The 53929-nt window shown below is 59.0% G+C and carries 52 protein-coding genes and 1 pseudogene; 17 read left to right on the top strand and 36 right to left on the bottom strand.

Annotated elements, in window-relative coordinates; translation table 11 throughout:
* From HMPREF2932_RS13865 to HMPREF2932_RS13205, 5 genes are all read left to right on the top strand, one after another.
* On the top strand, positions 1-892 hold an 892-nt coding region (locus HMPREF2932_RS13865), incomplete at its 5' end, for an IS1634 family transposase (RefSeq protein ID WP_371326338.1).
* 674 nt (positions 893-1566) lie between these two features.
* Entirely contained in the window at positions 1567-2298 is a 732-nt protein-coding gene (locus tag HMPREF2932_RS13445) for a hypothetical protein (RefSeq protein WP_141756300.1), read from the top strand.
* A 478-nt stretch (positions 2299-2776) separates the two neighbouring features.
* The gene (locus HMPREF2932_RS14035) at positions 2777-3106 is read left to right on the top strand and encodes a nitroreductase family protein (RefSeq protein WP_371326311.1); all 330 of its coding nucleotides are present in this window, start codon (positions 2777-2779) and stop codon (positions 3104-3106) included.
* The gene (locus HMPREF2932_RS13210) at positions 3103-4041 is read left to right on the top strand and encodes a YcaO-like family protein (RefSeq protein WP_083318702.1); all 939 of its coding nucleotides are present in this window, start codon (positions 3103-3105) and stop codon (positions 4039-4041) included. The genes HMPREF2932_RS14035 and HMPREF2932_RS13210 overlap by 4 nt, the downstream gene beginning before the upstream one ends.
* Before the next feature lie 49 nt (positions 4042-4090).
* Positions 4091-5731 (top strand): ATP-binding cassette domain-containing protein, encoded by a 1641-nt coding sequence (locus HMPREF2932_RS13205; protein WP_083318701.1) that lies wholly within the window; start codon positions 4091-4093, stop codon positions 5729-5731.
* Between the two features lie 6 nt (positions 5732-5737).
* Here the strand turns inward: HMPREF2932_RS13205 and lepA are convergent, their stop codons facing one another.
* On the bottom strand, positions 5738-7585 hold the full coding sequence (gene lepA, locus HMPREF2932_RS09040; RefSeq protein ID WP_071410017.1) for a translation elongation factor 4: 1848 nt from the start codon (positions 7583-7585) through the stop codon (positions 5738-5740).
* A gap of 18 nt (positions 7586-7603) precedes the next feature.
* Here lepA and HMPREF2932_RS09035 point away from each other — a divergent pair, with 18 nt between their 5' ends.
* The 4 genes from HMPREF2932_RS09035 to HMPREF2932_RS09020 all read left to right on the top strand — a co-directional run bounded on the left by HMPREF2932_RS09035 (position 7604) and on the right by HMPREF2932_RS09020 (position 10488).
* A complete protein-coding gene (locus HMPREF2932_RS09035) occupies positions 7604-8125 on the top strand; it encodes a type II toxin-antitoxin system PemK/MazF family toxin (protein ID WP_049156445.1) in 522 nt (173 codons plus the stop codon).
* A gap of 118 nt (positions 8126-8243) precedes the next feature.
* Positions 8244-8507: a 30S ribosomal protein S20 gene (gene rpsT / locus HMPREF2932_RS09030; protein ID WP_010190855.1), complete on the top strand. Its 264-nt coding sequence runs from the start codon at positions 8244-8246 to the stop codon at positions 8505-8507.
* Positions 8508-9317 carry a DNA adenine methylase gene (locus tag HMPREF2932_RS09025; protein WP_046648998.1) on the top strand — a complete coding sequence of 270 codons (810 nt, stop codon included), beginning with the start codon at positions 8508-8510 and terminating at the stop codon, positions 9315-9317.
* Positions 9310-10488: a type II restriction enzyme gene (locus tag HMPREF2932_RS09020; protein ID WP_246818650.1), complete on the top strand. Its 1179-nt coding sequence runs from the start codon at positions 9310-9312 to the stop codon at positions 10486-10488. The genes HMPREF2932_RS09025 and HMPREF2932_RS09020 overlap by 8 nt, the downstream gene beginning before the upstream one ends.
* Here the strand turns inward: HMPREF2932_RS09020 and HMPREF2932_RS09015 are convergent.
* The 21 genes from HMPREF2932_RS09015 to HMPREF2932_RS08915 form a co-directional block, all read right to left on the bottom strand.
* Entirely contained in the window at positions 10485-11126 is a 642-nt protein-coding gene (locus HMPREF2932_RS09015) for a LysE family translocator (protein WP_046648996.1), read from the bottom strand. The two genes, HMPREF2932_RS09020 and HMPREF2932_RS09015, sit on opposite strands and share 4 nt — an antisense overlap.
* Positions 11123-11491, bottom strand: a complete 369-nt coding sequence (locus HMPREF2932_RS09010; protein WP_046648995.1) for an ankyrin repeat domain-containing protein — start codon at positions 11489-11491, stop codon at positions 11123-11125. Before HMPREF2932_RS09010 ends, HMPREF2932_RS09015 begins: the two co-directional genes overlap by 4 nt.
* An 11-nt stretch (positions 11492-11502) precedes the next feature.
* Complete coding sequence (gene holA, locus HMPREF2932_RS09005; protein ID WP_071410015.1) at positions 11503-12450, bottom strand: DNA polymerase III subunit delta; 948 nt, start codon at positions 12448-12450, stop codon at positions 11503-11505.
* Complete coding sequence (locus tag HMPREF2932_RS09000) at positions 12447-13697, bottom strand: ComEC/Rec2 family competence protein (RefSeq protein ID WP_071410014.1); 1251 nt, start codon at positions 13695-13697, stop codon at positions 12447-12449. Before HMPREF2932_RS09000 ends, holA begins: the two co-directional genes overlap by 4 nt.
* On the bottom strand, positions 13694-14296 hold the full coding sequence (locus HMPREF2932_RS08995) for a ComEA family DNA-binding protein (protein WP_071410013.1): 603 nt from the start codon (positions 14294-14296) through the stop codon (positions 13694-13696). The genes HMPREF2932_RS09000 and HMPREF2932_RS08995 overlap by 4 nt, the downstream gene beginning before the upstream one ends.
* A gap of 104 nt (positions 14297-14400) precedes the next feature.
* Complete coding sequence (locus HMPREF2932_RS08990; RefSeq protein ID WP_046648993.1) at positions 14401-15189, bottom strand: DegV family protein; 789 nt, start codon at positions 15187-15189, stop codon at positions 14401-14403.
* A complete protein-coding gene (locus tag HMPREF2932_RS08985; RefSeq protein ID WP_070517903.1) occupies positions 15189-15887 on the bottom strand; it encodes a histidine phosphatase family protein in 699 nt (232 codons plus the stop codon). Before HMPREF2932_RS08985 ends, HMPREF2932_RS08990 begins: the two co-directional genes overlap by 1 nt.
* Positions 15884-16351, bottom strand: a complete 468-nt coding sequence (gene rsfS, locus HMPREF2932_RS08980) for a ribosome silencing factor (protein WP_046648992.1) — start codon at positions 16349-16351, stop codon at positions 15884-15886. Before rsfS ends, HMPREF2932_RS08985 begins: the two co-directional genes overlap by 4 nt.
* 96 nt (positions 16352-16447) lie before the next feature.
* Positions 16448-17065: a nicotinate-nucleotide adenylyltransferase gene (gene nadD, locus HMPREF2932_RS08975; RefSeq protein ID WP_049156470.1), complete on the bottom strand. Its 618-nt coding sequence runs from the start codon at positions 17063-17065 to the stop codon at positions 16448-16450.
* On the bottom strand, positions 17058-17906 hold the full coding sequence (locus HMPREF2932_RS08970; protein ID WP_070754964.1) for a cutinase family protein: 849 nt from the start codon (positions 17904-17906) through the stop codon (positions 17058-17060). The genes nadD and HMPREF2932_RS08970 overlap by 8 nt, the downstream gene beginning before the upstream one ends.
* Positions 17907-17916: 10 nt before the next feature.
* Complete coding sequence (locus tag HMPREF2932_RS08965; RefSeq protein ID WP_070701349.1) at positions 17917-18822, bottom strand: cutinase family protein; 906 nt, start codon at positions 18820-18822, stop codon at positions 17917-17919.
* 193 nt (positions 18823-19015) lie between these two features.
* Positions 19016-20407: an RNA-binding domain-containing protein gene (locus HMPREF2932_RS08960; protein WP_070509975.1), complete on the bottom strand. Its 1392-nt coding sequence runs from the start codon at positions 20405-20407 to the stop codon at positions 19016-19018.
* A 102-nt stretch (positions 20408-20509) separates the two neighbouring features.
* Complete coding sequence (locus HMPREF2932_RS08955) at positions 20510-21778, bottom strand: glutamate-5-semialdehyde dehydrogenase (RefSeq protein ID WP_071410012.1); 1269 nt, start codon at positions 21776-21778, stop codon at positions 20510-20512.
* Between the two features lie 74 nt (positions 21779-21852).
* A complete protein-coding gene (locus HMPREF2932_RS08950; protein WP_071410011.1) occupies positions 21853-22359 on the bottom strand; it encodes a DUF1707 SHOCT-like domain-containing protein in 507 nt (168 codons plus the stop codon).
* Complete coding sequence (locus HMPREF2932_RS08945; protein ID WP_071410010.1) at positions 22359-23264, bottom strand: D-isomer specific 2-hydroxyacid dehydrogenase family protein; 906 nt, start codon at positions 23262-23264, stop codon at positions 22359-22361. Before HMPREF2932_RS08945 ends, HMPREF2932_RS08950 begins: the two co-directional genes overlap by 1 nt.
* 15 nt (positions 23265-23279) lie before the next feature.
* Complete coding sequence (locus tag HMPREF2932_RS08940) at positions 23280-24209, bottom strand: D-isomer specific 2-hydroxyacid dehydrogenase family protein (RefSeq protein ID WP_071410009.1); 930 nt, start codon at positions 24207-24209, stop codon at positions 23280-23282.
* Positions 24209-25369, bottom strand: coding sequence for a glutamate 5-kinase (gene proB, locus HMPREF2932_RS08935; RefSeq protein ID WP_232751595.1), 1161 nt, complete (start codon positions 25367-25369; stop codon positions 24209-24211). Before proB ends, HMPREF2932_RS08940 begins: the two co-directional genes overlap by 1 nt.
* 91 nt (positions 25370-25460) lie before the next feature.
* Positions 25461-26990 (bottom strand): GTPase ObgE, encoded by a 1530-nt coding sequence (gene obgE, locus HMPREF2932_RS08930; RefSeq protein ID WP_049157130.1) that lies wholly within the window; start codon positions 26988-26990, stop codon positions 25461-25463.
* A 160-nt stretch (positions 26991-27150) separates the two neighbouring features.
* A complete protein-coding gene (gene rpmA / locus HMPREF2932_RS08925; RefSeq protein ID WP_010190882.1) occupies positions 27151-27429 on the bottom strand; it encodes a 50S ribosomal protein L27 in 279 nt (92 codons plus the stop codon).
* A gap of 43 nt (positions 27430-27472) precedes the next feature.
* Entirely contained in the window at positions 27473-27778 is a 306-nt protein-coding gene (gene rplU, locus HMPREF2932_RS08920) for a 50S ribosomal protein L21 (RefSeq protein WP_010190885.1), read from the bottom strand.
* A gap of 201 nt (positions 27779-27979) precedes the next feature.
* The gene (locus HMPREF2932_RS08915) at positions 27980-31231 is read right to left on the bottom strand and encodes a translation initiation factor IF-2 N-terminal domain-containing protein (protein ID WP_046648983.1); all 3252 of its coding nucleotides are present in this window, start codon (positions 31229-31231) and stop codon (positions 27980-27982) included.
* Between the two features lie 157 nt (positions 31232-31388).
* Here HMPREF2932_RS08915 and HMPREF2932_RS08910 point away from each other — a divergent pair, with 157 nt between their 5' ends.
* The gene (locus HMPREF2932_RS08910; protein ID WP_049157132.1) at positions 31389-32192 is read left to right on the top strand and encodes a hypothetical protein; all 804 of its coding nucleotides are present in this window, start codon (positions 31389-31391) and stop codon (positions 32190-32192) included.
* On the opposite strand, the gene arsB is transcribed toward HMPREF2932_RS08910, so the two are convergent.
* Positions 32189-33253 (bottom strand): ACR3 family arsenite efflux transporter, encoded by a 1065-nt coding sequence (gene arsB / locus HMPREF2932_RS08905; RefSeq protein WP_049157134.1) that lies wholly within the window; start codon positions 33251-33253, stop codon positions 32189-32191. The genes HMPREF2932_RS08910 and arsB overlap by 4 nt on opposite strands.
* A gap of 112 nt (positions 33254-33365) precedes the next feature.
* Between arsB and HMPREF2932_RS08900 the strand changes: the two genes are divergently transcribed.
* A complete protein-coding gene (locus HMPREF2932_RS08900) occupies positions 33366-33716 on the top strand; it encodes an ArsR/SmtB family transcription factor (RefSeq protein ID WP_046648980.1) in 351 nt (116 codons plus the stop codon).
* A gap of 120 nt (positions 33717-33836) precedes the next feature.
* Here the strand turns inward: HMPREF2932_RS08900 and ndk are convergent, their stop codons facing one another.
* The 6 genes from ndk to HMPREF2932_RS08870 are packed head-to-tail and all read right to left on the bottom strand — an operon-like array spanning position 33837 to position 40228.
* On the bottom strand, positions 33837-34247 hold the full coding sequence (gene ndk / locus HMPREF2932_RS08895) for a nucleoside-diphosphate kinase (RefSeq protein ID WP_039676402.1): 411 nt from the start codon (positions 34245-34247) through the stop codon (positions 33837-33839).
* A gap of 59 nt (positions 34248-34306) precedes the next feature.
* A complete protein-coding gene (locus HMPREF2932_RS08890; protein ID WP_046648979.1) occupies positions 34307-34618 on the bottom strand; it encodes a hypothetical protein in 312 nt (103 codons plus the stop codon).
* Between the two features lie 5 nt (positions 34619-34623).
* Positions 34624-35508, bottom strand: a complete 885-nt coding sequence (locus tag HMPREF2932_RS08885) for an alpha/beta hydrolase (protein ID WP_070509952.1) — start codon at positions 35506-35508, stop codon at positions 34624-34626.
* 9 nt (positions 35509-35517) lie between these two features.
* A complete protein-coding gene (locus tag HMPREF2932_RS08880; protein ID WP_046648977.1) occupies positions 35518-35964 on the bottom strand; it encodes a DUF4233 domain-containing protein in 447 nt (148 codons plus the stop codon).
* On the bottom strand, positions 35961-37490 hold the full coding sequence (locus HMPREF2932_RS08875) for a bifunctional tetrahydrofolate synthase/dihydrofolate synthase (RefSeq protein WP_071410008.1): 1530 nt from the start codon (positions 37488-37490) through the stop codon (positions 35961-35963). Before HMPREF2932_RS08875 ends, HMPREF2932_RS08880 begins: the two co-directional genes overlap by 4 nt.
* Positions 37490-40228: a valine--tRNA ligase gene (locus HMPREF2932_RS08870; RefSeq protein WP_071410007.1), complete on the bottom strand. Its 2739-nt coding sequence runs from the start codon at positions 40226-40228 to the stop codon at positions 37490-37492. The genes HMPREF2932_RS08875 and HMPREF2932_RS08870 overlap by 1 nt, the downstream gene beginning before the upstream one ends.
* Before the next feature lie 57 nt (positions 40229-40285).
* Between HMPREF2932_RS08870 and panB the strand changes: the two genes are divergently transcribed.
* Positions 40286-41107: a 3-methyl-2-oxobutanoate hydroxymethyltransferase gene (panB, locus tag HMPREF2932_RS08865; RefSeq protein ID WP_071410006.1), complete on the top strand. Its 822-nt coding sequence runs from the start codon at positions 40286-40288 to the stop codon at positions 41105-41107.
* A gap of 11 nt (positions 41108-41118) precedes the next feature.
* Positions 41119-41940 (top strand): pantoate--beta-alanine ligase, encoded by an 822-nt coding sequence (gene panC, locus HMPREF2932_RS08860; protein ID WP_071410005.1) that lies wholly within the window; start codon positions 41119-41121, stop codon positions 41938-41940.
* On the opposite strand, the gene HMPREF2932_RS08855 is transcribed toward panC, so the two are convergent.
* On the bottom strand, positions 41937-42899 hold the full coding sequence (locus HMPREF2932_RS08855; RefSeq protein WP_071410004.1) for a malate dehydrogenase: 963 nt from the start codon (positions 42897-42899) through the stop codon (positions 41937-41939). The genes panC and HMPREF2932_RS08855 overlap by 4 nt on opposite strands.
* 175 nt (positions 42900-43074) lie before the next feature.
* Between HMPREF2932_RS08855 and HMPREF2932_RS08850 the strand changes: the two genes are divergently transcribed.
* The 3 genes from HMPREF2932_RS08850 (at position 43075) to HMPREF2932_RS13195 (ending at position 45939) form a co-directional block, all read left to right on the top strand.
* Positions 43075-43818 carry a TetR/AcrR family transcriptional regulator gene (locus HMPREF2932_RS08850; protein WP_071410003.1) on the top strand — a complete coding sequence of 248 codons (744 nt, stop codon included), beginning with the start codon at positions 43075-43077 and terminating at the stop codon, positions 43816-43818.
* 251 nt (positions 43819-44069) lie between these two features.
* Positions 44070-44564 (top strand): hypothetical protein, encoded by a 495-nt coding sequence (locus HMPREF2932_RS08845; RefSeq protein ID WP_246818649.1) that lies wholly within the window; start codon positions 44070-44072, stop codon positions 44562-44564.
* 883 nt (positions 44565-45447) lie between these two features.
* Positions 45448-45939, top strand: coding sequence for a Mu transposase domain-containing protein (locus HMPREF2932_RS13195; protein ID WP_246818648.1), 492 nt, complete (start codon positions 45448-45450; stop codon positions 45937-45939).
* On the opposite strand, the gene HMPREF2932_RS08840 is transcribed toward HMPREF2932_RS13195, so the two are convergent.
* From HMPREF2932_RS08840 to HMPREF2932_RS13595, 6 genes are all read right to left on the bottom strand, one after another.
* Positions 45936-47312 carry a hypothetical protein gene (locus HMPREF2932_RS08840; RefSeq protein ID WP_141756298.1) on the bottom strand — a complete coding sequence of 459 codons (1377 nt, stop codon included), beginning with the start codon at positions 47310-47312 and terminating at the stop codon, positions 45936-45938. The genes HMPREF2932_RS13195 and HMPREF2932_RS08840 overlap by 4 nt on opposite strands.
* On the bottom strand, positions 47305-47961 hold the full coding sequence (locus HMPREF2932_RS08835; protein ID WP_049157198.1) for an ABC transporter ATP-binding protein: 657 nt from the start codon (positions 47959-47961) through the stop codon (positions 47305-47307). Before HMPREF2932_RS08835 ends, HMPREF2932_RS08840 begins: the two co-directional genes overlap by 8 nt.
* Positions 47962-49227, bottom strand: coding sequence for a hypothetical protein (locus HMPREF2932_RS13430; protein WP_141745876.1), 1266 nt, complete (start codon positions 49225-49227; stop codon positions 47962-47964).
* Complete coding sequence (locus HMPREF2932_RS08830; protein ID WP_049157199.1) at positions 49211-51658, bottom strand: class III lanthionine synthetase LanKC N-terminal domain-containing protein; 2448 nt, start codon at positions 51656-51658, stop codon at positions 49211-49213. Before HMPREF2932_RS08830 ends, HMPREF2932_RS13430 begins: the two co-directional genes overlap by 17 nt.
* Positions 51651-53129: an ABC transporter ATP-binding protein gene (locus tag HMPREF2932_RS08825; RefSeq protein ID WP_071410002.1), complete on the bottom strand. Its 1479-nt coding sequence runs from the start codon at positions 53127-53129 to the stop codon at positions 51651-51653. Before HMPREF2932_RS08825 ends, HMPREF2932_RS08830 begins: the two co-directional genes overlap by 8 nt.
* Before the next feature lie 76 nt (positions 53130-53205).
* The gene (locus HMPREF2932_RS13595) at positions 53206-53349 is read right to left on the bottom strand and encodes a hypothetical protein (protein WP_158010520.1); all 144 of its coding nucleotides are present in this window, start codon (positions 53347-53349) and stop codon (positions 53206-53208) included.
* 421 nt (positions 53350-53770) lie between these two features.
* On the opposite strand from HMPREF2932_RS13595, the pseudogene HMPREF2932_RS13710 reads away from it, so the two are divergent.
* Positions 53771-53929: pseudogene (locus tag HMPREF2932_RS13710) on the top strand (IS30 family transposase); the annotation flags it as partial.

Genomic DNA, 53929 nt, shown 5'->3' with positions numbered 1-53929 from the left:
GCGTCTTTCCTCCTTCGCTACCGAATCGTTCGGGCAGATACTAACCCAAGCGTTGGCCCATCATGCAGGTATTGGACCAGGCGCATTCATCTTGTACGACGTGACCACCTTGTATTTTGAAACCGATACTGCTGATGAGCTTCGTAAACCCGGGTTTTCCAAAGAGCGCCGTGTAGAGCCGCAAATCCTTGTCGGGCTGCTTACTGATGCCACTGGGTTTCCACTGCATGTGGGCGCGTTTGCTGGTAACTCGGCAGAAACCCACACGATGCTGCCAATGATCACACAGTTCCAAGAGGCCTACCAACTCGACGAGGTCACCGTCGTCGCCGATGCAGGCATGTTCTCCGCGGCGAACAAACAAGCATTGATAGATGCAGGGCTGCACTACATCTTGTCGGTGAAGACCCCCACCGTGCCTGAGGTAATTGAAACCTGGCGGCGGGAAAACCCCGGTGAAGACTACACCCACGGCCAGATCTGGACACAAACCTCGGCAAGCGATGGGCGCAAACACACAACCCCGAATACGGTGACGCATTACCAGTACTCCCACGACCGGGCCAGACGCAGCCTGCGCGGAATCAAAGAACAAGTCGCAAAAGCCAAACGCGCTGTTGACGGCGATATCGCAATCAAGCGCAACCAGGCGCACAATCCACACGCTGTATCCGAAATGCTAAACGGCCCCGCGGAAGCGGCAACTTCACACGAGGCCTGCATCGATGACATGGCAGCTTTGCAAGGCATACCTCCCACCGATACCCCCCACACTAACGGCGCCGACGACAAATTCAACAAACCATTGGGGTATCCCAGACCAGCTCTGCGTAAGCAAAGACGGCGTTGTACGCGTGTGTGGTTTCGGTCTCTACATTGGTCTGAGGTTTAAAAACCGCAGACTCTACTCCACGATCACAGCCGAAAACGTTGCGGAGTTCTATACGGCCCATGACGGTGAATTCCTCTTCAGCGTGCCACTGCCGATCACGTTGAGCCACAGACCACCAGGTGGTCAGATCAACATCAACCTCGTTGAAGGAATGAAACACCGCCAACCACCACGGATGAACCCGAAACTATCCAAACCCCGGCCGAAACGCAGGCCACAACCATAAACCGCTAGAAGTGTCCAAGACCTCCATGGACTCCGTGCCCAAAAAAAGAGACCGGACTCCATACCCCAAGTCCTATGGACATAACAAAGAAACACTAGGGGGTAGACAATCAACAACTAATGAGTTATGGTCAACACACTTGCCCGATTGTCACCCAACTCACATTGGAAGGAACTTTTAATGCTCACCATAGACCTTGTCGAAGTGTGCTCAAAAGCTGACACCACTACTGAGTCCCCTGCGCTCTCCCAGTCTCCGGGAAATTGCGCCTCCTGCACAGGCTCCAATTCCCCAGGCCTGCCCTCAACCTCGTCAGCACCCACACCAACTGTTGACAAAGAGCTCGAAAGGCTCCTCGCCTAAATAGACATAAAATCTTCAGGCAGTCGGACTTACTTCCCCGTATTTCCGACCGCCTGTCCCGTTTTCGAACATCCAAAAGAGCGACATGCTTTTATCCACACCCTTTGAACTTCTCCAAGGCCCCACCCGGCAATATATTATCTCCCAATTCTCTATCAATAGAGTTGAAAAAGACCAAGCTTTACACTATGAACAAAGCCTCGAAGCGCTCAGGATCTCCCACAAAGACGTACTAAAAAGCACGGTAGAAGTGAATCTTGTATACATCGGGAATAAACTACCCGATGTTCCAAATATCTCGAACTTTATATCACTTTACTCCCCTAGCATGCAGTGGCCCCAAAGCAAAAACCGGCGAAAAGTCGTAGATTTTCTGATTTACGAGAAAGGTAATCCCCACCAGCTCACGGGCCGCGACAAAAATCGTCCTAATGTAACTTATTCCTTCGACCCACTCAAACGCTTTAGAAGTAGTATCAACTGGTTTCGGAGCGGGCGCCCATGTCCACTATGTTCCATTGCAATAGAAAGAAGTAGTGAACCAAAGGCAGAGGCTACCATTAAGAAAGCATTAAATTCAGCCAAGAATGATCCCCATAGGGGTAGCTCTAAAGAGCTAGAGGCAATCCAAACATTGAACATACTCAGTGCAATTACAGATGCAATAACACTTGGCCTGGCAATCAAGAATAATGATCCTCACGCAGCAGATACCCTTCGATACGCTGAGTTCCAAGATCTAACTAATGGGCTAGTACACACCGCTGTCCTCCCCACGGATCCAAAGTGTAATCATGAGGGATTCTATGGAAAATAAATACAGCAATGACGCAACAAGGTTACAGATTCGACGCTCTATACCGGCCATCGACCTCACTACCCTTAGGGCTGTACGAAGCCAACTATGTGCAGGAAATGCACTTACAATTGACAGTGGATTCGCAATTTCACCTCTAAGCGCGGCCTCCGCTAACCATTGGATCATGCGGCTTGGTGAGTTTGACTACGCACTGGACCTAGATAATTCCCAACCAATTGATCCCCCCGCAAAAGACATCCACTCTCGCCAACCAAGTCTCACTAACGCAGACCGACATATCAATATAGAAGCTCGCTCACTGGAGCAAAGTGACCTTCATGCTATTTTAAACAACTGTTTCCTAAAGCCCCTGACTTCCCCAGAGATGAGCCGTCCATATGCCAGTGCCGGCAGTTTATATCCAGTACAGGTATTCATACTCGCCAGGCAGGGACGACAATGGGAACGCTTCCACCTACTACCATTAGCTCGCCGCTTGGAGAACCTAGGCCCAGTCCCATTTACAGAAATATTTAACTACGTTGGATGTGATGGACCGGTAGCTCTAGAACAGGTCGACCTAGTACTGGGATTCGGAATAATTCCCGAAATCTCAATAGCAAAATATCGACTTCGCGGTTACAAGTTCTCACTCATTGAGATTGGAGAAATGATCCAAGAAGTAACCAGGAACGCTGGTTCTATGAACTTCTCTACCAGACCATATGGGTATTTTGACGAACTTTCTATAGCAAACCTATGGGGATTAAATCCTGATGATATCTGGATTGAGCAACTCCAACTCCTCGCTAAGGAAGACTCATGAAAAGCCTACAATTCCGGTATTCACCTCTCTCGGACGAATCCATCGCTATTGCAGACGTCACAAATCTAGCATCAGGAATCGGATTCGGGGAGCCACAGAGCGAGCTACGCGCTACGGCAGAAGCACTCGAACGATTCTGGCAGAAACGGGGGCCAAGCGATCACGCGAAAATCTACAGTCTTTCGAACGCTTTCAACGATGATAAATTGATGGTTTCAGAGCAAGCACAGAATGTAACAGATTCATCCGGAACAGCAATACATCGCAGCCTTGAAAAGGCCATTGAATCTGCATGTCTCGAATTTATCGAAAGACAATCGTTAATTGCCCACTGGAGATTCTCAACCCATGGAGTAGAACTATCCATGAACAATCCAGCTGAAAATGATCACCCTTCAGAAACCTGGCGGATTTACGAAATATCAATATTTGAAGGCGTATACGTTTGCCTAGCATTATTTAGCTCACCTGCGAAAAGCACTCAGTACTCTGCCGGCGCTGCTTCGGGATTCCATCTTCAAAGTACTGCAGAGAAGGCGCTGAGAGAATGCCGCCAAGCAATTCTATCTATGCAAGACAACTTGTTTAGACGATTGACGGGACGCCCATTAATGGACTGCATACAAGACGAGTATCTCAAGGCAAATAAACCAAATACATCCGAAGAATGGAGTAATTCAACCGCACTGCGGATTACAATTCCTTCACAGCTACGACGAACACCTAATAACGCTTTAGAGCTGCTAGCGAATACAACAAACCCGCCACTAATGCTAGTAGATAGTCTTTCCTATGACGGTTCGCCTTGGTACATAGCCCGGCTTCTAAGCAACGACTGGCCCTCGGGACTGCAGGACGATAGACCTGGTGCATTAAAAACTCTAAGCACCTACCTTGGAAACGAATTCAGACCCGGGCCGGTCCCCTTCGGATAAATTCATCTGACATCACGATAATCACGAGTCATTTAAAAATGGATCCCGAATGCAACTTATACGACAAGTCATTACACAATCTTGGAAACTATCGCCTTGGAACAACTTTTTAGTCCTCGTCTCCATTGTAATCTCGTCAATTTCTACAGTTATTGCCCCGTATGTTCTCGGTGGTGGAGTCAGCTCTCTCCTTAATAGTTCAAACAGGGAGGACTTCATTACAATTGGCCTACAGCTTTCTATACTCTATTCTCTGATTTGGTTTTTAGGAACATCCTCAAGATACATATTATTTCCAACGTATGGAACGATTGAGCAAAAGCTGCAGTCCGAGCGAATGGCCAGGTCTCTCACCGATAGCATCGATGCCAGCCCTAGCGCACGATCGCATGCTGATAATGGAGAGATCTCATTTGCCATTGATAGCGAGGCCTCCGCATATCGTGACACATTATCCAGCATCTACCTGTCTATATTGCCGGCAACCATTTCTTTAACCTCCGGCATTTTCCTAGTCGTTATTGCCAGCACTTGGTTAGAAGGAATAATCCTCACAGCAGCCATTGTGACCTATTGTGCGGTCAGCTACCGGCTAATCCAAAGCCACCAGAACGCCCAGACAAAGTTTTTCAAAGAGAGCATGCGCAGTTTCGGCGTCCTAGGGAATTCTTTGTCCCTCTGGAAAGAAGCGACAGTGTTTTCTACCCAAGCATTTTTGGAATCTCGCTATAGAAAGGATCGAAGTACTGTAGAACGCGCTGGAGTCTATTCCTATACCATGACGCGGCGGCTGTATGTTGCCCAAGGAATCGTTTTAGCAATAACGATTTGTGTTCTCATTATAGCCATTATCCTTCGAACAAGTAATGGAGATGCGCAGGCAATCGGATCAATTATCTCGTCTACAGGAATCGCCATTGCAGCCATTACGCCTCTTCAATCCGTCGGATTTGGAGTGTCCACACTCGCTGTTTCAGTTTCCCATGCGAGTGAAGCAAGCGAAAAGATTCGCCCAACGGGGATCGTCTCCGCAACAAGCCAAAACGTGGATTTGTGGAATGAACAAATACTGCGTTTGTCTGACATGGCAGCTTCGGCACACCAGCGACATGAGCAAAGACCAATCTGGGTTCTTGGCCCAAGCGGCTCAGGGAAAACGACGGTTTTGGAAGGGTTCCTAAATCTAAATGAATATTCATTACCCTTGCAACAAGAATCTCGTGAGATAAGGGAAAATTCAACGTATGCGTCTCAAAGCGCAAGCCTGTTAAACGCCAACGCCATAGACAACGTTGTTTTTGGCAGATCAATAGCCGTGTGCAAAGCTGACGAGTTACTCACAGCAATAGGACTACACGAGTTTTCTTCAACGGGCTGCAAGAAGAACTCCGATGTAGCGGGTGAAGACGGTGGGGCATCCGGTGGGGAAAAACAAAGAATCGCCTTGGCACGAGCATTGATCGCTAAGCCTGGGTCAATTGTGGTCCTCGATGAGCCAACCAGTAGCTTAGACAAGAATTCACGGGCATTGGTGTGGGGAATTATTGAAGATCTTGCACGCGAAAAAACGGTCATTGTTTCAACGCACGATGCCTCAGCACCTATTCGTCAAGACGATACGGTGCTTCAATTAACCAATGCCAATGAAGCACCTTTATCAAAGCCAAAAGAGCCTCCCAGTGAAGCTTAGTTTCTCTTACTCGCTATCCGTGGACAGTGCTGCCACGAAGGCCTCCTGCGGCACCGAAACGGAGCCGATGGACTTCATGCGCTTCTTACCGGCCTTCTGCTTCTCCAGCAGCTTGCGCTTACGGGAGATATCGCCGCCGTAGCACTTGGCCAGCACGTCCTTGCGCATCGCGCGGATGTTTTCACGCGCGATGATCTTCGAGCCAATCGCCGCCTGGACGGGAACCTCGAACTGCTGGCGTGGAATGAGCTCCTTGAGCTTCTTCGTCATCTTATTGCCGTACCACTGCGCGGAATCGCGGTGCACAATCGCGGAGAAGGCATCCACCGGATCACCGTTGAGCAGGATATCTACCTTCACCAAGTCCGCCAGCTGCTCGCCAGCCTCCTCATAGTTGAGGGAAGCATAGCCCTTGGTGCGGGACTTCAGCATGTCGAAGAAGTCGAAGATGATTTCGCCCAGCGGCATGGTGTAGCGCAGCTCCACGCGGTCCTCAGAGAGGTAGTCCATGCCGCCCATCTGGCCACGCTTGGACTGACACAGCTCCATCGTCGAACCGACGAACTCTTCCGGCACGATGATGGTCATCTTCACGATCGGCTCGTAGACCTCACGCAGCTTGCCACTGGGCCAGTCCGACGGATTGTGCACCATGGACTCCTCGCCATCCTCCGCCACCACGCGGTAGGTCACCGACGGTGCTGTGGAAATCAGGTCGAGGCCAAACTCGCGCTCCAGACGGTCGCGCGTGATTTCCATGTGCAGCAGGCCCAGGAAGCCACAGCGGAAGCCGAAACCGAGGGCGACGGAGGTCTCGGGCTCGAAGGTGAGGGAGGCGTCGTTAAGCTGCAACTTCTCCAGCGCATCGCGCAGGTCCGGGAAGTCCGCCTGGGAGATCGGGAACAAGCCGGAGTACACCATAGGGTTCGGGTCGGCGTAGCCCTTGAGAGGCTCAGTAGCGCCATTCGACGCCCACGTAATCGTGTCACCGACCTTGGTCTCACGCACGTTCTTCACGCCGGTAATCAGGTAGCCCACCTCACCCGGGCCCAAGCCCTTGCACTTCTGCATGGTGGGGCTGACAATGCCCACCTCCAGCAGCTCGTGGTTGGTACCCGTGGCCATCATGGTGACCTTCTGACGCGGGGTCAGCTTGCCGTCCATCATGCGGATGTAGGTCACCACGCCGCGGTAGGTGTCGTAGACGGAGTCGAAGACCATGGCGCGGGCCGGGGCATCCTCGCCGAACTCGGACGTCGGTGCCGGAATGAGCTCCGCCACCTTATCCAGCAGCTCCGGCACGCCCTCGCCGGTCTTACCGGACACGCGCAACACCTCCTCCGGCTCGCAGCCGATGATGTGGGCAATCTCCAGGGCGTACTTCTCCGGGTCGGCCGCGGGCAGGTCGATCTTGTTCAGGACCGGGATGATCTCCAGGTCATTTTCCATGGCCAGGTAAAGGTTGGCCAGGGTTTGGGCTTCGATGCCCTGGGCGGCGTCGACAAGCAGGATGGCGCCCTCGCAGGCCTCCAGCGCGCGGGAGACCTCGTAGGTAAAGTCCACGTGGCCAGGGGTATCAATCATCTGCATGACGATCTCCTGGCCCTCGAACTCACCGGAGCGAGGAATCCAGGGCAAGCGCACGTTCTGCGCCTTAATGGTGATGCCGCGCTCGCGCTCGATATCCATGTTGTCGAGGTATTGGTCGCGCATATCACGCTCCTCCACCACCTGCGACAACTGCAGGATGCGATCAGCCAGCGTCGACTTGCCGTGGTCGATGTGGGCGATAATGCAAAAGTTTCGGATCTTGGACGGATCCGTAAACGTAGTGGCCGCGAAGTTTGTAGACATGTGTTTAGAATAGACGACATGTCTAGGTTGGCACGCATTCTCGGTATCGGAGGCCCCGAGCCTGTCGACGTCGGTCTCGAGCGCATCACCGAAGGCTTGGGGTTGAACCAGAATGATTCCGTAACGGAACCGCGCAAGGCCGCCGACATTCGCGTCGAGTGTGCCGCCGCCCACCCGCGCAGCGTCTTCTTCACCCCCGACATGGACGGGCAGGCAGACTCCGGCGAGGTTGTCTGGGTGTGGGCGCCCTCGGATGGCAAGCAGTCCCCGCCGCGCGAGCGGGCCGTGCTCATTGTCTCGCGCACACGCACCACCGTGCTGGGTCTGCTCATCTCCCCCAACCCGGGCCACGCGAACAAAGAGGAATGGCTCGATATCGGCACCGGCGAATGGGACGAATCCGGCCGGCAGTGCTGGGTGCGGATGGACCGCGTGTTGGAAATCTCCGAGGAACAATGCCGCCGACAGGGCACGCTCTTCCCGGAACGCCGCTTCGAGCGCATTGCCAACCGGCTGCGCTCGCGTTATCACTGGGCCTGATTTGGGGATTCGGTCCGAGCCCTGCTAAATTTTTTGGGATGCCGGGGCACGCTGGCGGTCAGGACCTTGGGTCCGCCTTCCTCGGTTGCACATTCCTACGACTCTAAGAGGTATAACGATGGCAAACATCAAGTCCAAGCAGAAGCGCATCCTGACCAACGAGAAGTCTCGTCAGCGCAACAAGTCCGTACGCTCCGCCGTGCGTACCGAGATCCGCAAGTTCCGTGAGGCCGTCGCCGCTGGTGACAAGGCTGCAGCCGAGAAGCAGCTGCGCGTTGCCTCCCGCGCACTGGACAAGTCCGTGTCTAAGGGCGTCTTCCACCGCAACACTGCGGCTAACAAGAAGTCCGGCATGGCCACCGCCTTCAACAAGATGGCCTAAATGAAACCGCTCCTGAAGTGGGTCGGGGGAAAGCGCCAGCTGCTACCCGCTATCCACTCCGTGCTGCCCGAGAGCTTCGATACTTATGTCGAGCCTTTCTTGGGCGGCGGAGCGGTTCTTTTTTCTTTGGCGCCCGAACGCGCCCGGGTCAATGACCTGAACACCGAGCTCATCACCGTCTACGAGGTGGTCCGCGATAACGTGGACGAGCTCATCGCCCTGTTAAAGGGCTATCCGAATGATTCGGATTTCTTCTACGAGATGCGCGCCCGCGACCGCGAGCCGGGGTTTGCGCACTTGAGCCCCGTCGAGCGCGCTGCCCGCACGATTTACTTGAATAAGACCTGCTATAACGGGCTTTACCGGGTGAATAACGCCGGCCAGTTTAATGCCCCGTTTGGCCGCTATGCCAACCCGAAGATCTGTGATGAGCCCAATCTGCGTGCGGTTTCGGAGTACCTGTCCTCCCACGACGTGACGTTTTATAACGGCGACTACGCCGCGGTGGAGGCCAACGAGGGGGATTTCGTTTACTTCGACCCGCCCTACGATCCGGTCAACCCCACGAGCAATTTCACCGGCTACCAATCGGGTGGTTTTGGCCGCGCGGACCAGATTCGTCTGAAGGAAACCTGCGACGACCTCAACGCCCGCGGGGTGAAGTTCCTGCTGTCGAATTCCGCGACGGACTTCATCAAGGAGCTGTACGCGGACTACCACATCGACATCGTGGGGGCCACGCGCGCGGTGAATTCCGTGGCCTCGAAGCGCGGAAAGGTCGATGAGGTGCTCGTGCGCAATTATGCTTAACGACGCCGCCTGGGACCTCGTCTACCCCCACATCGCCGCCGACATCGCGGACCAGGGCTTTGTGGTATTGCCCGCCGCGAAGCTGAAGGAGCTATCGGGCCGCGAGCCGCGGTTAATGGCCAAGCATGACTTTTCGGCGGCGCGCCCCGAGGTGTTTCGAAAGCACGGTTTGTCCATGCTGCCGATTCGCCGCGATGCCTACCTGATTGGCCGCTTTGACCTGTACCAGCCTTTCCCGGAGCAGGCCGGGCCGCTGAAGTCGATGCCAGTTCCGAGCCACATCCAGTCCATTGACTTCGAGAACCTGACCTCGGAGGCAGCGGCACTGACCGCGGCGAGCTTAAGCGGCATGCTCGAAGATTTCCTGGGCGGTGAGCTGGTGCCGACGGTCAGCGGGCGCATGTCGACGCTCACGCTGCCCATGCGTATCGGCGGGCGCGACGTGGTGGTGGACCGCGCCCAGATGGAGATCGATGCCGGCTTCGAATCCGCCGAACACCTCGTGCTCGTGGAGGCGAAGAACCACCTCTCCCCCGACTTCAACATCCGCCAGCTTTATTTCCCTTTCCGCCGCTTCTCGCTGGCTCTGGATAAAGAGGTGGTGCCGGTGTACCTGGTCTACTCCAACGGCATTTTCCATTTCTACCGCTACGCGTTTAGACAGCCGGAGGACTTCCGCAGCATCGAGCTCGTAAGCGCGGCGCGCTATGTTCTGGGCGAGTCCGGCGTAACTGATGCGACGGTGCGCGCGGTCCTGGAGCGCACACAGGTCGAGGGCACGCGCGTTCCTTTTCCCCAGGCGGACTCCTTTGCGCGGGTCATCAGCTTGCTGGAGAACCCTGTGCCCAAGGCGGAGATGCCCGAGGAATTTGGTTTTACTCCACGCCAGGCGGATTATTACACCAACGCCGCCCGCTACTTGGGCCTGAGCAAGCTCAACGGCACCCGCGATGAACGCAACCTCACCCTCATCGAGGCACTGGCCTGCCGCCCGGTGTTCCGGGACATGGTGCGGCACGTCGTGGATACGGGCCGAGCGGTGGATAAAGAAGAGGCAATGGTCTTCATGCGCGCGGCGAACCTGGGCCTGGGTGATTCGACCCTGCGCCGCCGCTCCGCCACGGTGGCGGCATGGTCGCAGTGGCTCGCGGAGCTGCTGGAACAGGCCTAGGCAGCCTGGATGCCGGCCCACACCAGAGCGCAGCCGGCCACCACGAAGAAGGCGCCGGAGGCTATGTCGATCCACGGGCCGGCGGCCAGGAGGCGGCGGCGAATCGCGCGGGTGGAAATAACCGTCGAGAGAAAGACGAAGAGCAGATAGCTCGACAGCGATAGGCTCAGCACCAGTGCCACCGATACCCACACCGGCGGGTGCGGCGGCAGCAGCGGGGCGACCATAGCGGCGAGGAAGAGCACGATCTTCGGGTTGGACAAGTTGGTAGCCAAACCCGTGCGGAAGACCTTGCCCACCGACCCCAAGCGTGCGGCCGCCTCCTCCTCATCGACGGGCGGCTGCTTGCGCAGCTCCAGCCCGGAGCGAATGGAGAGCACGCCCATAAACACCAGGAAACAGCCACCGATCACCTGAATCAGCGAGAGGACGCCGGGGAAGGCGGTGAGCAGGGCGGCCGCACCGAACACGGTCAGCGTGCACCAGAACAGCACGCCTACCTGGATGCCCGTCGCCGCCGCAATGGCGTGGCGGCGCGAGCGCGTGGCATAGCGCGTCACTAGGACGATGTCCGGGCCGGGTGCTGCCGCACCGACGAGATTCATCAGGAGGATGGCCGCAAACGCGGACCAGCTCATGACAGGCGCTCGAGAAGGTCCTCGCGGCCGAACATGCGGGCCGAGTCGAGGGCATTAGGCTGGCCGGCGGAGGGGTCGGCGCCGGCGTCGAGGAGGGCGTCGATCACCGCGTCTTCTTTCTTAAAAATCGCTCCGGCCAATGGCGACTGGCCACGGTCGTTAAGGAGGTTGACGTCGGCCCCCGCCGCGGCGAGCTGGCGTACCAGCTCCGCATGGCCGTGGTAGGCGGCAAGCATAATGAAGGACTGCCCGTCCTGGTTCACCATGTCCACGTTGACGCCCTGCTTGATGTACTCGAGCAGCGTGGCATCGCCGTTGCGGGCAAAGTCAAAAAGCTTGGTGGCAAAGTTCTGGATGTCATCCATGGAGGGTTAGTCTAGCGCGCTAGCTCCGCCACCCGTTTAACGGCCGCCTCGATGGCGAAGTCCTCGTCCCCGCCCTGGCCCTTGACCGCGGCATCCAGCTCCGCCATGAGGATCACGGCTTTGGTGATGTTCTCCCCCGACCAGCGCCGCGCCACCGGTTGGGTGAGTTTTACCGCGTAGGGCGCCATGCCGGTCTGGGAAGCCAGCGAGTACTGATCCCCGCGCGCGGAGTAGAGCCGCGCGATATTGCCCACCTTGTTAGCCAGCGCCGAGGCGATGGCCACGGGGCTCGCCCCTAACTGCAGCGCCCGACGGCACGTGGAGACCGCCGCCTCCACGCGGCCAGCCACAGCAGCATCCGCAATATCCCAATTGGCCACCTCAGCCACGCCCACGTAATACGCGTGCACCGCCTCGCGGGTTACCTTGCCACCTGTGTCGAAGACCAATTGCGAGATGGCGGAGGCGAGTTCGCGGAGGTCGGAGCCGACGCCGTCGAGAAGCGCCTGCACCACATCCGGGGTCGGTCGCACCCCGTGCGAGGCGAACTCGCGGGTGGCCCACTGCGCGAGCTCGTTCGGGTAGAGGGAAAAGACCTCATGCACCTCGGCCGCCTTGCGCAGCGCCGCGATGAGCTCCGGCGGCTTCTTCTTTTTCTTCAGCGTCTTCGCCGTCACCGAGTAGATCAAAATGAGCGTGATGCCGGGCATCGGGTCGGCGCAGGCGTCGAGGAGGATCGTCGTGACCTCCTTGCCGGCCCGCTCCACATCACTGATGACGATGACGCGGTCCTCCCCAAACAGGGAGGGGCTGGTCGCTTCCAGGATTTCGCCTTCGCTGACCTCGGAGGCCTTGAGCTTGGTTACCTCGCCGTGTTGGATACTCAGGCGGGCGCGCTCGGCCAGGAATTCATCATCGCCGAGGATGAGGTGCACGGGGGCTGAAGACATGCCTGTCATCTTAGCAACGCCGCGATGATCCACCCGCCGAGCAACAGCACCGCGATAGGGCCGGCGGTCACGGTGGTCACGGGCATCGAGGAGGCGACAAAGTGGATCCAATCCGCCAAGGGCTCAATGAGGATCACAAGCGGCCTGCCCAGCCCCACCTGCGCCAGGGCGGCGGCGATAAGCCCCACGACGGTGATGACCGGCACGACCGGAGCCACCAGCACATTGGCGATGACAGAGACCACCGAGACCCGCCCGGACATGAGCGCGATGAGCGGCATGGTCACGATATCCGCGGCGATGGCCACGGCGAAGGCGCGGGCGACAATACCTGTGCCCAGCACGCGCAACAGCAGCGGGCTGAGTACTACGATGCCGGCGGTCGCCGCCACGGAGAGCGCGAAGCCGAAGCTGACCGCTAGGTCGCTGTCCGCCGCGAGCAGAAAGAGCACTCCAAGAGCCAGGGCATGGAGCGGCTCCATCTTCGAGGAGCTGAGCACCGCCGCCAGCCCCGCCAGCCCAGCGACGGTGGCGCGCTGGACGGAGGGCTCCCATCCCACCAGTGCCACGAACAACGCCAACGCGCTTGCCGACGCCCCCACTCTCATCCGTGGCCCCGGCACCACCAACGCGGCCGCGGTGCACACGATGGCGACGTTAGAGCCGGACACGGCACTCAAGTGCGACAGCCCGGTGTCGATGTAAAGCTGCTTGTCCTCGGGGCTTTGCAGGCTGGTATCGCCCAGCACCATGCCAGGGATAAGGCCGTTATCGCACACGGCGCGGAAGTTCTCCGCCACCGCGGCGGTCCAGCTATGGGCGTGCGCGGTGAGTTCACCGCTGAAGACGGTCTGCCCTACCCCTACCCGGTCAGACGGACCGGGGTGACCGTGCACCGTAACGAGGGAGCCGCTGAAGGCCTCCGGTTCCTCCTTGAGGAAGACCGGCAGCTGCGCCGGATAGCCGGGCACGCGCAAGCGCACCATCCATCCGGAGGCGGTCTGGGTGGGCTCGGCGGCAAGTTTTCCCGTCACCTCCGAACCAAAATGAAAGCCCGCCGCGCGCACCGAGCGCACATGCGCAAGGGTGGCGAAGATGGCCCCACTCGCCGCGCACAAGATGCCCTGGCCGCGCCACTGCCCGCCCAAGAACGCGAACGCCACGAGCCCACCCAGCAGCCAGGGGTAGCCGAAAAGTACTGCGAGCGTGGCCAACCATGCGACCACCGCGGCGGGTACGAGCCGCAGCTCTCTCACGGCCGAACCTTGTCCTTGAGCTTCGCGAACTTCGCCGGGCCGATGCCGGAGACGTCCATGAGTTGCTCCACGGTGGTAAAGCTCCCGACTTCCTCGCGGTGCGCGATGATTGCTGCTGCCGTGGCCGGCCCCACCCCGGGAAGCTCAGTGAGTTCCTCCGCGGTGGCGGAGTTGAGGGAGATAGTGTCTTCGCCCGCGGCACCTGGGGCAGCGGGAGGAGCGCCGACGGTGATCTGTTCGCCGTCGTTAAGCTTCTGCGCCAGGTTGAGGTTATCGGTGGGCACGCGCGGGCGCGCCACCTCAAGGGCGTCGTTGATGCGCGCGCCCGGTGCCAAGGTCACCAGGCCCGGCTGCTCGACGTCGCCCACGACGGAGACCACGATGTCGGCCGCCACCTCGCTGCTCGGCGCGGCCACCTCATAAGGGTTCTCCGCGCTGCGGCTCAGCCCCAGCCAGGCGAGGAGCGCAACGCCGGCTAGCCCCGCTACGACAAGCGCCAGCCAGGGTGGCACGCGCACGCGCGGAAAGTCGACGTTGAGCAGTTCTTCTTCCCCGGTGGGGCGGGTGAGGTCACGGAGGCGATCAGCAATGGCGTTCATGCCCGCGACGCTACGCAGCGCCCGCACCCCCGTCGAGGGCTTAAGCCGCAGCCTGTGGATAACTTGTTGAAGACATCAACAACGTCTTTAGCTCGGCTCCGCCGTCAGCTAAAGACCGCGGAGACGCCGATGGCTCCGGGGCCGACGTGGACCGCGAGGACGTCGGTAAGCGGCACCAGCATGAAGGATGAATCCGGCAACGCCAAGCGCAGCAGGTCCTCCAGCCGGCGGGCCGAGACCTTGTCTTCGTTGTACTGGACCACGATGAACGCCGGCTTGCCCTCCGCGCGGGAGGCCACCAGATCCACGAGCTTGGTAAAGGCCTTGGTTTGGGTGCGGGTCTTGCCCACCATCTCCAGCTTGCCGCCCTCAATCGCCATGATTGGCTTGGTGGCCAGCAGCGCGGTCGACAGCATCGCCGTGGCCGCGGACATGCGCCCAGAACGGCGCAGCTCCTCCGTCGAGCTGAGATAGACCAAGGTGTGCCCGCGCTCGAGGGTGTTGATGGCGGCGGCATAGCACTCGTCGAGTGAGGCGCCTTCCTGGGCAAGCTTCGCTGCGGCCATGGCAGCGGCACCCATGACCATGCCCGCGGTGCCGGAATCGATGACGCGCACGGTGTCGGGGAAAACGCCGGAGGCAGTCACCGCCGCCGACCACGTCGAGGACAGTTCCTTCGACAGGTGGATGGCTAGCACCCCGTCATCGCCGGAGCGCTCCATCTGACGGCCGTATAAAGCGGCCAATTCGAGGGCAGTCAGACCCGAGGTGGACAGCTCCGCGCCATCCTTGCCGTGGCTTTCCATGACGTGCAGGTCCACGACGCAGATGTCGAGCTCCTCGACGATATCCGCCGGCAACCCCGCGGCGGAATCGGTGACGACGCGAATCACTAGACGTCCGCCCCGGCGCCACCAACAACGGCGCCGCCCATGTTCCAGCCGTCGAAGTACCACTGGGCGCGGCTGACGTTCTCCGGGGTGAATTCCAGCGGGGAGAGCGGACGAGCGGCGTCGAACTCAGGCCGCGCGGTCAGCTGCGACCAATGGGTGTTTTTCAGACCGGAAAGAATCCCGTACTGGTGATGCTCAAGGCCCAAAAGGTGGCAGGTCAGCGCGGAAATGGCGCCGCCGTGCGCGACGACAAGCACCGCGCCTTCATCCCAGTCGGAGTGCTCCTGCATGAGCTCATCAATGACCGGGCGGGCTCGGTTGGCCACATCGACGCGGCTTTCGCCCTGCGGCGGCGCCCAGGTGGGGTCGTGGCGCCACAGCGCACGCGCCCCGGGGTACTGCTCATCCACCTCGGCGGAGGTCATCCCCTGCCACTCCCCCAGGTGGGTTTCACGCAGGCGCTTATCGACGGTTACTGCAAGCCCCAAGTGACGGGCGATGATCTCAGCGGTTTCGCGGGCACGGATGAGGTCCGAGGCGACAACCGCGGTGATGCCTTTATCCTCGAGCAGGTCAGCAGCAGCGCGCGCTTGGGAGTACCCTACGTCCGACAGCTCGGTGTCCAGGTGCCCCTGCATCCGTCCGGTGGCGTTGTAGGTAGTTTGCCCGTGGCGGATGAGGAGGAGACGGCGGGTCATAATTCGTCATCTTCCGGCTCTGGCTGGGCCAGGGGAATCTCATCGATCGAGTCCACGTCGCGCGGGTTGACTTCATCAGACCACTCGCCGGGGCGTTCCGGGGTGTCCAGACCGGGGATGTCGAGAAGCGGGCAGTCGTGGTAGAGGCGATCCAGGCCGTAAAACTCGCGCTGATCGTTGCGCTGGACGTGGACCACGATGGGGCCGTAATCGAGCAAGACCCACCGGTTCTCACGATTGCCTTCGCGGCGCTTGGGCTCAAAGCCCTGCTTGGTCAGCTCGTCCTCGACTTCCTCGACGATGGACGCCACTTGGCGCTCGGTATCGGCGGAGGCCAAGACGAAGACCTCGGTAATCGCCAGCACGTCGGAAACGTCAATAGCGGCAATGTTGGTGGCCAGCTTTTCATCCGCAGCCAAGGCGGCGGTTTCCGCCATCTGGCGTGCTTCATCAGTAATCGACATGACAATCCCTACACAAGTACTTTTCTCTTAAGAACTCTAGTCTTACACGACAAGGCGCATTTTCCTAGTCGAATTCCCCCCGCCTCTGCGCGGATACTACAGCGGTTTTTCCGGGTGCGGGCTGTAGAGGTGATTCTTGGCGATGTATTGCACCACCCCATCCGGCACCAGGTACCACACCGGCTGGCCCTGCTCGGCGCGGGCGCGGCAATCGGTGGAGGAAATGGCCATGGCGGGAATCTCGATCAGCTCGATGTCGTCTTGGGAGCCCTCCGGCAACATGTCCTTGCGTAGCTCGTAGCCGGGGCGGGTCACGCCAACGAAGTGCGCCATCTCCAGCATCTCTTCCCAGTTCCGCCAGCTCATGATGGAAGCGACAGAATCCGCACCGGTAATGAAGTAGAGCTCGGCATCGGGGAAAAGCTCGCGCAAGTCCCGCAGCGTATCGATGGTGTAGGTGGGGCCCTCGCGGTCAATGTCTACGCGGGAGACGGTAAAGCGCGGGTTTGAAGCGGTGGCCACCATGGTCATCAGGTAGCGATGCTCGGCGGCGGTGACCTGCTTATCTGCCTTCTGCCAGGGCTGGCCGGTGGGCACAAAGACCACCGTATCGAGGCGGAAACGGTGGGCTACCTCGCTAGCAGCGACGAGGTGGCCGTTGTGGATCGGATCGAAGGTGCCACCCATGATGCCGATGCGTTGTGGACTAGTCATGGCTGGTGAGTATACCGGCCACAGCATCAATGACCTGCACGTCCTGCTCGGTAGGCTCCCCCAGGAAGTAGGAGGCATGGCGCTTGGCCTTCGTGGCTAACGCTCGGTTGGCGGCTTCCGGGGAGAAGTCGCAGACGAAGTCACCGTCCAAGCAATAATCGACGGAGCGGTGCTCCGGTAGCCCGGCGCGGTTCTTGGTCCACGGTACTTGGTGGAGCGGATTGCCGAACGTCAGCACTGCATGCAGGCGCCCGGTATCAGCGAGGTAGCTTTGGGCGCTTGTCGCGACGAGCGCGCCCTGCGAGTAGCCGGCGGCCACCCAGCGCGGGCGGCAGCCGGTGGTGGCTTCATAGTCTTCGGCCACCTTTGGGGCGTTGCGGACACCGGTGCGCAGACTATCGACGGCCCCCAGCGTCACCGAATACGCCAAGTCCCCAATGGGGTGCTGCTGGAGGATCTCCAGGATTCGCCGCACGACGTCACGCGGGCTGAGGACCTCTCCCTCCTGCGCCAAGGGCGGCAGGTTCATGGCGGCGGGGTATGCCTCCGGGTCCAAAGCCAGAACATAAACGCCATCCATAGCGCCCGGGTGGCGCTGCTCGACCTGGTGAAACAGCGCAGCAAAGTTACGCCCCTCAAAGCCCGTGGATTCTGGCGCACGCGCGGAGTAGCACTGCGGGCCCACGTATTCGCCTTGCTCCTCGTTCTGATCCGAGCCGCGCGCGACAAGCACCGCGGTGTCGGGGCAGGTGTCGATACCGCCCGCCGAGGCCGCAGGAACGTTCAGGAGAAACGCTGCTGCGCCAAGCGCGGCACACATGCTAAGAGAAAGAGGCTTCACCCTTTCCTGTTTAGCGGAAACGAACGCTGTCTACCATGCGGCCGATGGAATCGTAGACCTGGTTATCCCACTCGTGGTAGGTGAAGAAGTACTGGCCGTGGGAGCCGCCAGTGGGCTTAGCGGCGTAGAGGGTATGGGCGGAGAGATCGCACACGGCATCGAGGGGCAGGCAGTAGTCCACGCGGTTGACGTTGGCGCGCATCTGCGGGAAGTGGCCCATCGGGCCGCCCGCACCCTGGGTCGCACCGACAACGGCCGGATCCCCGGCGCGGGTCAGCGGGTTGCCAAAGGTCACGACACCGGCGAGCTGGCCGCGGTGGGCTAGCTCCAGCTCGTGGTTGGACAGGACCATAGCACCTTGGGAGTAGCCGGACAGGATGTACTGCGGGTGGCAGCCGGTAGCGGCCTCGTAGTTGTTGATGGCGCTGGTCACGCCGCGCTTGCCGGTCTGTACGGAGTACATGAACTGGTTGATGGCGGAGACCGCGGTGTTGATGACCGGGTTGGCGTACTGTGCGGCTAGGCGCACCAAGTCGGCCGCGGTGGTGGGAAGCGACTCGTTCGGCACGGAATACTCCGGGTACGTCGCCGGATAGTATTGCGGCTCCAGCCCCAGCACGTAGACATCCTTCATCAGCGAGTTGCCACCGTGTGTTGCCTGATAGCGCGCTTCAGCGCCGTGCAACATAGCGCGAATGGATTCGCCTTCCCACCCATTGGAGGCTCGGCCACCCTGGTTGGAGTACTGCGTGGGATAGATCTGGCCGTTCTGGCCGGAGCCGCGCGCGGCGACGACGACCACGGCGGGGCACTGTTCGTCGGCATGCGCGGCGGGTGCAGATACGGTGTTCGGGACGATGAGGGCGGCCGCGGCCACGACGGCGGCGGCGACGGAGGAAGCAATGCGGGACAGCATGAGCGGAAGGCACCAATCAGTTCTTTGTTATTACCGCGCTTTAGAGTACCCAGTCCTGTCCCGCCGCGCAGCACGAACCCCACACAAGGCGAACAATCTACTCGAAAAGTTTTCGAGTAGGATGTTTTGCGCAGGTCAGGCTCGAAAAATTCCTTTCGAGTAGCTTTCGAGTAGCTTTCGAGCTCTACTCAGCTCACCCAAAAGGCCCCTCAACAAACCACACTGCCCGCGGATCGCGCGGACCATTACCCCTCCATTTCACAAGCCCCTTGTCACGCATGGCTTGCAATGCACGACGCACAGATGGAATTGACACGCCAAGAGCTTCGGCCACTTCTCCCGTAGACATTGGACGTGCGCTCGTTTCCAACGCTGCCAACGCCCCTTCAGCATGGCGGGGCAAATCCTGCAGCACTTGCTCGTTCAATCGTTGAATTGCCTTCAACGTCAGAACAACGCTGCCACTGGTCTGCACATAAGAGGGATCAGCAAAACCGACGCGGCGCATACCAGCGAACATACGCCGGATGCCCTCGCCCAGTTCTTGGCCTATGCGTAACTCAGCAGTAACGCGTGCAATGAGGGGGTTACGCGCGAAACGTGCTATCGATTCAGGCTTAGCGGGATCAACAAGACCCGGAAAACGTCCGGGGCTAGAAATCTCAATCCGACTGGGGTACACCTCAAATCGAATATGATCACCCGACATACTGTATGAACGGTGCACAACAGCGTTAACTAGGCCTTCCAGCCACACATCATGCGGAATGAGATTCTCGTCCTCAAATAACCCCGCCCCCGACAACCTACGAACCGTCGGCAGCATCCCACCGATTACCTCTTGTGCTGCACGGATCTGATCAGGCAACGGACCATCAAAGCGACGGTCTTCCATCAACTGCTGTTGCTGACCTGGCAGGCGCTCATCTTCTGCGAAGCGAAGTACTCGGATGTGAGCATTCGGGAAAAACTCTTGCGGATTCTTTCCAAACAGCAAGAGCGCGGCGGTCCGCGGACGCCCCTGGCGGTCAATCAGATTCCGCGCGTTGAGTGAATCTACGCCGGAAGACGAACCGATAATGTCAGCGTAATTTTCGACTAAGGACATATCGAGATCTTCTGAGCTAGCATGCGCCGGCACAGTAGCATCGTACTGCTGCTCGCCCTTGGTGTATCGAAGCTCGAGGATGTCATCGGCCTTGAGATGCCTAGACTCGTCTCCCACCCGCAGGTAGCACTCCCCCGACCTCAAATAGTGAACACGTTCGCTGGGCAGGATATGAAAGAGGAACACCTCTACGCCTTCGTCAATTTCGAGCGTTTCAATGCGAACTTTAACGGTCGGATCCGTATGGTCCAACGCGGTCTGCCGCAAATCGTTCCCCTGCCCCGCTGTGGGGCGGCCGTCAAACTCACGATCCGTAATCCCCACGGCAACAATGCCACCCTCAGCGTTAGCCATTCCGACGATTGTCTTTGCCAAATCCTTGGGCTTGATTCGGAACGATTTACGATCGAACCACTGATCTTCGGGCACGCTCAAGAGCAGCTGTGGCTCTTCGTGAAAGTTTCGAGTTACGCTCACAGAGCAACATCCTACTCGAAAAGTTTTCGAGTAGGATGTTTTGCGCAGGTCAGGCTCGAAAAATTCCTTTCGAGTAGCTTTCGAGTAGCTTTCGAGCCGCCTCTAGGGGCGCGTCTGGCCGGTGCCCTGCAGCACCCACTTGGTAGACGTCAGCTCCGGCAGAGCCATCGGGCCGCGCGCGTGCAACTTCTGAGTGGAAATGCCGATTTCTGCGCCCATGCCGTAGACCTCACCGTCAGTAAACGCGGTGGAGGCGTTGAGCATGACAGCCGCAGCATCCACCTCGTTGGCGAAGGTCAGCAGCACGTCAGCGTCCTGGGCGGCGATGGCTTCGGTGTGGCCGGTGGTGTACTCGGCGATGTGCGCGATGGCGCCATCAACACCGTCGACGACCTTGGCGCAGATATCCATGGAGAGGAATTCTTCGCGCCACTCTTCGTCGGTGGCCTCCACGGCGTCCTTAACGCCGAAGGCTTCGAGCTCCTTCACATCGCCGTGGATGGTGACGCCTGCCTCCTGGAGCGAGGTGATGATGCGGAGCTTGGAGGCGTCGTCAAGCGCGGCGTCGATCAGCACACCCTCCGTGGCATTGCACACCGAGGTGCGGCGGGTCTTGCCGTTGATCACCATATCGATGGCCTTGTCCAGGTCAGCGGAGGCATCGACGTAGAAGTGGCAATTGCCGGTACCGGTCTCGATGGCGGGGACGGTGGCGTTTTCCACCACAGCGTTGATGAGGCGCGCGCCGCCACGGGGGATGACCAGGTCCACCAAGCCGCGGGCGGTGATGAGGTCCTGCACAGAATCGTGGGTCTCACAGGGCAAAAGCTGCACGCCTTCGCGCGGCAAATCGAACTCCACGAGGGTGTCCTGGAGGAGCTCCACGAGCTTAGCGTTGGAGTTCTTCGCGGACTTGGAGCCGCGCAGCAGCGGCACGTTGCCGGACTTGAGGGCCAGGCCGAAGGCATCAACGGTGACGTTGGGGCGGGCCTCGTAGACCATGCCCATCACGCCGAGCGGCACACGGACCTGCTTCATCTGGATGCCGTTATCCATGGTGCGGCCCTGCAGAATCTCCCCTACCGGGTCCTGGAGGGAAGCTACCTGGCGCAGACCGCCGGCAATGCCCTCGATGCGGGCGGCGTCCAGCGACAGGCGGTCGACGAGGGACTCGGACATGCCATTAGCGCGGCCGGCCTCGATATCGAGCTGGTTAGCAGCGAGGATGTCCTCGGTGTGCGCGATGAGGTTCTCGGCGGCGCGGTTCAGGATTTCATTCTTGCGCGGGGTGGGCAGCTGCGCGAACTGTGGCGCCACCGCCTTGGCGGCGCGGGCTTTGGACAGAACTTCTTCACGTTCGGTGTTGCTCATGCTATACCAGCGTACGGAAGGTCTGCCCGCTTGTCAGGGATTTTGTGCAGCTATGGGCGCGGATCGGCCCTTAGTTAGGCCTCGAGCTCGCGGCGGCGCTCAGCGGCGGCACGCAGGCGCTCAGCGCGCTTTTTCTTTTCCCCTTCGGACAGCTCATCGAAGAGCTCTTCATCCGACTCGCTGAACTTCAGCACCCCGCGCGCAGCCCAGGAAGCGAAGAACGCGATGACTGGCGAGATCCAGAAATAGCTCCAGTCAAAGACGAAGAGGCCCAGGAAGAGCGCGATCATCGCCACTGACCAAATGACGGAATCCACTATCTGCACCTTGCGTCCGCGGGAGAGCATGTCCTCCAACTCCGCCTCGTGGCGGCGTGCGGGTGTTGTGGCGCTTGGGGTGGAAAGCTCCGGCAGGTCCGCAAAGAGCTTTTCGACGTCTCCGCGCGTGCGCGCCGCGGCAGCCTCGCCGGTGCGCTGCTCAAATTCATCGGGGCCCAACGCACCGTTGACGAAGTGCTGGCTCAACTGCTCCAGGGCCTCAGAGCGCTCCGCATCACCAACGCGGATATCGGGGTTCTCCATTAATAACCTGCCTTCGGGTCAACCAGAGTGGGCAGCTCCTCCCCCGCCGCGAAAGCCTTGGCCACCTTGATGGTGTGCGCGCCAATCTTCTCGCGCACGGAGCGCTGCGTATTGGCAATGTGCGGGGTGATAACCACGCGCTTATCCTGCCATAGCGGGTGATCCTCCGGCAACGGTTCGGGGTCGGTGACGTCGAGTGCGGCACCCGCGATCTCGCCCGACTCGAGTGCTGCGAGGAGGTCCTCGGTGTTGATGAGCGGGCCGCGGCCCACGTTGACCACGACCGCGTGATCCGGCATCTGCTTAAAAGCTTCCGCATCCACCATGTGGCGGGTCTCCGGGGTCAGCGGAGCGATAAGGACGAAGTAATCCGCCTTCGGCCAGACCTTGTCCACTTCAGAAATCGGGTAAGTCTCCTCCGCGCCCTCGACCGGGTTGCCGGAGCGGTTCACCGCGATGATGCGCGGCCCGAAACCAGACAGCATGCTGATCAGGCGCTTGCCAATGCCACCGGCACCAATAATGGCCACCGTCTTGTCGTCGTAGAGGTAGGACGTGTGCGCCTCCATCTCTGCATAAGAATCAAACGTGCCGTTGACGCGGCGGTGCGCATGCAGCTGCGCCAGGAGCAACGCGATGGTGGATTCAGCCACCGTGTTGTCATATACCCCGGCCGCGTTCGACCACGGCACGGTGGTCGCCTTCATGGCATCCAAGACGTGATCCACGCCCGCCGAAGGAATCTGCACGAAGCCAATGCTCTCCGGCAGCGGGTCCGGGAAGTCAGTGCCGTTGCCGGTGTAGATGAGGAAGGTGGCCTCATCAAGCGGGGCGCGCTCAAAGCCCGCGGCATCGAGCACCTCGATGGTTTCCTCCCAGGGGTGTGGTTCGATGGCGTACTTCATGCACATCCTCCTTAACTAATAACCGGCGTCTGGATCGACGCGCGTGGGCATATCCTCGCCGCGCTCCCATGCGGCGGCGTTGGCATTGAAGATAGCACCCAAGTGGTACTGGGCCACGTGATCCGATGCCGCCATGTGCGGGGTCAGCGTGGCGTTGGGAAGCTCATAGAGCGGGTGGCCATCCGGAAGCGGCTCCGGATCCATGACCTCGAGGCCCGCTCCGGCGATCTCGCCCGTGCGCAGTGCATCCACGAGATCATCAGTCACCACGGTGCTGCCGCGGCCGACGTTGATAAACACCGCCGAGGGCTTCATGGCGCGGAACACAGCGGCGTCAAAGAGAGCTTTCGTGGCGGCCGTCGCCGGCAGGATGCTCACCACGAAATCCGCCTCGCCCCATGCTTCATCGACGCGCTCGATGGGCAGGGTCACGTCCGCGCCGTCCACTGGGCGGCCCGAGCGGTTCACCGCGGTGATGTGCACGCCAAAGGGCCGGAGATAGGCCATGAGCTGCGTGCCGATTCCTCCCGCGCCCACGATGAGCACGCGCGTAGGCCCCTGTTGGTCATAGAGCCAAGCCTGGGATTCATCGAGTTCACGCGCCACCGACCACGACTTCGCCAGGGCGAAAGCCTTGTGGTGGTGCGCCTGGGAGAGAATCAACCCCAGCGCGGATTCCGCCACGGGCTTGGCAAAAGCGCCGGCGGAGTTGCACCACGGCAGGCCATCGCGCCGGATAAGCCCGGCCTCGATGTGCCGGTTAACCCCGGTGAAGCAGTATTGCACCCACTGGATATTCTCCGGAATCTCCGGGGTCTGCGCCGGGTCCGAGGCGGTGTTCACAAAGACCTCGGCTTCCGCCAAGCTCTCCACGCGCTCGTGCCCGGCTGCGTCGATATCTGCCACGGTCGCTGCCCACACATCGGGGCCCATGAAATAGCGCATTAAATTCGGGACGCGAAATTGGACAGGTAGTCGGCGTGAACAACCGGGCGGCGCATGTCCTCCGGCAGCTCCTCGGTGTGCTTGCCCAGCAGGTTGCGCAGCGTGGCGGAGTCATAGCCCACCTCACCGCGGCCAATGACCTGGCCCTTGGGGCCCATAATGTCCACGATCTCACCGGCGCTGAACTCACCCTTGATATCCGTGATGCCCACGGCCAACAGGGAGTTTCCGCCGCGGACCACGGCTTCCATGGCGCCCTCGTCGAGGCGCAGCGAGCCGCCGGTATCCGCGCAGTAGAGCGCCCAGAACTTCCACGCAGACAGGCGGCGCTCCTCACGGGTGTGGAAGACGGTGCCTACGGAGGCGTCGTCAAGCGCCTGTCCGATGTTATCCGCCGAGGTCAGCAGCACGGGAATGCCGCCGCGGGTGGCCAAGCGCGCAGCAGAGACCTTCGTGGCCATGCCACCGGTGCCGACCTTGCCGCCGTCACCAGCAACAACCGCCTTGAGGTCCTTGCCGGTGCGCACCTCCTCGACGAACTTGGCATCGGGCTCCGCCGGGTTCTTGTCATAAAGGCCGTCCACGTCGGAGAAGAGGAAGAGGGCATCCGCGCCAACCAAGTTGGCCACGAGCGCGGAGAGGCGGTCGTTATCACCGAAGTGCATCTCGGAGGTCGCGACGGTGTCATTCTCATTAACGATGGGCACCGTGCGCATCTGGCGCAGGCGGTCAATGGTGCGCTGGGCGTTGCGGGCGCGATCGCGCTTGCCGACGTCCGACGCGGTCAGCAGCACCTGCCCAATGGTCCGGTTGTAGCGGGCGAAGGATACGCCCCACTCGTAGGCGAGGTGGACCTGGCCCACCGCGGCAGCTGCCTGCTTGGTGGCGAGATCGGTGGGGCGCGTGGTCAGGCCCAGCGGGCCCATGCCCGCAGCCACCGCACCGGATGAGACGATGATGATGTCCGAGACATTCATGCGGGCGCACACAGCGTCAACGATCTTGTCGATCTTCTCAGTCGAGGTCACGAAGTCATCGCGCGTCAACGACGAGGAGCCGATCTTGATGACGATGCGCTTGGCCTTGGAGATCTCCTCACGCAGGGGTGAGGAAAAACCACTGGATTTTTCCGACAGCGTGGTCGTCTCCGGATAGTCCATGTCCGGGGTTGGACCCTCAAAGGGTTCGAGGGGAAGAGGATAGTCGATCTGGTTGTCGTGTTCGGATGACATACCGGCTCAGTATACCGGGCTAGCCCTGCCAGCGATCGCGGTTTGCGGACTCGCGCGTGACCTCCCCATCCGTGCCAAAGTCGAACTCGTCGACGAGACCGCGGCGCGCCTGGGAAGCGCGCTTACGCTCGGCAGCCGAGACTCGCTCGGTGCTCATGAGGCGGCCATCCTGTCCGCGGCCAGCGTCGGTCGCGCGGCCACCAGCCATGGGCTCGTACTCGAAGGTGATGTCCCCGATGGTCACGGGGCAGCCTTCCTGCGCGCCTTGGCGGTGCAGTTCCTCTTCGACACCGGCCTTGGCAAGGCGGTCCGCAAGGTAGCCCACGGCCTCGTCGTTTTCGAAGTCCGTCTGGCGGATCCAGCGGTCGATCTTTTCGCCTTCGACGATGAAGCCGCCCTCCACCTCGGGGTCTGGGGTGACGGTGAAGTCGGCGAACCTGCCCTTCTTTTTCTTGCCCACGGACTTCGGCTGAATAATGGTGTGGTTCTTGTCCGCGGCGACCTTGGGCTGAGCCTTGCGGTGCTCGTTGACCATCTCCATGAGCTTGTACTTCAGCGGGTCGAGGCCCTTGCGCGCGACTGCGGAAATGATGAAGACGGGCCAGCCGTACTTCTCTTCGAGGTCACCTTTGACAAATTCTGCTAGCTCTTCGGCCTCGGGAATGTCCGCCTTGTTGAGGATGATGACGCGCGGGCGCTCGCGCAGATCCCCCAGGCCGGTGTCCTGCTCCAGCAGCTCTTGGTACTTGGCCAGCTCGGTCTCGAGGGCCTCGATATCAGAGAGCGGATCGCGGCCCGGCTCGATGGAGGCGGTATCCACCACGTGGGCCAGGACCGCGGTGCGCTCGATGTGGCGCAAGAAGTCGAGTCCCAAGCCCTTGCCCTCGGCGGCCCCAGGGATCAGGCCCGGAACATCCGCCATGGTGAAAGACTCATGGCCCATGTCCACTACGCCCAGGTTGGGCTGGAGGGTGGTGAAAGGATAGTCACCAATCTTCGGCTTGGCCGCCGAGAGAACAGAAATAAGGGAGGACTTACCCGCGGAAGGAAAGCCCACGAGGCCGACGTCCGCCATGGACTTCAGCTCCAGGATGAGATCGCGCGCCTCACCAGGTTCTCCCTGCAGCGCAAAGCCCGGAGCCTTACGAGCAGCCGAGGCCAGTGCTGCGTTACCAAGTCCGCCGAAACCGCCCTCCGCAGCCACGAAGCGGGTCCCCGGGACCGTGAGGTCCGCGAGCATCTCCCCATCCTCGGTATAGACCACGGTGCCTGCCGGCACCTCCAGAATGAGGTCCTTGCCGCGCGCGCCGTTGCGCCAGTCGCCAGCACCGTTGCCGCCACGCTCGGATTTGATGTGCGGGCGGTAGTGAAAGTCCATCAGCGTATGGATTTGGGTTGAGACCTCCAGCAAGATGTCTCCGCCGTGGCCGCCGTTGCCGCCATCGGGCCCGCCGAGCGGCTTGAACTTTTCGCGGTGAACGGAGGCGCAGCCGTGTCCGCCATCGCCTGCCTGCAGGTGCAAAACCACTCGGTCAATGAATCGTGCCATGCCCGTTAGTCTAACGGTTCCTGGCATACCGTCCTAGTTGAGCACTGCCGGGGATCTGAAGCCCACGGCCCCTTTAGTCTTCTCCACGCTCTCCCGCCACGCCGGCCGCGTGAAAACGACAAAATCCCGAGCAAACGCTCGGGATTAAGCCATGAAGCTCTTAGGCAGTTGCTTCTGCAGCAGCCTCTTCAGCCGGAACAATGTTGACCAGACGACGGCCACGCTTGACGCCGAACTCAACAGAGCCTGCAGCGAGAGCGAACAGGGTATCGTCGCCGCCGCGACCAACGTTCTCACCCGGGTGGAACTTGGTGCCGCGCTGACGCACGATGATCTCGCCGGCCTTAACCTGCTGACCACCGAAGCGCTTGACGCCGAGACGCTTGGACTCAGAATCGCGACCGTTGCTGGAGCTGGAAGCACCCTTCTTGTGTGCCATGTGGTTTTCCCTCCTTTAGGGATGAATTAGTGCCGGTTAAGGCTTACTTGATACCGGTAATCTTCAGCGTGGTCACCGGCTGACGGTGACCGAGGCGACGCTTGTAACCAGTCTTGTTCTTGTACTTGAGGATGTCGATCTTCGGGCCCTTGCCCTGCTCGACAATTTCAGCGGAGACGGAGACCTTCTCGAGGTCTGCGGCCTTCGACTTGACGGTTGCGCCATCGACGAGCAGAACCGGGGTGAGAGCAACGGAGGAACCCGGCTCACCCTCGATCTTCTCGACCTTGACGAGGTCACCTTCAGCAACCTTGTACTGCTTTCCGCCGGTCTTGACGATCGCGTACATAGAGGGCTACCCCTTATCTAAACTCGGCTCGCTAGCAGCTGGGTGGTGCCGCTAACGAATGGACATTGGACATTGGCGTTTAGAACCACATCCGCGAGAGACGTGCGGAAACCGCAGCGCGTCCCATCGAGCGCATTCATGGTCTAAACAGCGACTGTCAAAGACTACCCCGTGAGGGGGCGAAAAGGCAAAACGCCTTTTCTAGCGCGACCTGCGCCGTGCTACTCGACGCCTCCCGCGCCCGCCCCTGCGCCTTGTCGACGCCGTAGTCTCCTCGCGCTCCTTCGCCTCAGTGCTGTGCTCCGCGCCCCTACCGCGTTCCTTCGGTGCCGGCGCGGATTGGCTCTGCGCCATCTTGCGCACCACTCGGCGGCGACCGCGGCTGCGGGTCGCGCGCACGTTCATGTTCTCGCCCGACTCCGCGGCCTTGCGCTCTGCCTTGGCCTCCTTTTTAGAGGTGGCCAGCGGAGCGTCCTTGGCTGGGGTCTCGTCCTGTGCAAAGTCTTCGCGCTTCGGGCGAATATCCGAACGGGAATTTCCGCGTGTGCGGCGCTTGCGGCGCGGCGAGTTCTCGAAAGCCTCGACGGCTTCCTCGTAGGTTGGCTCCGAGCGCTGTGCGGAGGACTTCTTCTCCGCTTCAGCGTTCTTAGCGTTCCTATCCTGCTTGCCTTGCTGCGCGCGCAAGCCCTCACTCGTCTCCTCGCGCTGTGGCTCCCGGAAGGTACGCGTTGCCCGGCGCGGCTTGCGCGAGCGCTTCTGCTTGGATTTCGGCTTCGATCGCTTCGCTTCCAGGCTTTCCGCTACCGCGTAGCCAATGGACGCGCTATCCGGCGTCTCCGCGTCATCGTCGTCCACGACGACCACGCTGGCCACGAGTTCCTCCAGCGAAGATTCTTCGTCGCGCGCTGCTTCTTCATTGTCAGCACGGGCAGCCTCATGCTCGGAAGCGGCATCGTCGTCCTCGCGATGCATACGGACGGCGGCCGGGTGCTTCTTCGGATCGCGCTGCGGTGCACGGCGTTCCTTACGGCCGCGGCGCTGCGGCTTCGAGTTATCCTCTTCCGTCTCCTCATCAACCGGGTACTCGTGAATGATGATTCCTCGGCCATGGCAGGCCTCGCACTCGGTGGAGAAAGTCTCGATGAGGCCGGTGCCCACGCGCTTGCGCGTCATCTGCACCAAGCCCAGTGAGGTGACCTCAGAAACCTGGTGACGAGTCCGGTCGCGCCCCAACGCTTCCTTGAGGCGGCGCAGCACCAGATCCTGGTTTTCCGGCAAGACCATATCGATGAAGTCCACGACGATCATGCCGCCGATATCGCGCAGGCGCATCTGGCGCACGATCTCCTCGGCCGCCTCGAGGTTATTTCGCGTCACCGTCTCTTCCAGGTTGCCGCCGGAGCCGGTGAACTTGCCCGTGTTGACGTCAATGACCGTCATGGCCTCAGTGCGGTCGATGACGAGGGTGCCGCCAGACGGCAGCCACACCTTGCGGCCCAGGGCCTTCTGCAGCTGCTCATCAATGCGGTAGGCGCTGAAGGCATCCTCGCCATCGTGCTCGCGGGCGTCGTATCGCACCACGCGGTCGGCCAAGTCATGCGCCATGGAATCAACGTAGGCGCTGACCGTGTTGTAGGAACGCTTGCCGTCCACCACCAAGGTGCTGAAGTCCTCGTTGAAAAGGTCACGCACCACCTTGATGAGCAGGTCCGGCTCTTCGTACAGGGTGACCGGCTTGGCGCCCTTCGTTGCCTTTTCGTGCGCGGCGCGGGCGCTAATGTCCTCCCACAATGAGTGGAGGCGGTTGACGTCGGACGCGATGTCCTCCTCCGACACGTTTTCCGCTGCGGTGCGGATGATGGCGCCGCCATCCCCCGGGATGACGCGCTCCAGAATCCCCTTGAGGCGCTTGCGCTCCGGCGCCGGCAGCTTGCGGGAAATGCCCGCGCTGCGCCCGCCCGGCACATACACCAGGAAACGACCGGCCAGGGAAATCTGAGTGGTCAAACGTGCGCCCTTGTGCCCGATGGGATCCTTGGCCACCTGGACCAGGACTTGGTCACCGGACTTCAGCGCGTTTTCCACCTTGCGGCTGCGCCCACCAATGCCCAGGGCGCGCCAGTCGATGTCTCCCGCGTACAGCACGCCGTTTCGGCCCTGTCCGATATCGACGAAGGCGGCCTCCATCGAAGGCAAGACATTTTGCACGCGGCCCAAGTAGATATTGCCAATCTGGGAAGGGTGCGTCTCGGTCGTGACAAAGTGCTCGACCAGGAGATCATCCTCCAGCACACCAACCTGGGTGATGATGCCAGCGCCGTCGGTACGCTGCTTATCGCGCACCACCATGGTGCGCTCTACAGATTCGCGGCGCGCCAAAAACTCCGCTTGGGAGACGATGTGCTGGCGCTCGCGGCCCTTCTCCCGCAGCTCCGCACGGCGGCGACGCTGCGCCTCGATGCGGGTTGAGCCCTTAATCGCCTTCGGCTCGTCGATGTGCTCGACTTCCTCGCGGACTACCCCGCGGCCTTCTGCTCCGCGGCCACGAGAGGTACCGCGGCTGCCGCGACGGCGACCGCGCGGCTGGCTTGCCGGTGCCGAATCTTCCTCGATTTCTTCCTCGCGTTTTTCTGACTTCTGACGCTTGGCCAGCGGAGTGATCTTCGGCGCCATGAAGACCGGCGCGAAGTCGTACACGTCCGGGTCTTCCTCAGCCATCGGGGTGATCAGCGGAGTGAGCTCGTCGTCCTCGTCGCTATCACCGGCCTCGGCGAGCGCCTCGTGCAGCATTTCGGCATCGACCTTGTCGACGATCTGCGAAATCTCGTTATCAACGTTCTTGCGCACGCGCTCGCGCAGCTTTTCTTCTTCCTCGCTCAGCTGCTCCGGCTGCCCGGCCTGTTCAGTATCCTGTGTCGAGTCCTGTGCCTGTGCAGCTTCCTGCGGCTCCCCCGCGCCATCCTGTTGCGCAGCAGACTCTTCCGGTGCGGGTTCCTCTGCCTGCTCCTTCGGCTCAGCCTTCTTGCCTGCCTTGCTCACGCGCTTCGCCGCGCGCTTGGTGCGCTTCTTCTTCACCGTCTTCTCCGGCTTTTCCTCAGCCGGGGCTTCAGTAGTTTCTTCGACAGGTTCTTCGGGGGTCTGCGCAGCATCGGCCGTGACTGCAGCCTGCTCGGCGTCCTCGGCGGCGGCCTGATTGGTGTCCTCAGTGGCTGGCACGAGGGCATCGATAAGCTGACCCACCTCCTCCGGCGTAAGTGTGGATTGTGCGGACTTCTTGATGCCCATCTCCGCGAACTGGGCCACCAATTCCTTGGAGGCCACGCCCACCTGCTTAGCCAAGGCATAAAGGCGAGTCTTAGGCGCGAGCGCCTCGCGGTCAATCCCCGCTACAGCCGCGGCCAACGTCGATTCAGTGCGTGCTTCTTCTGTTTCTGTTTTCTTCTTGGATGCCATCAGTGGCTAATCTCCTGACGTTGTGCTCACCCCGGGCGCAGGTTGCCGCCACACGGCGGTGAGACTTTGAAAAAATTCTCTTCATCTTTATTTAGTTGTCAGTGCCTTCCATTCTGGCACAGAGCTCGACCGAGGCTCACATGTTAGTATCGCCGCTATGTCCGACAGCGCGCCCACAAACACACCGGCAGAGCGGAAAATACCTGTCCACGCGCCACGCACAGTGGCGCAGGCGCGCGCTCGTAACGAGATTGCACTGCGGGATATTGTGACCGTGGCCGTGCCCGCGGGCATCGCCTCCGGCCTTCGCGCCGTTGACCTCCCTTACCCCTACGCGGTCCCGGTCTACGCGGTACTCATCATGGTGATGCTCTACGGAGTCTTCCGCATCATTCGCAGCGAGCCGAGGTTGGTGCAGGCCTCCCAAGAAGAGTACCGGGCGGGCGATTACCCTCTTCTCGCCTATTTTCTACCGGTGCTTGCTATCTTCTCCCCTCTCATCACTGAGGGAATTAAATCCACCGGGATTATCGGCGATGTCTCACCCAACCCTATCCTTATCGCCGCTGGACTTACTGCTTTCTCCATCCCTGCGTTCATCTTCGGTGGCCGCGCTTTCGGTACCACCTCCTACCGAGTGGGCAAGCGACGCATCAAGGCCATCACCGAACAAGGAAGCCTCGAAGGCGTCACTCAAGCGAGCATCGCCGCAGTAGAAACTCACCCGGAAGTCCTCAGCGGGCTAGTCGCCGCCGGTGCAGTCACTGGCAATACCACCTCCATCTCTGAGCTGGGGCGGCTGATCGGCTACGAGGAGGGGCTCGAAGAAGAACTCCGTGAACTCGAAGCGGCCGGCGTGGTGAAACTGCCTGGTCTCATCAAGTGGAGTGGTGAGCGGACCTTTAACATCACTCTGACCGAAGCTGGCGTGCGCAGCATGGACGCTGCACGCACGCGCTAGCGCGGAAGAGTGGCATCTCCCGGGAAGAGTTTCGGGCCAATCCAAAGTATGAAATAGACCAGACCAACGAGGACTGGAATCTCAACAAGAGGACCAATCGTTCCGGCAAGGGCTTGAGCAGACATCGCTCCGAAGGTGCCGATGGATACTGCAATAGCAAGCTCAAAGTTGTTTCCTGCTGCAGTGAACGCCACGCTGGCAGACTGCGCGTAATTCATGCCAACGGCCTTTGCTACGCCCAGCGACAGCACAAACATGCCCACGAAGTAGATAACCAGCGGCACGGCCACGCGCACTACCGTTGCTGGCTGCTCCACAATGTGCTCGCCCTGCAGGGAAAAGAGCAACACAATTGTGTACAGCAGACCAATCATGGCCAGGGGCGATACGGCTGGGAGGAAGCGGTTCTCAAACCATTCCCGTCCTTTTACCTTTTCGCCCCACACGCGAGACAGCGCACCCAACAGGAACGGTATGCCCAAGAAGACGAGTACGGCCTTGACGATGGCCCAGAAGGAAAAGTCAGCGCTCGTCGTGTCCAGGCCCAGCCATCCGGGGAGGACGCGCAGGTAGAACCAACCCAGAACACCAAACATAGCGACCTGGAAGATGGAGTTCAGGGCGACAAGCACAGCCGTTGCCTCGCGGTCAGCGCATGAGAGGTCCGACCACACAAGCACCATGGCGATACAGCGAGCAAGGCCCACGATGATGAGGCCGGTGCGCAGCTCCGGCTGGTCCGCCAAGAACAGCCACGCCAGGGTAAACATAAACGCCGGCCCCACCAGCCAGTTGAGGACGAGCGATACCGCCATGAGGCGGCCATCCGTGGCAATTTCCTTGGTCTTCTCGTAGCGAACCTTGGCCAAGGGTGGGTACATCATGACGAGGAGACCAATGGCGATCGGGATGGAAATCCCGCCGATTTCAACGGCGCCCAAGGCTTGGCCAATCCCGGGAATGAAGTGGCCAATGAGCAGTCCGGCAGCCATCGCCAGAATGATCCACATGGGTAAAAATCGGTCAAGAAAAGACAACTTCGGGCGCTGCGACACAGCCATGTCCCCCCTCCTTCGACGTTAAACAATGGACAATACAAACATGCAATATACAGCACGTATTGATACGCGTCAATATAACGTAGGGTGCAAGGATAACCCCTATACTGATCGCATGGCTTCCTCTTCCACGCCCGAAACCAGCGCGCCCAGCACTGAGTGTTGCTCCTTAAGCACAGGCCCGCTCAGCGACGCCGAGGCGAGGCATTTTTCGCAGCAATTCAAAGTGCTGGCAGACCCTGCCCGCCTGCGTCTTTTGTCCATCCTGTGTGATGAAGGCTGTGGGCCCATGAGCGTCACGGAACTCACCGAGCTCACTGCGCTGAGTCAGCCCACGGTCTCGCACCACCTAGCGCGCCTGCGGGAAGCCGGCTTGCTATCCAGACAGCAATGCGGCCGCACCGTCACCCATCAGGTGCACAAAGACGCTTTTGCGGCCTTGCGCACGCTGCTGTCGTTCGACTAACCGGTACCTGATCGGATCTGCGCTCGAGCACACAGGACGGGTTCGGGTTAAGGGTCAGAAATGACAAAAGCCCGAGCGCTATGCTCGGGCTTCGTTACGCGCTCAGCGCGGTAAACATAGTTAGAGGTTCGGGAACCAGATGGAGATCTCGCGCTCAGCGGACTCCGGGGAGTCGGAACCGTGGACGACGTTCTCGCCAACGGTCAGAGCGAAGTCACCGCGAATGGTACCCGGGGTAGCCTTCTCCACCGGGTGGGTGCCACCGGCCAGCTGACGCCATGCGGCGATGGCGGACTCGCCCTCGACGATGCCAGCAACCAGCGGTGCGGAGGTGATGAAGTCAACGAGCTCGCCGAAGAAAGGCTTGTCCTCGTGCTCGGCGTAGTGCTTCTTTGCGGTCTCCTCGTCGGCGACGCGCAGATCCATGGCGACGAGCTTCAGGCCCTTGCGCTCGATGCGGGAGATAATCTCGCCCACGTGGCCGTTCTTGACGCCGTCCGGCTTGATGAGAATCAGTGTACGTTCAGTCATAGGGCACATAGTACAGAATGGGTGCTCCCGCGTCCTGCCAGTGGGCCAATTATTAAGCGCTACGTAAGACGTTGCACGATTTCCTCCGCGCGCTCATGGCTCGTGCCACGAAACCACAGCTGCACTTGGCGCACGGCCGTGCCGTATTGACCGCTCTCCAGCAGGCCTTTCAGATCCTCGCGCTGCCACTCCTCCAGATCCGCAAACTCCACCGGCTTCTCATCGCGCTGCTGCTTGAGCATGCCCACGACGAGGAACACAAAGGCCGGGAGCATCAGCGCAAGCGGGAGCGCAAAGCCCCCAACATACAGCTTGGCCACGAGTGCGGCGATGCACAGCAGCGCGGAAAGACCATAGAGGAGAAAGAGCATGCCCGTTAGTGTAGCGCGTCCAGCGTCGACTGCAGCCAGGCGCGAGAACTCATGAGCAGGCGCTTTGCCACCGCGGTATGGGGAGCCCACAGCTCGAAGGCATGCACGCCGCCGTCTACGACCTCGCATTGCGTGGGCACGCCGGCAGACTTCAGACGCTCGGCGTAGTCCACAATTTCGTCGTAGAAAAGCTCACTGCTCCCCGCATACAACCAAGCCGGTGGCAGACCTGCTAACTCCGCGCGGCGACCGGGCACGGCATAGGGTGCGTCTGGGTTGCCGTTGGTGTAGTAGCGCCAAGCCTGCGCATTGGAGTCCGCGTCCCAGATGGGATTGCGGTCGGTGGAGGCAGCGCGGTCATCGAGCATCGGGCAAAAGAGCCACTGCCCCGCCGGCTGAATTCCGCCTTCATCTAGGAGGCGCTGGCACAGTGCGGCGGCGAGCCCTCCCCCGGCGCTTTGGCCGCCGATGACAATCCGATCTGGGCTGATTCCCAGATCTTCCGCATGCGTGAGGAGCCAGTGGTGGGCCGAGTGGACGTCGTCAAGCGCGGCCGGATAGGGGTTCTCCGGGGCATAGCGGTAGTGCGGCGCAATGACGGTGACACCGACTTCCGCGGCGGTCTCCTTGAGGTGTTTAACGTCTTGGCGCGGATGGCCCATGAGCAGCCCTCCGCCGTGGATCCACAGCACAGCGCCGCGCGGGTTCTCCGGGCTATAGATGGTCGCGCGGATATCGGAATTCTTCACCTGCTGCGTGCGCACGCCCTGGATATAGGGTGCGGGCCACAGCGCGGGAACTACACGCCCGGCGCGGCGGATCAGCGGATTGGTTGGATCCCACAGTGAGATGAACGCCGCGCCCGCGCGCAGCTCCGGGCGAATATACACCGCTGCGGCCTACTTCTCAGTCAGGTGCTGCGTGGTGAGGTAACCGCGTTCCATGCGGGCGACGATCACCGAGCGCATATAGGCCGCGAGTGCCCAGAGCAGGGCGAAAATGATAAAGATCGTGGCGACGGACCAGTGGACCATGAAGCCGAGAACAATGCCGATGACGTGGAGGACAATCTGCACGCCGACGATCCAGGGCTTGTTCATGAAGGGGAAAGACGCCAGGAGTAGCACCATGAAGCCGATAACCACGCCGTAGTTGAACGGGGTCCACAGGGTGCCGTCGTAGAGCTTGTAGAGCATCGGCAGCGCCAGAACCAGGGTGAGCAGCTCCAGGGTTAGGGAGCTGGCCACCACCATGCCGCCGAATTGCTTGAGGGGGTCCTTGGCGGGGGCTTGGCCAAGTCCAAGCGGACCGATCTCATCCTCGGGAACGGGTTTGCGGGGGCTCATGCGGGCTCCTTTCCAAAGAGTGCGCGGGCGTCACCAGCGGTGACCACCGAGCCAGTAATCACGATGCCGGATCCGGACTGCACATCGGCGTCCTCCGCCAATTCAACGGCCTGAGTATAGGCACTGGGCAGGTCGGGCTCGACGCACACCCGTTCTTCACCGAAGATATCGCGAGCCAGCTCCGCTAGCTCATAGGCATCGCGGGCGCGCGGCGAGGTGTTCTGTGTGATCACGACTTCCGTGAGGACCGACTCGAGGGCAGTGAGGATGCCGGCGGCATCCTTGTCCGTGAAAATGGACACCACGCCGATGAGGCGCGCAAAATCGAAGTCGCGGTCGAGCGCTGCGGCCAACGCCTTGGCGCCGTGCGGGTTGTGGCAGGCGTCAAGGAAGGTCGTAGGGCTGGTGCGCACGCGCTCCAAGCGGCCGGGGGAAATGGCCTTGGCAAAGCCGGTGCGCACCGAAGCAAGGTCGAGCGGATGGCCTGCCGACGCCCCGAAGAAGGCCTCCACCGCAGCCAAAGCCACGGCCGCGTTCTTGGCTTGGTGCTCGCCGTGCAGTGGCAGGAAGATGTCTTCGTACATCCCACCCAGGCCCTGGATGGTGAGCTGCTGGCCGCCCACTGCAATGCGGGATTCCAGCGCGGCGAACTCGGAGCCCGCGCGCGCTACGCCGGCGCCGACGTCGACGGTGCGCTGCAGCAGCACGCGCATGGCTTCTGGGTCTTGCTCGGCAATGATGGCGATGTTCTCCCCCGGCGTGAGCACGTCGTCGGCATCGTGCTCACGGGCCTTGATAATGCCGGCCTTCTCACCGGCGATCTCGGTGATGGTGTCACCGAGGTAGTCCGTGTGGTCGAGGCCTACCGGCATGACCACGGCCACTTCCGCGTTAACCACGTTGGTGGCATCCCACGTGCCGCCGAGGCCCACCTCGACGACGGCGACGTCGATGGGGGCATCGGCAAAGGCTGCGTAGGAAATGGCAACAAGCACTTCGAAGGTGGACATGGGAATGTCGGAGCGGGAATCCACCATCTCCACATAAGGCTTGATTTCGCGCCAGATGCGCACGAAGTCGCGCGGGTGGATGGGGTGTCCGTCGATGCCGATGCGCTCGGTCACCAGCTGTAGGTGGGGGCTGGTGACGAGGCCTACGCGGCGGTGGAAGGAGCGCAGCAGCGAATCGATCATGCGCGCCGTCGAGGACTTGCCGTTGGTTCCAGCGACCTGGATGACGTGGAAGGAACGCTCCGGATTGCCCAACAGATCCATGAGCATCTCGATGCGCTCGAGGCTGGGCTCAATGATGGTCTCTGGGGCGCGCGCGTTGAGCTCCGCGGTTACCTGAGCCAGCTCCGCGAGCTCCTCCGGCGTGGCCTGCTCGGGCGCTGCCTCCTCGTAGTCATCCTCGCCGCCGAGGTTGAGTGTTAGGCCGGAGTCGGTGATTTCGACCGGCCCGCCATCGGTGCCCTCCGCGAGGGCATCGACGACCTCAAATTCCTCGCGGTCTTTCTCCCCCGCCACTACTTGAGTCCCTTCAGACGTGCGGTGATGCGCTCGACTTCTTCCTGGGCCACCTGCTGGCGAACGCGGATCTTCTCCACGACTGCCTCCGGCGCCTTGGACAGGAAGGCCTCGTTGCCCAGCTTCTTGCCGGTCTGGTCCAGTTCCTTCTGGGCCTTGGCCAGATCCTTCTCCAGGCGCTTGCGCTCGGCTTCGACGTCGACGGCACCGGAGGTATCCAGAGCGACCTCGACGGTGGCCTGGGACAGGCGCACCTCGATGGAAGCGGACGCGGTGAAGTCCTCGCCAGGTTCCGTGGTATTGGCCAAGTTGCGGATGAGCCCCTCCTGCTCCTGCAGGTCGGCCGCGGCGAAGTCGAGGCGGCCCGGGACCTTCTGGGAAGGCTTGACACCCTGATCGGAGCGGAAGCGACGCAGCTCGGTGATGAGCTTGTCGGCGTCCTGAATGCGGCGCGCGGCCACCTCATCCTTCTCCGCGCCACCGTTGGTGTGCTCCTGGGTAGGCCACTGCGCGGTGACAATGGTCTCCCCGCCAGTCAGAGCCTTCCACAGGACCTCGGTGACGAAAGGCATGGTCGGGTGCAGCAAACGCAGAACCAGGTCAAGAACGCGGCCCAGAACGATCTGGGTGGTGTGTCCGGTGGCCTGCTCCTCGGCGCTCGCCGCATCGAGGTCACGCGGGATCTGGGTCTTGGCAATCTCCAGGTACCAGTCACACAGCTCATCCCATACGAAGTGGTAGAGCAGCTCATTGGCCTTGGCGAACTGGTAGTCATCCAGGTAAGCGTCGACCTTAGCGCGGACCTCTTCGGAGCGGTCGAGGATCCAGCGGTCGGCGTCGGTCAGCGCGTCGCGTGCCGGCAGCTCCGCCACACCCGCGCCGTTCATGAGCGCGAACTTGGTGGCGTTGAAGAGCTTGGTGGCGAAGTTACGTCCGGCGGCGGCAGCGTCGACAGCCAGCGGCAGGTCCACGCCCGGGTTCGCGCCGCGAGCCAGGGTGAAGCGCAGGGCATCCGCGCCATAGTCGCGCACCCAATCCATCGGGTCGATGCCATTGCCCAGGGACTTCGACATCTTGCGACCCTGCTCATCGCGCACCAGGCCGTGCAGGTAGATGTCGGTGAACGGAACCTGCGGGCGGCCATCCTTGCCTTCGCCGAGCAGCTCCGGGGTGTGGGCGCCGGCGAAGGTGCCGAACATCATCATGCGTGCGACCCAGAAGAAGAGGATGTCATAGGCGGTGACCAGCACGTTCGTGGGGAAGAACTTCTCCAGATCTGCGGTCTTATCCGGCCAGCCCATCGTGGAGAAAGGCCACAGCGCGGAGGAGAACCAGGTGTCCAGCACGTCCGGGTCCTGGACATAGCCTTCTGGGGCTTCCTCATCGGGGCCGAGGCAGATGATGTCTCGCTGGCCGTCCTCGCCCTCCGGGCCATACCAGATCGGGATGCGGTGTCCCCACCACAGCTGGCGGGAGATGCACCAATCGTGCATGTCATCGACCCACTCGAAGTAGCGCGGCTCCAGGGACTTCGGGTGGATGGTGGTATCGCCCTCGCGGACGGCGTCGCCGGACATCTTCGCCATCTTTTCCACCGCCACGAACCACTGCAGGCTCAGGCGCGGCTCAATCGGCTCGCCGGAGCGCTCCGAGTGGCCCACGGAGTGGACGTAGGGGCGGATCTCCTTGACAATGCGGCCCTGTTCGCGCAGCGCCTCACGGATCTCCACGCGGGCTTCCTCGCGGGTCAGGCCGTCAAACTTCGTGCCGGTATTCGCGATGTGTCCGGTGGTGTCCATGATTGTGGGCATGTCCAGGTCGTGGCGCAGGCCCATGGCGTAGTCATTCGGGTCGTGCGCCGGGGTGATCTTCACGGCACCGGTACCGAATTCCATGTCCACGTAATCATCGGCGATGATCTTCAGGCTCAAATCATCGCGGAAGGGGTGCGGCAGCTCTTTACCCACCAGGTGGGCATAGCGCTCGTCGTCCGGGTGGACGGCGATGGCGACGTCACCCAGCATCGTCTCCACACGGGTGGTGGCCACGATGAGGTGCGGTTCATCGTCGTTCAGCGAGCCATAGCGAATGGACACGAGCTCGCCCTCGACGTCCTTGTACACGACCTCGATATCGGACACTGCGGTCTCCAGCACCGGAGACCAGTTAACCAGGCGGTTGGCCTGGTAGATCATGCCCTCGTCGTAGAGGGTCTTGAAGATGGTCTGGACGGCGCGGGAGAGGCCATCATCCAGGGTGAAGCGCTCGCGGGACCAGTCCACCGAGTCACCGATGGCGCGCATCTGGTTCTGGATGGTGCCGCCGAACTCTTCCTTCCACTCCCAGACCTTATTGATGAATTCTTCGCGCTCATAGTCCCAGCGCTTCTTTCCCTCCTGCTCACGCAGGCGGGCCTCCACCTTGGTCTGGGTAGCGATACCGGCGTGGTCAGCACCCGGCAGCCACAGGGTGGCATAGCCCTGCATGCGCTTGCGGCGAATGATGGAATCGATCAGAGTGTGGTCCAGGGCGTGGCCCATGTGCAGCTGGCCGGTGACGTTCGGCGGCGGCAGGACAATCGAGTAGGGCTCCGCCTCGGAGGAGGCGTCCGGGGTGAAGTAACCGGCGCTTACCCAGCCTTCGTAGAGGTCCTTCTCTACTGCCTGCGGCTCCCAGGACTTGGGAAGCTGGTCCGCGCGGTTGGTGCCAACGAGTTGCTCTTTATTCTGATCAGTCACCTGGCCAACTCTACCCTGTGCGTCAACTGGCACCAGCGCCCTGTCTAGAGTAAGGGCATGTCTCACAACCCTGGCCACCGCGCCCGCCTCCGCACCCGTTACTTCGCCCAAGCCAAAGAAAACTCTCAGGCCTTTGCGTGCCTGACGAGTTATGACTGCATGACCGCCGAGATCTTCGATGAAGCCGGGGTGGATCTCCTGCTCGTGGGCGATTCCCTGGCCAATGTAGTCCTGGGCCGCGAAACCACGCTGTCTCTCACCCTCGATGAAATGATTCCGCTCGCCCGCGCCGTGGTCTCAGCCACCTCCCGCGCCTTCGTGGTGGTGGACCTTCCCTTTGGCTCCTATGAGGACGGCCCCTCCCAGGCGCTCGAAACCGCGGTACGCGTCATGAAGGAAACCGGTGCGCAGGCCGTGAAGCTAGAGGGCGGCGCCGAGCGCGCGCCCATCGTCGCCGCGCTTGTCGACGCCGGCATCCCCGTCTGCGCCCACATCGGCTTCACGCCCCAACAGGTTCACGCCTTGGGCGGCTTCGTAGTCCAAGGCCGCGGTGCCGGCGCGGAGAAGCTTCACGAGGACGCCCGCGCCCTCGCCGAGGCCGGCGCCTTCGCCGTGGTGCTGGAGATGGTCCCAGCAGCCCTTGCTGAGCAGGTGACCAAGGAGCTGCCCATCCCCACCATCGGCATCGGCGCCGGCGCTCAGACCGACGGCCAGATTCTGGTGTGGACCGATGCCTTCGGCCTAGGCGGACCCAAGGCGCCGCGTTTTGTGCGCCGCTACGCGGATCTGCGCGGCGCGCTGCTGGAGGGCGCGAAGGATTACGTGTCCGATGTGAACGAACGCTCCTTCCCCAACGCCGAGGAGTCCTTCGAGGACTAGAGTTTTAAGCCATGCAGATCCTGAAAACTAAATCTGAACTCCGCGCCTTCCGCGCAGCCGCATCGGGCACCGTGGGCTTGGTGCCCACGATGGGCGCGCTTCACGACGGCCACGCTTCACTCGTGCGCCGCGCCCGCGAGGAGAATGACACCGTGGTGTGCTCGGTCTTTGTCAATCCCCTCCAGTTCACAGACCTGGGCGATTGCGAAGACTACCGCGCCTACCCGCGCACTCTCGACGCAGATACCGCGCTGCTGAACTCGTTGGGAGTCGATGCGGTCTTCGCTCCCAGCGTGGAGGAGATGTACCCGGGTGGTACCCCGCGGGTGTGGGTGCGCACGGGTGAGATGGGCTCGGTCTTGGAAGGTGCTTCGCGCCCCGGTCACTTTGACGGCGTGGCCACCGTGGTGAGCAAGCTGTTTAGCCTAGTTAACCCGGACCGCGCCTACTTTGGGCAGAAGGATGCCCAGCAGGTGGCCATTATCCAGCGCCTGGTGGCGGACCTCGATGTGCCGCTGGACATCATCAGCGTGCCCATCGTGCGCGCAACGGACGGCGTGGCCGAGTCCAGCCGCAACACTCGCCTGAGCCCTGTTGAACGAGAGCAAGCCGTGGCGCTGTCCCAGGCGCTCTTTGCCCTGCGGGATGGTGCATCCCTCGACGAGGCGAGCGCGCAGCTTGCCTCCTCCCCCGGCGTGACGGTGGACTACCTCACCGTGGTGGATCCAGGCACGCTCCAGCCCGTTGATGCGCAACACCGGCCCGCCCTTGCGCTCGTTGCAGCGCAGGTGGGGCCGGTGCGGCTCATCGATAACTTAGTGCTTGAGTCTTAGTCCTTGAGCAGATGGGCTACAGCCTCGCGCTCCTCACGCAGCTCCTGAACGGAGGCCTCGATGCGTCCCTTCTGGAAATCGTTGAGCTCGAGGCCCTGCACGATTTCCCACTTGCCGTCGCGGGCAACGGTGGGGAAACCTGCGACGAGGCCCTCGTCCACGCCATAGGAGCCATCGGAGACAACAGCTGCGGTGCGCCAATCCTCAGTGCCGTGGATCCAATCGTGCATGTGATCCACCGCGGCAGAGGCTGCGGAAGCTGCCGAGGACTTACCGCGCACAGCGATAATCTCGGCACCGCGCTTAGCCACCTTCGGAATCATCTCTTCCTTGTACCAGGTCTCATCAACCTCGGCGTTGGAGAAGGTCAGGTCTGGGAACTGGGATGCAGAGTGGTTGCCCCAGACGGCAACCTTGGTCAGCTCCGCGGTGGGCATGCCCGTCTTGAGGGAGACTTGGCTCTGGGTGCGGTTGTGGTCCAAGCGCATGAGCGCGGTGAACTGGCTGGGGTCCAGGTCCGGTGCGCTGTTGGCCGCGATATAAGCGTTAGTGTTGGCCGGGTTACCCACGACGAGGACGCGGACATCGCGCGCGGCGACGTCATTCAGCGCCTTGCCCTGCACGGTAAAGATAGCACCGTTGGCCTCCAGCAGGTCAGCGCGCTCCATGCCCTTGCTGCGCGGGCGGGAGCCCACGAGGAAAGCGGCCTTGGTGTCCTTGAAGGCCACGTTCGGATCATCGGTGACGGTAATGCCGCGCAGCAGCGGGAAGGCGGAGTCATTGAGCTCCATGGCCACGCCCTCAGCGGCACCCACGGCGTCCGGGATTTCCAGCAAAGCCAGCTCCACCGGGGTGTCCTTGCCATAGACATCGCCCGCAGCGATGCGCCACAGCAGGGAGTAAGCGATATTTCCGGCGGCGCCGGTCACGGTGATCTTGACGGGTTGGGAAGCAGTCATGTGTGAATCCTTTCGGCTCGGTACTCACCCTCCCAGCCTAGTCCCGTTTTTCGCCCCCATGGGGTGTGATTTCACCCCCGAAAGATGCGAGTTCTTTGTACTTGAGCTCCATGACCATCTTTTTTCGGCATAGTGGACAACTGTACGCATATTCATCGACTAGACGGGACTTTCCATGAGCACTGAGACTGCATCGGTCGACTCCGGCTCTGTTGAGCGCGTGATCGATGTTGCGATTGCGGAGTTTGCTGAGCACGGCTATGCCGAGACCAAGCTCGAATCCGTGTCGAAGCTGTCTGGGATGTCCAAGCGCATGATCCACTACTACTTCGGGGACAAGAAGGGCCTCTACCAGCAGGCATTGGCAGCCGCAGCGCGGCGCCTCAACCCGCCGGAGGGCAGCCTCGAGATCAATTCTGCTGTCCCGGTCGAGGGCGTGCGTACCTTGGTGGATTGGTTGTTCCGCCAGCATGTGGATAACCCCGAGGCCATTCGGATGCTGACGATGGAATCCTCCCACAGTGTGTTGGAGTCCTCGCAGGCACTTGTCGACGTTTCCGAGATCTCCCTCCACCTAGACAAGCTCCTCATGCTGGGCCAAGATTCCGGCGCGTTCCGCCCAGGCATTTCCGCCAACGACATCTTCACGCTGATTTCGGCGCTGACAATGTACCGCGTGACCAATCATGCGATGATGAGCAATCTGCTCGACATCGACATGCATACCCACAACAACACCGAGGGCCTACACCGTATGGCCGTCGATGCCGTGCTGGCCTTCCTCACGGCGAACATCCCCGACATTGGCTTTGAGTCTTACCTCACCCAGAACGAAACTGAGCTTGATGCCGAGTCTGCGCCCTTGGATGTCTACTCCACTGAGGACGACGGCGACGTGCCCACGGGTCTCTACGAATAGCTCATCACCCCCATATGGCGCCAGCGGCCCATAGTCCCCGCCCTACCCGCTCAGCATGCACGCAAAGACCCATCCCGGCGCCGTTTTGGTGTGGAGATGGGTCCTGGCCCCCGGAAAGTAGACACGTCGGGGGTCAGACTGTCAGATGCGAGTTTTTGGTACCGGTGTTCTGGGGACTCGGTACTGCCGTGTTCCGAGTAGTTGGTACCGGGCCGAGGGGAGCGTCGACCCGGACGGGCTACAATTTCAGGGTGGAATCACAGCTAGTCGCCTACATCGATGAGTCCTCCGCCCTTAGACCCCCAGACCGGCAGGAGTACATGGTGTGTGCAGCCATCATCGACACTCAAGACTTGGAAAAAATACGCGAGGAGCTGCGTCCACTACGACTTCCTGGCCAGGTCAAACTTCACTGGACCGACGAACGTAATAGCCGACGCCGAAAAATCGTGGACACCCTTTCTGAGATCGACTCCATGCAAGCGATCATCACCCACCAGAGTGAAGTGAGCAAGAAGACGGAGAGGCACCGCAGGAAATGCTTGGAGCAGATGTACTTCGAGCTCTCCGAGATGCACGTCCACAACGTCACTTTGGAAAGCCGGCAAGAAGCACAAAACAGGCGAGACGTCGCCCATATAGTTGCCCTGCAGGGCAGGGACAAAGTGCTGGCATCCGACTGCGACACGTACGCGGTGGCGATGATCCCCTGCTCTGGATTCCAGATGCCGTTCTGGGAGCACTGAACTCCGTCCATCTAGGGGAAGAGCAGTACTGGGAGAAGCTGCACGAGAAAGTGGTCCTCAAACGTCCCACCCCGGATTCCCTCTAGAGGCAGGCGAAGACCCTGGGTCCAGTCGTCCGGCTGGGGTCCCAGGGTCTTCTTCCGATCCTGTCGTAACAGGTGGCAATAACTCTAGGGTAGCACCATTTGGCATCATTTGGCACCGATAGACCCCGTCCGTTTCCTTAGCTGAATCGGGGGCCTCATCCTGGTTTCCTGACCAAATCCACATCGACCAAGCCGAACGCAGCGGGCTAAATATCACTCTGCTCAATACCCCTAGACGTTGACACCGACATGCCCCGCCGAGATACAGCAGGTCATAGGACAAAGACCTCTTACTCCGGCCATCACTGAATCGATCATCAAACCACCCCGGCGGGAGCTGACGGAAAATCTCTGAAGTCAACCCTCATCAGAGATGACTTTCTTTGCTCGGGATACTTCCCGTCGTGAACATCCCAATGCGTGTGTGAACTGCGCGTAGCTAGCACCATCAAGGCACATCGCGATGATCTGCTTGAAGTTGGCCACAAGGACCGGCTCCTTCCAAGTAGAAGTTGACGCAACACCAGCGGATTGTGGTGTCGCCAACATCAACTATGAAAGAAAACCCCCCTTGCAGTACCGGGTACGTGGAACACCGGTACCAACTACGCGGACTCGCGGTACCAACTACCCCAAATCGACAGTCAGACCCGTGACCCGCTGAACTCGTCGTGGCCAACCTCACCTCACTACGCACTCTGAAACCGGAAGAGCCGCTTAATGGCCACCAGTGTGTGTTAACCTTGACGAGCTCACTGAAAAGATTGTGGGCTTCGTCGACGCAATCAAACACGTCCGTGCCGTTTCGCAGCCAGCAGTCAAGCCGCCGGGATCTCTTTGAAGAACACGAACAGCATCTGCTTACGGATCTGCCGACAACCCCGTGGCAACACACCGAATGGAAACGGGCAAAAGTGGCCCCGGATTTCCACATCACGGTTGCAACAGTGGGCTACTCCGTTCCGCGCCAGCTTGTTGGCCGCACTGTCGATGTGCGTATCACCGGCCAGCTGTTGACCCTCTTTGACCGGGCAACCGTGTCAACCCACCGGGTTTCGCATAAGCGTGGGGCCTATGTCACTGGCTACGAGCACATTCCATCTGGAATGGACTCCAATCGTGGACTGTGGACAAGCGACTACTTATATCGCGAAGTCAGCAAAGTTGGTCCGGTAACACGCAAAGTCATCGGAAGAAGTGAGTGTCTGATGCAGCGGCTGAATGAAGAAGTGGTTGCATTCTCTAGCCACTTGCAGACGACCAGCCGAAGAGAAACATGCTTCACTTAGTTCCTCGAACGGTGGTCAGCGATGTACTTGTGGTGAAGGTACTTCCAAAGGGAGTAGAAGAGCCCGAACAGGATGAAAGATAAATAGAGTGCCCCGGCTAATAATAGCGAGACCATCATTGACAGCCCGGCGATTGCAAATTTTATCGACGAACCAAGAACTATCACATGAATGATCGAGCTGACCAGTGCGAATATAGCTGCAATCCCAAGGCTGACACACATAAAAAGAAATGGTAAACCTGCGAATCTGACAAGATAGATCACCGAGACAGGAAACCCAATTTTATTAAGTCGGTCAGTTGTAATCGTGACCTGATCTACAGCCATTAGAAATGATGTGACCGACAATATTCCTACAAAGAACAGGGGCAAACCAAGCATTACAAGAAAATCCCAATTCTGGATTCCCCCACCCACTTGATTTAATGCGTCAGCCTCTGTGTGTGAAACTGAAAGGACAATAGCTGGAATGCCCAGCACGTAGGACAACGGCAAGACGATAGACTTCGTCATATTATGAAGCTCTGCAGAGAATGCGCCCAGTACAGCTATCCCGGGAGTGACACCAGCCAATCGGGTAGTACCTTTCTCTATCGCTCTGACGATGTGCAGAATAAAGCGACTACATAGCCAAAACAAGGCAGATACCATAGCTAGAATGACAAAAAGTCCTGCTTGAGCACCAGCCTGGACCGCTATTACAAGAAAGACGACGGGCAGTACAGCGGCCAAGTCTCCCCACCGCAGCCTATTGAGCCCGTCAATTGAAACACGTACAGGCTTCGCTCCCGATGCCTGAGTCTTCTGCTTCAAAGCGTAACCAATGAACGTGATAATGCCGACAATGAAAACGCTAACAGTGATTATGAGCGTAGCCATCAAAATTGAATTCAGCGATATCGGCTCAAAAAACTGACCAGGGTACAACAAATCGTCAGAGTCCCGACGGGAAATCAGCATCACTAACCGCTGAAAGAGTACAGCTACAGGATAAGAAAGTAAGATAGCCAAGACTTCGATGAATAGGAGCTGTGCGATGAGCATGACAAGGTACCGTCGAGCCGGCCATCCCACAATTTGTAGACAACCGATGAAATAGTCAAGTTTGGTAAACGCTCTATTCACTATCTGCGGAATGCAGAAAATCGAGGCAATCGTCCAAGAGATAGCAACATTTGTCGCTACATTCACCGTGACAGCCTCACCCACTGCTGTACCTTCAGTCGCGGCTCGGGTATTAAGAACAGCTGCAAGTACGCCGATTGAAAAACCGATAGCTACCGCAGCTGCAACGTTGGGACCTAACGACGCTCGAAAATACGATTTTGTAACTTTAAGCGAGATTGCTTGATCGCGATTGGGATTATCCATTGATTGTCCCGCCGTCCAAACGAACAATACGATCACATAGCTTTGCAATGACCGGATCATGGGTAACGATTAGACCGTGTCCCCCCTGTGAACCGCACCAGTTTTTGATTTCACCAAAAGCCCGATGTGCGTTCTTTTCGTCCAAGCTCCCTGTCGGCTCATCGGCGAATAACAACTTTGGGCCACTAGCCAAGGCCCGCGCGATTGCTGCCCGCTGTGCTTGTCCACCTGAGACTTCTTCAGGCAGAGAGTTCCTTTCTGTTCCAATAGCCAAGCTGTCTAAAACTGTTTTGGGGGAGATCCCCTTCGGCTTACCCGACAAGGCCCAAGACAACTCCGCGTTCTCAAGCAGGTTTAATCCCGGAATCAATAGGTGGTCTTGGAAAACTATTGATACAGAATCCCTTAGATGTTTGCGCACCTTTCGTTTTGGCAGGCCCGATATCTGGATTCCATCAAGCACGCTCTTACCTTCGGATAACCGCCCAATACCAGCGAGTCCATTAAGCAGAGTGGTCTTGCCTGACCCAGACGGCCCCATGAGGGCTACCACTTCGCCATTCGCAATCGAGAAGTTCACATTCCGGAATAGCCAATCCTTCCTGTTCTGCACCGTGAATTGAAATCCAGCGTCAATAACCTCAAACATCTACCGGTCCTTCACTGTAGGAAGAAAATTTATCAAGAATGCCATGCCAATGATTCTCTTTAACCGATCAACATCCCATGGCGTATTGGCATGTCCCCCGGAAACATGTAGTTGGATAAGGTCTTCGCGCAGATTCAAGCCGAAGCGGAGCTGGTCCCTGTTACTAATACGTGAATCGTACATAGATGAAAATGACAAGATTGGTAGGTCTTTTTGAGCGACTTCGAAGCCTTTTCTGAGCAAACGTCGGGAAGAGAATGGCAACCTTTGTAAAATATGTTGATTATCAAGGTCTGACAAATATGAGGAACCCTTTGCTGAGATGCATCGATCAAATATCAGGCCCGAATAGGCGGTTCGCTCCTTAGCGATCGACAGAGTAAGGGGCACCGAACCAGCAGAGACGGTGCTAGCAACCACCCGACCTTTGGTCGCAAAATGTTTTGAAATGCAGCTCAAATCATCGGCATAGTCTGCGAGACAGTCTCGTGGCTGAGGCAAAAGCAGCTCCCGAACCCTAAGTAGATTCGAGCCTTCAAACGTAGTTGTGGCGTCTGCAACTCGTTGGCCATAAACCCCATACGAGTGCACTAAGTACGTGTCACAATCATTGTTGACAGAATCTGCTGTGGAAATCTCAACATCACAGATGCTAGATGAGTGTGCTAAATCAAAGACTGGCCAAGAAAGTGATGACCTCCAATACTGTTGGATGTCGCACGATAGCCGTTGAAGAAAGTCGGAGGACACCTCATCTGTAGCCCTGATAGATTGTTGCAATAGCGATTGAGCATCAGTCGCGGAGAAATTTTCTGAAATGTAATGAATTGAAGCTCCAGATTCCAATACTTCCGGTGGGAGTTTTCTAAATGGCCAGGTTTCAGAAATTACGCGATACTCTGCGTTTGCATCCGGAGAGCAAAATTCCCACTCAAGTTCGCCATGCACAAACCTGCACCGCAAAGACTCAATATGTCCCGACCTCCAAACTTTTATAAAGATTTCAGGCTTGTTACGATCCACTAGGAGTACTGGCTCCGCTACAGGGAGAGTCTCGGCTCGAGTTGGAGCATCTGCAAACAACACACGCAAGTACCATCTTTCGTGGCCAGTTGGATCATAGATGCACAGAAGGACTCTGAACTCAACGAGCTCAATTATGTTCGTGACTGCACAAAATGAATCTAGGACTGCAATATCAGGCGAGCCCGAAGTATGAGTGGCTGCATGAAAGCTTCCTGTCTTTTGATCATAATTCAAAATCATCGAGCGCCTCCATTGAAACAATCCTGAGAAGTCCAGGCAAAAGTATGAACCCTCCTGCACCTTCTGATACATCAAAAACATAGCGAAGGGAAGAATCGTCTAAGAAAAGGTCTCCCGCGCTATCCATCGGTAGTAATCTGCGCACCCGCCTGTAGAGGGCAGGTACTGAATATGGACGATCCAGGTAGCTGCTAATTCCAGCGGTTCCCACTATGAGCCCCATCATCCCGTTCGCGAGGCCACTACAAATGCTGAATTCAGTGTCCACAGCGTTCAGCAGACGTTCTGCCTCTGGGCGCAGCCAATCGCCGCCTAGAGTCTTCTTTATCATTGGCAAGAGTAGACCGAATCCGGCGCTCCCTGTGCTGAGGTACGGAAGTAGGCGGTTACCCTGGACGGCGAATAGAGCTCCTTCACTATTGGAGTCGTAGTTCGTCAATTCCTGTTCAACTAAGTAGGTAATGGCTTCTTTTGCTAGTGCAACATCGGATTCATGCATTTCTTCCAACCAGAGAGACAAAATCCATGCCAATCCCAGAGGCCCATACAGCAGGCCTGTACGCTGGTCGTTCGGCCGGTTAGAGTTCTCATGCAAGGGCTTTTCGAAGTGTAAACTCCGTGCTTGCTTTGCAATACGAAGAATCCACTTACGTACTACTCCTTGGTATGCACAAACTTGGCTCGAGAATCGTGCAATCAACAGGAGCTGCAGTACTTCGGATCGTGAGATGCTTGCAGCTGGGGCCTCGATGGACTGGTACTGCTCTTCCAGTCGGTCTATGATGTCAGGAAGCCCAACACCGTAGGATGATTGACTGTGCTGCAAAAAATTAGGTACGACTCGAGCTAAATCCCAGTCGGCTTGTAGAGCTGTCTTGAGATACGCAAATTCCAGGCAATACCCTGCGCCATTTTCAAGGCGATCAGGTGAGACTGAGATGCTGCCAGTTTCGCGGATGCAAAGCTCGGCATCATGACTGATCTTCTGCCTCATTGTTCTTGCTGTAATCGTAGGTTTTTTTGAGTCCGAGAAGGAAGGGTCTAGTAGGGGGTTTCTCAGACGACCATCAACAGCGGCGAGCTTCCTTAGCTGTTTCAACAGCGTGGATACTCTGTGATCATTCAGCATACTTTCATAGGGGTCATCCCATCTGCGATCCCAGCCGGCCTCGTTGAATTGATTTACTCGTGTATTCCCGAAGGTCAGTTCCTGAATAATTTGTCTAAAGGCGAACCAGTCGGATTCTTCCGCATCGTTTACGTTGAAATTGGCGTAGCCTTGTGCTTTAGAGCTTCCGGGAACGTCGTCCGAAGAATTTGTAGCCTCCTCAAAGTCTACGAAATACACTTCTTCGCCATCAGTTAGAACATTACGACCGTGGAGGTCGCGATGGTATACCTCACTGTAATGTAACAGCTTTATGCGCTTTTCCAGCCGAGTTGCAACTTTCAGCACTTCGCGAAGATAAGGAACCCAATCGTCGCCATTTCTCGCATATAGTGGAAATTTCGCTTTCTTAAACTGATGAAGATCTAGGCATTCTAAATCTTCTGTTATTAGCGCGACATCAGTGGCTAACTCGGTTAAAGCAAGAACTCTTGGAGTCGCACCAGAGCTTATAAGTCTGCTTAGTTGTGTGTGCTCGTTCTTGACTCGAAAGGCTCCGTCGTTCAAGTCTTGATCAAAACCTGCAAATTTCCGGCCAAGCTTCAAGAACGCTTTCTTTCCATCAAAAGTGCAGCGGTATATTCCGCCGGCGTTCGACTGCTTTACGAGAGTGACATTTGAAACATCGAGAGTCCTCCCGCTTTGCAGACGGGCAACAGCCTCATGCACGATCTTTAAGTCTGTCTCGGGACTTTGCACTGGGTCCAAGACCTCGCGGCGGTCAGGAACGAGGTCTCCATCGTCATTCAATAAGCAGTACTCTCCGTCGGCATTGACCATTGGGACGAAAGCTCCATACCTGAAGTGGATGCAGGGAACGGGACCGGGCAGGTCGGTTAGAATTTCAGGCCCGTCAAATGGTTTAAGCCTAGAGGCAAGGGCGATTACTACTTTTTCAAAGGATGCTTTGTCGGGGTAAATAGTTATCAGCTTCCCTGCCGATGTGCGATTAGCATTTTTACTGTTTGCAAGAAAGTATGAGTCCCGTGTATTGACTATCTTGAAGTGCAACCGATACTCATCAATAACCGCTAATGTTTGAGTTACGACTTCATCAAGGTCGGTCGGACTTGATGAGATATGTATCTTCCAGCCTTGAGGGGAAATATCGGAACCGATTAGCCGATAGCTGGTCCAATATTCGCCCCGTCGGAGTACATAACCATCGAGCTCTCCCGTCAAGAAATCCTCTGTGGTGTCCTCCAGAGTTGGGAGTGCGTAAAATCTTCGCGAGCGAAGGAGAGCTCCTTCGAAGTTAAACATTTTCCTCAAGCTCCAATACGTTAGCCGGCAGCATAAATTCAACGAAGTCGGAGTTGTGCGTGGACAGTATTACCCTCGCACCATTGTTGACGTGGTTGCGTAGTAGCTTTGCGAGATCTCGTTGATCGTCCGTGCCAAGAGAAGAAGTTGGTTCATCCAGGATTAGCGTTTCTTTGTTAGATGAGAGCGCAGCAGCAATAGCCACTCTTTGTCTCTCACCTCCGGACATGCGGGCGATAGTGGTCGTCAACGTGCAATCGGGCATTCGCAGACAACTCAAGTTGTTCATGAATCGCTCGGAGTCTGGTCCACTTCCATATAGCTGTAAGGTATCTTCAAGAGTATGTGGAAGTAGCTTCGGTTCTTGACTTACAAAGGCAGTGTCGGTGGGCCCGACCGTGGCTGCAACGTCGTGCAGGAGCGTAGTCTTACCGATGCCGCTAGGACCCAAAATTATGGTGATGCCAGTTGAATCCAGCAGCTTTTGCTGGTTTCTATCCAGGACTTTTAAGACTCGTTCCGGCAGGGCCTTTCGAGGATTCTCAATATCATTTAGAGTGGAAATTTCACGCCACGCAGTGTGTGCCTTTGCCCGTTGGCTGGCCAAAGATAAAGCCCGAAGCAGTGGTGCCATTAATATGAACATGTACATTAGAAACTCGATGAGTTCCGAAGGATCCATGGCTCCTACCCGCACTCGCCATGACGCTACGCCCAAAGTTGTGACGGCCAGGATGGGTACTATAGAACCATTAAATGGTGCAAACTGAGCTTGTATAGTGGCTGACCGGTAGGTTGCTTGCTGTAAACTATCAAAACTGTTTGTTACGATTTTTTTTAGGTGTTCAAGACGCCCATTCAGTGTTGCTACCTTGGCGACCGAGAAGTATGTCAATAGGGTGTCGCTTAGTTCATCTCGAGAGCGGAGGTTTGCCTGTTCCGCCCGAGCCATGCGTTTTAGAAATGGCACACTCAATGCTGAAAGGGAAACTCCCATCGCTAGCACTAAGAGCGTCAATATTGTATCAATACGCAAAAGGGCTATGAAGGCGAAAATGAACATTCCCGCCCCAGGAAGTATCTTGCTTAGCAGTCCTACGATGTAGTGTGCAACTGTATCAGTATCGCCAACGACAACTTGTAGTCCTCTCCCGTGGTTCAGCTCAAACTGGTTTGCGTCGACCGTTGAGATTAGGTCTTTTTGAAGAGATCCTCTTATTTTGGCAATCAAGCGCCCTTCTTGTCGAATCAATAGCGCATTGAAAGTGGTTGCAAGAACTACTACCAGTAATAGGGCTAGTGCTTGCTCTTCGAGACTCTCCCCAACGTTGTTAGAGCCGTCAATTAGCTTCGCTAGTAGGGCGGGCTGTACTATAGAGAATCCTGCGAAGGCGCTTGAAAACGCAAGACACCAAATAATCTGGCTCGTAACTCCCCAACGGCGAAAGCGTCTGGCGATTTCCATAATCATGAGCTACCCACTAAAGTAGACTGGCGGGAGAGGCCCCCTCCCGCCAGTATAATCGGATACATTGCTTTACTAGGCGCTAGTTTCCACAGTAAGACCAAGTGATGGTGCTGACGTCGTTGTCGCCGCAGTGATTCTGGCTGAAGGTGCTCTCCTTCCGTTCCTCACTCTTCATTGCAAGGTCGGTTTCGTCGACCATGGCCTGCAGTGTACGGATGTTCATGTCGCCTCCTTTCCTGAGCTAGGTTGTATCGGTCAGACTATTTATGCCAAGACTGCCGGTCAATGAATGAGGATCAGTGTTTACAAAGAATTAACCGGGAATTAATCGTGGGCATTTGAGACTTATTCCGCTTTGCAGGCAGGCATCGCAAGAAGTTGCGACTCGACCGCCACTTGACTTCGTATCGAACGGTTCCCGGACTGCGACGACCGGAGGTCACAGACTTGAAAGGGTGACGTGTCCTCCGGTTTTCGTCGTGTGGGTAGTTGATGGGAGCTGTCCTCTGGTTGGGGACTTGTAGACGGTAATCTTTCGATCACTACCTGGCTTTGTGCTGACAGAGCCCCACTTGGGGTTGGAGTGGTCTAGGAATTCGGTCCAGTTCATTTGAGCCCAAGTAAACAGGCTGAGCATCGCACGTGGACTAGCAGTCTACTTCTGTGATCCACACTCGCCGTGGCAACGTCCTACCAACGAAAACACCAACGGGCTAGTCAGAGACTTCCTGCCCAAAGGAGGCGACGTTAGTACCAATCCTGTAGAAACGTGCTGTCGATGGGCAAACACGGCAACAAACCAA

This window comes from Corynebacterium sp. HMSC074H12 (genome assembly GCF_001813755.1).
Taxonomy (GTDB): Bacteria; Actinomycetota; Actinomycetes; order Mycobacteriales; family Mycobacteriaceae; genus Corynebacterium; species Corynebacterium hiratae.
This window is presented reverse-complemented; position numbering and strand designations above follow the sequence as displayed.

Bases quoted from the DNA above. Each gene is read 5' to 3' on its own strand.
- rpmA (WP_010190882.1), bottom strand. From the start codon at position 27,429: ATGGCACACAAGAAGGGTGCTTCCAGCTCCAGCAACGGTCGCGATTCT.
- HMPREF2932_RS08965 (WP_070701349.1), bottom strand. From the start codon at position 18,822: ATGCTGTCCCGCATTGCTTCCTCCGTCGCCGCCGCCGTCGTGGCCGCG.
- HMPREF2932_RS13205 (WP_083318701.1), top strand. From the start codon at position 4,091: ATGCAACTTATACGACAAGTCATTACACAATCTTGGAAACTATCGCCT.
- HMPREF2932_RS08900 (WP_046648980.1), top strand. From the start codon at position 33,366: ATGGCTTCCTCTTCCACGCCCGAAACCAGCGCGCCCAGCACTGAGTGT.
- HMPREF2932_RS13430 (WP_141745876.1), bottom strand. From the start codon at position 49,227: ATGATTTTGAATTATGATCAAAAGACAGGAAGCTTTCATGCAGCCACT.
- HMPREF2932_RS13210 (WP_083318702.1), top strand. From the start codon at position 3,103: ATGAAAAGCCTACAATTCCGGTATTCACCTCTCTCGGACGAATCCATC.
- HMPREF2932_RS09010 (WP_046648995.1), bottom strand. From the start codon at position 11,491: ATGGATGACATCCAGAACTTTGCCACCAAGCTTTTTGACTTTGCCCGC.
- HMPREF2932_RS08880 (WP_046648977.1), bottom strand. From the start codon at position 35,964: ATGAGCCCCCGCAAACCCGTTCCCGAGGATGAGATCGGTCCGCTTGGA.
- HMPREF2932_RS08835 (WP_049157198.1), bottom strand. From the start codon at position 47,961: ATGTTTGAGGTTATTGACGCTGGATTTCAATTCACGGTGCAGAACAGG.
- HMPREF2932_RS08830 (WP_049157199.1), bottom strand. From the start codon at position 51,658: ATGTTTAACTTCGAAGGAGCTCTCCTTCGCTCGCGAAGATTTTACGCA.
- HMPREF2932_RS08950 (WP_071410011.1), bottom strand. From the start codon at position 22,359: ATGGAGAACCCCGATATCCGCGTTGGTGATGCGGAGCGCTCTGAGGCC.
- rsfS (WP_046648992.1), bottom strand. From the start codon at position 16,351: ATGTCGATTACTGATGAAGCACGCCAGATGGCGGAAACCGCCGCCTTG.
- HMPREF2932_RS08825 (WP_071410002.1), bottom strand. From the start codon at position 53,129: ATGATTATGGAAATCGCCAGACGCTTTCGCCGTTGGGGAGTTACGAGC.
- HMPREF2932_RS09035 (WP_049156445.1), top strand. From the start codon at position 7,604: ATGTCTAGGTTGGCACGCATTCTCGGTATCGGAGGCCCCGAGCCTGTC.
- obgE (WP_049157130.1), bottom strand. From the start codon at position 26,990: ATGGCACGATTCATTGACCGAGTGGTTTTGCACCTGCAGGCAGGCGAT.
- panC (WP_071410005.1), top strand. From the start codon at position 41,119: ATGCAGATCCTGAAAACTAAATCTGAACTCCGCGCCTTCCGCGCAGCC.
- proB (WP_232751595.1), bottom strand. From the start codon at position 25,369: ATGGACTATCCGGAGACGACCACGCTGTCGGAAAAATCCAGTGGTTTT.
- HMPREF2932_RS08850 (WP_071410003.1), top strand. From the start codon at position 43,075: ATGAGCACTGAGACTGCATCGGTCGACTCCGGCTCTGTTGAGCGCGTG.
- holA (WP_071410015.1), bottom strand. From the start codon at position 12,450: ATGACAGGCATGTCTTCAGCCCCCGTGCACCTCATCCTCGGCGATGAT.
- HMPREF2932_RS08945 (WP_071410010.1), bottom strand. From the start codon at position 23,264: ATGAAGTACGCCATCGAACCACACCCCTGGGAGGAAACCATCGAGGTG.
- HMPREF2932_RS08955 (WP_071410012.1), bottom strand. From the start codon at position 21,778: ATGAGCAACACCGAACGTGAAGAAGTTCTGTCCAAAGCCCGCGCCGCC.
- HMPREF2932_RS13445 (WP_141756300.1), top strand. From the start codon at position 1,567: ATGCTTTTATCCACACCCTTTGAACTTCTCCAAGGCCCCACCCGGCAA.
- HMPREF2932_RS13595 (WP_158010520.1), bottom strand. From the start codon at position 53,349: ATGAACATCCGTACACTGCAGGCCATGGTCGACGAAACCGACCTTGCA.
- HMPREF2932_RS08910 (WP_049157132.1), top strand. From the start codon at position 31,389: ATGTCCGACAGCGCGCCCACAAACACACCGGCAGAGCGGAAAATACCT.
- HMPREF2932_RS08915 (WP_046648983.1), bottom strand. From the start codon at position 31,231: ATGGCATCCAAGAAGAAAACAGAAACAGAAGAAGCACGCACTGAATCG.
- HMPREF2932_RS08985 (WP_070517903.1), bottom strand. From the start codon at position 15,887: ATGACCCGCCGTCTCCTCCTCATCCGCCACGGGCAAACTACCTACAAC.
- arsB (WP_049157134.1), bottom strand. From the start codon at position 33,253: ATGGCTGTGTCGCAGCGCCCGAAGTTGTCTTTTCTTGACCGATTTTTA.
- HMPREF2932_RS09015 (WP_046648996.1), bottom strand. From the start codon at position 11,126: ATGAGCTGGTCCGCGTTTGCGGCCATCCTCCTGATGAATCTCGTCGGT.
- HMPREF2932_RS09020 (WP_246818650.1), top strand. From the start codon at position 9,310: ATGCTTAACGACGCCGCCTGGGACCTCGTCTACCCCCACATCGCCGCC.
- HMPREF2932_RS09025 (WP_046648998.1), top strand. From the start codon at position 8,508: ATGAAACCGCTCCTGAAGTGGGTCGGGGGAAAGCGCCAGCTGCTACCC.
- HMPREF2932_RS08940 (WP_071410009.1), bottom strand. From the start codon at position 24,209: ATGCGCTATTTCATGGGCCCCGATGTGTGGGCAGCGACCGTGGCAGAT.
- rpsT (WP_010190855.1), top strand. From the start codon at position 8,244: ATGGCAAACATCAAGTCCAAGCAGAAGCGCATCCTGACCAACGAGAAG.
- HMPREF2932_RS08995 (WP_071410013.1), bottom strand. From the start codon at position 14,296: ATGAACGCCATTGCTGATCGCCTCCGTGACCTCACCCGCCCCACCGGG.
- HMPREF2932_RS08890 (WP_046648979.1), bottom strand. From the start codon at position 34,618: ATGCTCTTTCTCCTCTATGGTCTTTCCGCGCTGCTGTGCATCGCCGCA.
- HMPREF2932_RS08855 (WP_071410004.1), bottom strand. From the start codon at position 42,899: ATGACTGCTTCCCAACCCGTCAAGATCACCGTGACCGGCGCCGCCGGA.
- HMPREF2932_RS08840 (WP_141756298.1), bottom strand. From the start codon at position 47,312: ATGGATAATCCCAATCGCGATCAAGCAATCTCGCTTAAAGTTACAAAA.
- nadD (WP_049156470.1), bottom strand. From the start codon at position 17,065: ATGACTAGTCCACAACGCATCGGCATCATGGGTGGCACCTTCGATCCG.
- lepA (WP_071410017.1), bottom strand. From the start codon at position 7,585: ATGTCTACAAACTTCGCGGCCACTACGTTTACGGATCCGTCCAAGATC.
- ndk (WP_039676402.1), bottom strand. From the start codon at position 34,247: ATGACTGAACGTACACTGATTCTCATCAAGCCGGACGGCGTCAAGAAC.
- rplU (WP_010190885.1), bottom strand. From the start codon at position 27,778: ATGTACGCGATCGTCAAGACCGGCGGAAAGCAGTACAAGGTTGCTGAA.
- panB (WP_071410006.1), top strand. From the start codon at position 40,286: ATGTCTCACAACCCTGGCCACCGCGCCCGCCTCCGCACCCGTTACTTC.